The following is a 57,671-nucleotide window of genomic DNA, read 5'->3' on the forward strand; positions in this document are numbered from 1 at the left end:
ATGAACTCTGGTTATTAGAACACTATCCAGTATATACCCAGGGACAGGCGGGCAAGCCAGAACACATACTTAATGCTAATGCGATTAAAATTGTACAATCGGATCGTGGCGGTCAGGTCACGTATCATGGCCCAGGCCAACTTGTTGCTTATGTTTTAATGGATATTCGAAGGCGAAATCTGGGAATAAGAACTCTGGTCTGTCAATTAGAACAGGTTCTAATCACCACATTGGCTCACTATTCGATTGAGGCCAATACTCGATGTGGCGCGCCTGGCGTCTATGTAGCAGATAAAAAAATAGCCTCAATTGGCTTAAGAGTCAAAAACGGTTGCACATATCATGGAATTGCTTTAAACATTGATATGGATTTAAAACCATTTTCAGGCATTAATCCTTGTGGGTATGCCAAAATGGAAATGACGCAAATGAGTTATTTTATACCGGATATTCGTCTGGAAGAGGTAAGTCAGCGTTTTGAACAAAGTTTCCTTAATCAATTTTGCCAATGAGATACTATGAATTTGTTTGCTGATTATGTTCATCCACTTACCAGCTGGTTGCAGGCAAACCCTCATTGGTCATTATTCATTACTTTTATTATCGCCTTGACTGAATCATTGGCCATTATAGGCAGCATTGTTCCGGGTTCAGTCACTATGACTGGTATTGGAATACTTGCCGGCTCCGGAATTATGCGTATAGATCTTACCCTTATTGCGGCAACTTTAGGTGCAGTATGCGGTGACAGCCTAAGCTACTTTATTGGCTACTTTTACAGCGATCAACTCCTCGAAATCTGGCCTTTTAAAAAATATCCCTATTTATTAACCTATGGCAAAGAATTTTTTTCAAAACATGGTGGTAAAAGCGTTTTAATTGGTCGCTTTGTTGGGCCGCTAAGGTCCATTATTCCGGTTATCGCCGGAATAATGCATATGAAACAATGGCGATTCTTGTTGGCAAATGTTATATCCGCAATAGGATGGTCTATTTTATATGTAATCCCAGGATTCTTGATTGGAACAGCAGGTCATGAATTATCTACTGAAGGGGCAACTCGGTTATTTATTTTGATTTTAGTTATTCTGGCCGGCGTTTGGTTTGCCAGTATTTTTATAAAATCGGCTTTTCTTAAAATTAATTCATTTTTAAAAAATAATTTACATGCTTTTTGGCTCAATTCAAAAAATCATTCCAAATTATTTAACTGGTTTAGTGCCATCACTCCCGAAGCTGAAAAAGATCATTACCCCACTGCTGGTTTATTGTTATTCACTCTGATATCGTTGCTTGGTTTTCTTTTGTTACTCATATTAAGTATGACTACCCAATGGCTCAGTGCCATAAATGCCCCGATACATTTGTTCACTCAGAGTTTACATACCTCGCTCCTGGAGTCCCTGGCTATTGTTTGTGTTCAATTAACCAGTACTATCACCTTAACAGGATTATTTCTAGTATTTTGTCTGTGGGCATTGGTTCAGCGTAATTTTACAATAATAGCTTATTTAAGCAGCGTGCTATTTTTTAGTGTCATGATTACTTTTATTGTGTCTCATATCCATTTCACATCAAGACCAGAAGGTCTACTAATAACAATGCAAGGTTCTTCATTGCCGGTAAAGAACCTCGTTCTTGCGACAGCATTTTATGGATTTATTTTATTCTACATCCATAACAGTTATTTTATCCTCACAAATACATTCAGAACCTTGATATTAATTTTTCTTGGATTAAGTGGCTTTGCAGCACTTTATTTAGGTGATCATTGGCTTACCGACGTAATCGCTGCATATTTTCTCGGTATATTCCTGTGTTTAATACACTGGATTAGCTATAGAAAAACACATTATATCACCTCGAAAAAAGAAGTGTCTGTGGGAACAATGGTGACCGTTCTGTTGACCATCCTGATGTGTTCAGCGCTTTCAACCAATTTGAATTACAAGAGACTGGTTCATAATCACGCACCCTATCATAAAGAATATACATTGACTGAGCGTATATGGTGGAACCAATTAAAGCCAATTTTACCCTTATACAGATTAAATAGAATTGGCCACAGAATCAGTCTGTTGAATCTGCAATATTCAGGGAACCTGGATTCTTTGGTTACTGGTTTGGAACAGAATGGATGGAAAGTTCACACAGAATCGTTCTTTACAAAACTATTATTGAGAATGAACAAATCTAATGAAGGAGTAAAATTACCCTTGCTCGCTCAGCTATTTGAAAATAAACGCCCAGCCCTGCTGATGACTTATCACGATGACAAATCAAAACTAATTCTGGTATTAACTTTATGGGAGTCCAATTACTTTATCAATAACTTTGATCATCCTATATGGATTGGCACTGTTCATCAAAGCATCCCTAACAAGGAAAAGCAAAAGGCCAATCACAACAAACAAACTTCATTAATGAATCCCATCCCTTATATTCTTCCAGCATTAAATCAATTTAACTTAAGACGCGTAGTAGTACCGGAGAATATGATTAAAACCAGTTCCTATCCAATGACGCCCTACATTCTGCTGATTAGAGACTCTGACCCAATTGATTAATACGGAACAAGCGGATTGGCAACTGCCGATATCGGCAAGAACATAAATGAACAGAGCATCATTTGCCCTTCAAAAGAGGACTAGCTAAGACATTAAATTACTGATATAAATATAGAACTTTTCAAAACGATCATATAACAAGGAAATGGATTAATGTACAACTTAGCTAAAGTTATCCACTGTCTTTTTCCATTAATTGCTTTAGTACTTTTAATTATTGGAATCAAAAGAAAAGCAATTTATTATGTTATTTCTGCACTATGGCTAAGTATTATCGCATTAGTCATTCATTTCCAAAGTTCTGGCGGCGAAATTCTTGGCAGTTATTTCAATTATATGAATGCAGCAATTTACTCCGCTAATTTAATCATTCTTTTTATAGCCTTGGTTCGTGTGATTGATCATCTAAGCAGTGATAGCGCTTTGTTCCGATATGTTAGTACTTTTATTAAATCATTAATTGTTATTGGAAGTATTCTGCTTATCTCGAATCTCTGGATTAATGCTTATTTTATTGAAAATAGAATGACAGGTACTCCTGTGATGCAGGTTGCTTTACTTCAGAAACCCGAATATTGCTCCTATAGATATATATTTTATAAAGTCGCAGCAGATGGTTCTGTGATTTATCTATGCCCCAATCATTATGGTTTAGTACCTTCCATAGGCCGCTTGGAAATAAGCCCGGATTTTATTACGACACAATTATCTGCTCCGAGTAAAAAGCAGATGTTATTGCAGCAAAAAAAAAGAGTAGAAACGAATTAGGATCTGTTGACAGTTGACTTGATCAATTATTCGAAAACGCCAGTCTTTCGCGTCTTGTCCCCTGAGGATATAGATGTGTTGGATAACGCGAATAGATCCTGTCGCGTTGAGGTTATAGAGCAATTGTCAACAACACCTAGAGTATTAATTTTTGCAAATTGTTCTTAGGATTTTTATTTGATACTATGCCTTTAACTTACGAATTCAGTACTTACATGAGACGTTTATTTTTTATAACTTTTATGTTCATTTCTTTAAGCGCCTATTCAATGGCTCCCAAATTGAATTGGGATAAAGCTATAGATCATGCCGTAAAACGATATGGATTGAGAGTAGAGCCCCAATTAATTTCATTTTTTTCCAAAGCTGGAGTCAGTTATCCTCCGCGTGAAATCGCGTTACTGGCGTTCAAATCTGAGCGCAAGGTCGAGTTGTGGGCCAAAAATCCAAATCAGGATTGGACACACATACACGATTATCCCTTAACAGGGTTCAGTGGCCGTTTAGGACCAAAATTACGTGAAAACGACAAACAAATTCCCGAAGGTGTTTATAAATTAGTTAATTTTAATCCATTTAGCAGCATGCATTTATCAATGATGATTAATTATCCCAATAGCTTTGATCGTGAAAAGGGTTACCAGGATGGTCGAAGAGAGTTGGGAAATAATATTTTTATCCATGGTCGCAATTTATCAGTAGGATGCCTCGCAATAGGTGATCTGGCGATTGATCAGCTGTTTATTCTGGCTCGACGAGTGGGATTAAATAATATTCAACTCATAATAGCCCCAAACGATTTGCGTCATCAAAAACCATCAACTGCTACATTCGCTCAACCCAGATGGTTACCTGAATTATATAAGCAGATATCAGAGTCATTAAAGCCTTTTAACAAGCGTAAATATACCGTTTAGCTGAAAACATCACTATTTACTTGATTTTTGTATATACTTATTTTAAATAACAAAAAATGGTAACTATGACTACTCCACGAAGGCAATCATGGTCTCATGTCGATCTAGGTGAGACTGCTGAAAACGATACACTTTTAGCATGTCTTGTTCTGCTTACAAGGTACTACCAAAATCCATTCTCTCCCCTATCTCTTGTAGCACGTTTGCCTTTGGTTGATAACAAGCTCACAGTTGATTTATTTCCCAGGGCTGCTGGCAGGGCTTCTCTTGATGCCGAATTGAAAACCATGAAGCCGGATGCACTGGATGAGGAATACATTCCTCTTATATTACTTAAAAATGATGGTAGCGCTGTTTTATTGATTCTTGATGATGAAGGTAAAAAAGTAATTCTTGATCCCAGAGCACCTGATACCCGAATCAAGATTGAAGATGTAGCTTCAGAACTCAGTGGGCAAGTTATTTTAGTGGAACAACAATTCAAACATACACACCGTTCCCAAGAAACGTTAAAGAAACAGTCGAAAAACTGGTTTTGGAGCGTCATGGTTAAATCCTGGCCTCTTTATTCTGAAGTACTGCTTGCCTCCCTGCTCGTCAATATTTTCGCTTTAGTTATCCCTTTATTCACCATGAATGTATACGACCGCGTTGTGCCCAATCATGCAATCGATACGATGTGGGTTTTAGCCAGTGGTGTTGCTGTGGTTTTTATTTTCGATATGATTTTAAAAACCTTACGCTCCTATTTTATTGATGTAGCAAATAAACACAGTGATCTCGAGTTATCAGCTGTTATTTTTCAACAAGTACTTGGCTTAAGTATGTCCAACAGGCCACGCTCTGTTGGTTCATTGGCTAATACGGTTCAATCATTTGAGATGTTTCGAGATTTTATAACGTCCAGTACCATGACGATTTTAGTTGATCTTCCTTTCGTATGTATTTTTTTATTTGTGGTCTATCTAATTGGTGGCAGTTTATTCTGGATACCTTTTCTAGTAATACCCATTATTCTAATTATTGGCTTGCTTCTTCAATGGCCATTGATTCGGTTGACAAGAAAGTCCTATCAATACTCCTCTGAAAAACAAGCTACTCTGTTCGAGTCGTTATCTTCTATTGAGACCGTAAAAACAACAGGCGCTGAATCTATCCTGCAATCGAGATGGGAACGAATTGTTAATGAGGCATCAAAAAATGCCATGCATTTGAGGATTGTATCGAATACAAGCATCAATATTACCAATCTTGCAACCCAAATAGCTACTATCGCAATTGTTATTGCTGGTGTCTATATGATTTCTAATAATGAATTAACTACTGGGGGCTTAATTGCTTGTACTATATTGACTGGTCGTGCATTAGCACCAATGGCACAAGTATCCACTTTATTCACTCGTTACTTCCAATCAGTCAACGCTTTGGAATCGTTAAATAACATCATGCAATTAGAGACTGACATCACCGAGGATGCTCGATTTCTTCATAGGCCTGCACTAAAAGGCGATGTCGAGTTCAAACATGTGTCATTTCATTATAAAGACGATGAAGTGAATGTCCTTCAAAATATAAATTTTAAAATTAAAATTGGGGAGCGTGTTGCGATTATTGGTCGTGTTGGTTCAGGAAAATCAACTCTAGGTAAAATGTTGTTAAAATTATACACCCCGACCGAAGGCACTATTCTACTGGATGGCACTGATTACAAACAAATTAATCCCGATGATTTGCGCCAGCAAATTGGCTATGTACCACAAGATGTTGTTTTGTTTTATGGAAGCATTCGCGATAATATTTGTGTTGGTGCTCCCTTTATACACGACAGTGCCCTATTAAATGCGGCCGAAATAGCCGGTGTGACGCAATTTACTAATAATCACCCAAAAGGCTTTGACCGGCAGGTTGGAGAAAAAGGGGCTGAATTATCCGGCGGTCAAAGACAGTCCATTGCACTTGCCCGCTCCTTGATTATGCAGCCCAATATTTTACTTTTGGATGAGCCCACATCTGCCATGGATGATAACAATGAACGCCAAATCAAAAAGCGATTGCATGATTATCTGACTGAGAATCATACTTTAATTTTAATCACTCATAAGCTATCCATGCTTGAATTGGTCAATAGAATTATCGTCTTGGAAAATGGTAAAGTTATTGCAGATGGAGCAAAAGAAGCGGTTCTTAATGCCCTGAAAACTGGCGTGACGATAAGGAAACAATAACATGAGTAAAACTCATAAGTCTCGAGCATTTACCCATATTATTTTATGGACCTCTGCATTCTTCATTTTAGTGGCAATTGTATGGGCTAATTATGCAATACTTGATGAAGTGACTACTGGAGAAGGGAAAGTTATTCCATCTAGTGAAATACAGGTGATCCAAAATCTCGAGGGTGGAATCGTTCAGCAGATCTATGTAAAAGAAGGTGAAATAGTCAAGAAAGATCAAATATTGATGCAAATTGACAATACGCGTTTTATGTCCAGTTATGCTGAAGCAGAGAAAAAAATTGACTCTTTGGAATTAGAAATTATACGAATTAACGCGGAAATAAATCAGACTCAACCCGATTTTCCGGAAGAGCTGAAAAAGAATTATCCCAACCTGGTTAAAGACCAGCAATCACTGTACGAATCACGAATGAGAGAATTAGTGCAATTAACTAAATCTCTTGAGTTGGCCCAAAAAGAATTAGACATGACTCGTCCCTTATTAAAAAATGGTTCAGTTTCGGAAGTTGAAGTAATCCGTCTGGATCGTACTGTAAATGAAATAAAAGGAAATATTGATAAATTTAAATCCGATGAGCTGGATAAATTAAATAAAGCAAGAGGTGAACTTTCTGCTCTGGTTGAAGCAAATAAGGCAGATAAGGATCGTTTGACTCGAACTACAGTAAGATCACCTGTGTATGGGATTATAAAACAAATTAAAACAACTACTATTGGCGGTGTGGTTCAACCCGGAAGTGATATTATCGAAGTCGTACCTCTTGATGACACCCTGCTAATCGAGGCTAAAATACGGCCATCCGATATTGGATTTATCCATCCAGGACAAAAAGCCATGGTTAAAATAACTGCTTATGATTTTTCAATTTATGGCGGACTTGAAGGTGAAGTCGAACAAATCAGTGCAGATACCATCATTGATGAGAATGACAAAAAAAATGAAAGTTATTATGTAATACGCGTTCGCACGTATAAAAATCACTTGGGAACGAATCAAAAACCCTTGCCGATTATTCCAGGCATGATGGCTACGGTTGATATTCTTACCGGTCAAAAATCTGTTTTACAATACTTACTTAAACCCATAATTAAAGCCAAACAATCCGCCTTGCGGGAACGTTAATCAATTTGACATAGGGAGGTAGGAACAACTTGTATTCCAACTTCCCTATTATTCATTTTGTGGTTCCTGGATTATCAAACGTTTAAAAGTATCAATACACACTGGCTTGTCTTTCCTGGTCTGGAAGTAACTGAGCGGTGTCAAAAGTGCAATATCAATGTTTAAGGCTGGACATAGAGTCACCCATTCGGCAAAACACAGTTCATCGATTTCATTCTTACCGTATCCGATGTGTTCATTGCCTAGTTTGCAATAAGCAATTGATGCAATTGCTTTTTCAAAAATTAAATTGTTATTAGTCCAGACAGATTGGTTATCAACATTAAATAAAAATCGTGTTCCACAGTATAAAAGCGCCCTTTTTAAACCAGTCTGGTATCGTTCTGTAAATTCAGGTTTATAAATATTGGTCGGATCTATAGGCTCATCATTTTGACTGAATCGTCCCTGAGCAATATCTTGATAGAACCAAATCAACCGGCGGATTGCAATAGCCGTATTTAAAGTGACTTGGTCGGGGCTTGCATCACCATATTTCCCTTCGAGAAAATCCTTGACATGACTTCGTCCATTGGCCAATTTGAAAGCAACAAACAATCTGTCTACAGAAAGTTGAGTTAATCCAAAGTTAGTTTGATAATTAAATCGAAGCCCATTTTGCGATGATATGTTTAATAAATTATTCCAGCGTTGCAAATTGGTGTCTGGCTTGCTCGTCGTTATTGTATGGCCGCTCATGTCTGTGACATTGGTTGGATCTCCACTGCTCTCTCTCAGAATCATGGCGAGTATGTGGGCATATTTAAGTGCCATATTTTCTTGAAAATAATGATGCTGTGCATTGGCCATATGCTGATAAATAACAAAATTCTGGAACAGAATCAATCTGAGATTATAATCAATGGCATTACAATTCGGATCTTGCTCCTCTTCCATCACTTCTGCGACATGATCAGTAAGATGGTCAACCTCAGCTTCATCAGGCAAACCTACAATATCCGGAAGCCAATTACTGTCAATTGGGTCTTGAACATCAGACAAGTTAGACTGTTCCGTAAATACTGATGGAATATCATCTCCAAAAAGTGGCATGACTAGCCCAATTAATAAAGCGGATGTCAATATTCGGGATCGTTTTTTAAAATTCATAAGCTACACCTTCCTCTAGAGTATAGTCCATACGAAATTGGATGCAGGAATTATAAGCCCTCACCTACGCTACTCTCGGTCCCTTGATCAGAACCTCGGCTTATCTCAGTGGATCCCGCGGACAGAGCCGCGGGAATTCGGTTTGGTGTGAGCAAATGCCATGCTTCGAATTTCCGCGGCTTTGACCGCGGAATCCATACTTTAGACCTGGACTGGATTTCGAACATGTATAAAGGATTCAACGCTACGCTCGGGTTCGGGATGAGGTGGTGGTGATTACTGCCTGTGTTTTTTGTATTGTCATGGCAATTTATGTGTCATTTAACCGTATTTTATACGGTTAAATGAATTGATTTTTTATACTAATCTTTGCTGTTTATTACTAGGGGCTGTTTACATTTCATTATGTTCAAGCCTACTTTCCACGACTTGTTCCCGGAATCGATAGATCTTGCGCAAAACAAAAATATATTGCGCCTATAAAGAGTGAATTGGATCCCGCGAACAAGTCGCGGGACGTCGGAACTTGAATTGTCAACAGACCCTAAACCGCAAAGCGAATTATCCCATGTTAAAACTGAACTCGCCAGAAGAACATTCTGCTCACCCATTAATTAAAAATATTCCATGGTCTATTTTCTCCAGCCCCGATTTTTTTAATAGCCAAATTAGTAAGGAAGAATTGTTTCGCTTGAAAAAGCCCCTGGAAGAATCTTCCCAAAGGCTACTACTACGAGAGCGGGAATACTGTTCTGTTCTATGCGTTCTTTTTGGACACTGGAACGAAACGGATCAGGTTTTGCTCGATGCAATAAAAAACAATATGAAAGTACTTGATATTATTGCGCTCAAAGCCATTATGATCTCGGGGCGAACCAGCTTGCTTAGATGCTTTATAGAAAATATGTCTTTGGATAATAGGGAAAAACTACGTATTGACACTTATATATTAAATATTCTGTCAGGCAGAATACTAAGTCCTGATGATGTTTGCGTCTTTGAGATTTTTGAGGAATTAATCCCTTCGCTGATCACAAAGCTGATGAACTCTGACACTCGTTTGAGCTTGTGGCGGGTAGCAACATCTCAAGGTTGTTTTGAGATACTGAAGTTATTTGCAAGGCACATGGAGCCTGAAACGATAAAAAAAACCATTTCAATGCAAGAATTCAAATTATATTCATTAGGGCTAATGAACCCCAACCAACTGCAAATTACACATTATTTCGAGTCATTTTTTGAGGAATACTCGCCTGAGGATATGATTTTAGCTGGTGATTTGGATGTTTTAGTCAGAGCACTATCTTCAGGACATCAGACTGTTATTAACTATTTTCTTGCATATCCTCGTGTATTTTCTAAAGTCGATAAGATCCGACAAACAGATCTACAAATCAAAGTGGACCAATTCATCCAGTTTCAACTGGATAAGTGGCGCTATGCTGAGGAAATGCCTGCCTCATCAAATACTGATGCGTGTTTTTCCTTACAGGAAATTGGTTTAGCCATGCTTTTTGCACGTCGTTTTATTCGGCAGGACACTTTTACAGCACATGAATATCTGCGAAAGCTTTTGCATATCCAATCTCTTGCAAAACACATGCATAGGGATTGGATTCCCGACGAAGGCGACAGTTGTTGTAGACAGCCTAATGGCTTGTTACGGTTGGCTCTAAGTGAGAGAAAAATCAGCCTTGCAAAATGCCTGCTGAGCTTGCCTGCTGTGCGTGAACTGGCTAGAGCAGAGAACTATTATAATGCAGAAATCCCCTCTTGCTTTGCGATAGAAACTTTTGCAAATAAATGTGATGAACAGCGTTGGAACGGTATTAATGATTTGGAGCGCAGCACGGATGAGGATTGTATTTTTCGTTTATATCAAATGACAAAGACTATGGTGCTGTCCAAGCCGGGGCATTTTGCATGCCCGGAGAGTGCTAAAAACGATTTTTTTGAACATTATGCCCATTGTGCAAGAGAGGATGAACACTATCATGGCAGAGTCCTTTCACACTTATTTAGCTCTCATTATGGAGTGATGAAACTGTTTGTACTGTTAAACCAAGGATTATGTATTAGCTATGTCGGAAATAATCATCAAGAATGTCGTAATCAAATCCATGGTGTTGGCAATAGATTTAATCGTGGTATGGTGAGCCAGGAAGAACACCATAATTTTGAATGTTTTTCAAACCATCTTGATTTTCTTATCAATACCGACAGCAGAATTGAGGTCCTTGACTATTTCCATGCGGCACTAATCAAACATTATATTAATACCTACATTTTTCCCGATAACAAGCCCTCATTTATAATGGCAAAGAAACCCAAGGAAGTCTGGTTTGATATGGTGGCTAATGGTAATTTTTTTGTTTTGGAATATCTGTATGTGCTCATGCGAATTGGTGGAGTTCAATTGTACAGTGAAAATTTCAAAAGATTTACTTTATCTCGTTTTTTTGATCAATCGGTTACTCAGGCACGTAAAGAATGCGATTATCTTTTGGATATATACACGGACAAATTCGATGATATTTGCATCCAATCTTGTGCCTCGAAAATAGCTACCGGCATGGCTAAGGAATTATTGATAGAAGACTTTTCTCTCAATCTCAAAAAAATAAAAACATACCAAATAATACATAAATATGCTCAGAAAAGTTACGGGTGTTGGGACCGTGAACAACTTAATGCACTGTCTATGGCAAAATTTATCAAGCTAGCCGGTTTACTTGCTTTGCGATTTGAACACTATACATTTTTTGATGTTTTGTTGCAGCTGTCAAAAGATCTGGGACCAGTCTATCGTTACTATAATACCCAATATCTGAACCAAGGCTTGATGTCTATACCGGGTATATCCATTTCTCAAGGAAAACTGAGCTTTCGAATTGATAAAGTCGGTGAGTTTCAGAATACTTGGACGGATATTGTTACTTTATTTCGCTCACCTGAAATAATGGAACCATTTTGGGTCTTTCTGGAAGGTAAAATTGAACCGAAAATAAAACATGTTCCCGATGTACCTAATGAGCTTAAGCACAATAATATCCATTTTTTTGAGATAAGTTATCCGGGACAAACTACTATGGATTGGTATTTATCTCTAAGCCCTGAACAAAGAAAACTCAATCAGGCATTGCATCTGACTCTATTGGAGCTGGAGCGTGAAAATGGATTTAACCTGGAACGGGAATCTACAGGTGATGTTGTACCGAGGTTTCATGGATTTGTGGATTCTGAGTATGCTAATAATTTGCTTTTATCCCGCTATCTTTTCAAGGAATGTTCAAAATATTTACCAGGTATTTTGCATGGAGAGAATGGTCATCGATTGCAGTGGGCTGCCATATCCTTTTTTATTCAACAAGGTACTATTCGATTACCAGAGGGGAAAAACGTACATGATTTTCTGAGCTATGTTATCAAGAACAATCTATGGACTACGCTAGTAGATCATTACGAATGTAATTTTGGAGGCCCCCATTTTATTGCAAGCTGGTTACGAAATACCAGTCAATACCCCAGTTTACAAAAAGCGATGGTTATTGGTTTTTGCAACCGAATGAACAAGTTTATTCAGAATTTACCCAATGAAAACAACGTTTGGAATTATGAACGATTGATACTTCTGCAAAGCTGTTTTGAGGAACAGTTTTCCACACAATTACCTCGTATCAAAGTTGAGGAAATCAGGCATCCAATGAAGAAATATTATGCTGACAGTAATGGGGTATTATTTTGGGGTGTTTATGATAAAGGTAAAAGAACGGATTATGGAGATCGAGTAAGTGATGACGAGTCTCAACACCACTCTCCTGCCTCATCTTCTCACCTGTTTGTATGATATATTGGACGATTAGAACAATACAATTTTTTTTAAATCAATCAATGATTTACCAAAAAGTCCAAGAAACCTCATCTCGAACAATTAGAGCGATCTCCATAATTCTATGGAGATCATTAACTGATTCAAGACAGATAAAGATCCGAGGATATGCACAATAAGCAGAACAATGATAACTGACTTTATTCGTGATCAGGATGTACAACAAAAATTCCAGGGGCATTGCGGAGGTATTCATGATAGTCCATACCGTACCCAAAGATGTAATGATCTTCAACCTCGAGTCCCACAAAATCAGCTTTTTGAAGGCCATTGGGCACTCTCTTGCGGTATTTATCGACTAGGACAGCACTGTATACTTGCTTTGCTCCCATCGCTTTAATTTCATCAATAATTGCAGCTAAGGTTACTCCACCATCCAGAATGTCATCGACTATTAATACCGTTCGACCTTCCAAATTAACAGAAGGTTTGACCTTCCAATGAATTTCACCGCCAGTGATCTCTCCGCGGTAGCGGGTAGCATGCACATAATCCACTTCTAATGGGAAGTCCAGACGATGCAGCAAGTTGCCTAAGGGGACTAATCCACCAATCATGACACATAATATGACTGGATTTTGATCCTGTAGTTGTTCATGAATTTTAATAGCCATTCTATCCAGTGCGGCTTCTACTTCATTGGTAGTAAATAAACAGGTTGACTTTTCATAAACTGCCTTTATTTTACTAGGGATAGTCATTTAGTTTCCTTCGATATTGATACTGAATTGTTATAGAACATGACTGGTGTCACTCAAAAATAAATTAATCTTTTATTTTACCTGTTCCTGGAAATGGACTGACTTTATTGCCATAACCCAGATTGTCCTTGACTTTAGCGGTACCTTGTTTCGTTACTTCATCAATTCGAAAGATTGAATGCATGGGAATAAATGTACGCTTGACACCATTAAATTCCATTTTTAGTTTTTCTTCGGAAGGATCTACGACCAAAGCAGTTTGTTCACCAAATACCAACTCTTCTACTTCAAGAAAGCCAAACATTTCGCTTTCTTTAATAGAACGGGCATATATTTCATAAATTGCTTCTTGATTAGCGAAAGTGATTTTAAACAATGTTTTTTTCGTCATGAATGTAACCTTTACTTAAAGCAAACTGAAGTATACAGAAAGATGAGTGTATTGTTCAAATAATTATACATTAATAATTAATTCGTTGCCGGCTGCAATGGGGATTTATACTCTTTGACACTGATTGGTTCCAGCGGTTGAGCTAATAATGAAGGGCTAATGTATTCATATTTTTGAGCTATATAGCAATAAAAGCCAGATGGGAACGGCCAGACCATCTTACCTACCTCATCAACAAAGGTCAATTTTTTGAGTATGGATTGATTATTAACCGGTGGAATATAGCCAAAATTGTTTAGAGAGCATTGTCGATAGCCTCTTTGTAAAAAAATTCGATTCAGATTAAAGGCCGTATGCATTTTTATTTTTCGGTTATCATAACACTGCAATAACCCCAATTTCATCGCAGCGCCCCATAAACTCCAAGGGTTTATGCTAAAGAATACAATAAGGCCCATTGGTTTTAAAACACGATCGAGTTCATCTATCAGAGTATAACTGTTATCAAAAGGTTCCAGGGCCAGAGGTACGATCACGCAATCCAGGCTGTTTCTACTTAACGGTATTTGGCTAAAGGAGCATTCAAGGCTGAATTTTTTCTGAAGATCGAATGGAGAAGCCAGCCATTTACTGTTAAAGCGTAACGAATCCATCCAGGGATTGTCACCACAATTACCCAATTGCAAAAGGGTCTCTCCTGTTAAACAGTCATTGAGCGGTGCTAATTGATTTGCAAACTCATGCACAACAGACAAGCCAAGTGGAGTTTGAAACCACTTATTCAAGGCTTGATAATGGTGTAACTGCTGAGCGATTAACAAAATAGTACCTGTTTTGATAATAATTAATTGATTTATCTACAATACAACGAGATTCCTGTTCAAACAATTCATTTTGAATGATTTAAATCGAACTCGACGCATTCTCAATTCAATTTTAAAAGTGAAATCCATTATAAGGTTAATCCATTTGTATTGAATCACTCATTGAATTCCCCCCTTTCCACTTCACCATCCCAGTTACAGCACGAGTTACCCAATAATGAGTATAGCAAACACCTGTGCAACAGGTTTCTCTCTGCAATAGGGATGAGGTTGTTATTTGTCCTGCATCACTTAACTATAGGATTAAAGGCAAATAATAGCTAAAATTCGTGAAATTAAATGAGTTTTTAACTATAGTTAAAAATAATATACACTTTGAATACAAAATATGGTTCTAGTGACTGACGAACAAAGATTGCAGGGGATCGGACAACTTCTTGTCCTTGAAAAGCTATTAGAAAAACCCAAGGCCATTGAGTATTATAAATCTGCTGCTTCTGAAAAAATTTCCCTGATACAATATTTAGTAAAAAATAATATATTGACTGCGGAGCAAATTGCTCTGACTGCAGCGCAAAATTTTGGCGTGCCTATGATCGATTTGAATTGTATTGATCTCGATGCCATACCTGCTAACTTGGTTAACGAAAAATTGATCCGTCGTCATTCAATGATCCCTTTATTTACCAGAGGTAGTAATTTATATCTGGCAACAGATGATCCTAGCAAACAATCCTCTCTTAAAGAAATTCAGTTTCATACAGGCTTAAATACTAATGCGATTGTAGTTGAAACAGACAAACTCTCTTTGTTAATAGAACGATTATTAACCGCAAAAGAAAGCCAGGGATTATCCGATTATGTTGATGATTCCAATGAATTGGAAGGTCTGGAAATCAGTGCCGATGATGAAGAGCACGAAGGTGAGGTATCCGCCTCAGTTACTGATGATGCCCCAATTGTCAAATTTGTTAATAAAATTTTACTGGATGCCATTAAACAAGGAGCTTCCGACATTCATTTTGAACCGTATGAGCGCGAATATCGCATCCGTTACAGACAGGACGGTATTTTACACGAAGTAGCCACACCTCCGGTCAGTCTGGCTTCTCGGATCACGGCACGAATAAAAGTAATGTCCTGTCTGGACATTTCAGAGCGACGAATTCCCCAAGATGGTGGTTTTAAGATGAAAATCTCCAAAACCCGTTCGATTGATTTCAGGGTAAGCACCTGCCCTACTTCGGGTGGAGAAAAGGTTGTTATGAGGATATTAGATCCCGGATCAGCCAAGTTAGGAATTGAAGCTCTTGGATTTAGCCCTATTCAACGTTCACACTTTGTAAAAGCCATTGAACGTCCTCAGGGTATGATTCTGGTAACTGGACCTACGGGAAGTGGTAAAACAGTCACGTTATATACCGCTCTGAATATACTCAACACCAGCGAAGTCAATATATCAACCGCAGAAGATCCCGTTGAAATCAAAGTTCCTGGTATTAATCAGGTTAATATAAATCCCAAAGCAGGTTTAACCTTCTCTGGTGCTTTGCGCTCATTTTTACGTCAGGATCCCGATATTATAATGGTTGGAGAAATCAGGGATTTAGAAACGGCTGAAATCGCAATTAAAGCGGCACAAACAGGACACTTGGTATTATCAACTCTTCATACGAATAGTGCTGCAGAAACCTTAAATCGTTTGGTTAATATGGGCATACCTACTTTTAATATTGCCAGTTCAGTAACGATTATTATCGCTCAACGTCTGGCCAGAAAATTATGCGATCATTGTAAAGTAATCAGAGATGATTTCACTAATCAGGGGTTATTGGAATTAGGTTTTAAAGAAAGTGACTTACTGGATATCAAATTATATAAATCAGTGGGGTGTAACCAATGCACCAATGGATATCGTGGGCGTGTTGGACTCTTTGAAGTACTTCCCATGACTAAAACAATTGGCCAACTCATTATGTCCGGAGGAAACTCTCTGGATATTTTAAAAATCGCCCAATCCGAGGGAATGCTAACCATTTTTGAGTCCGGTTTGGAAAAAGTAAAGGAAGGTATTACCACCATAGAGGAGGTCAATCGGGTAACCGTTGATTAATTTCATGGATAAAAAAGCAAATCCGGTTTTAACTTTTCATTATGAAGGGATAAATAAATCAGGTCAAAAAATGATTGGTGATATTGAAGCCAGGAGTATGGCCATCGCCAAAGCAGACCTGAGAAAACAGGGTATTGTCGCCAATAAAGTAGTAAAAAAGCGAAAACCACTATTCGATAGAAAAAACAAAAAAATAAAACCCGGAGATATTACCGTATTCAGTCGTCAGTTAGCTACCATGATAGAGTCCGGAATCCCTCTGGTACAATCCTTTGATATAGTGGCGAAAGGTCAATCTAACAAGCGGCTTAAAGATTTGATTGAAACGATAAAGCACGATGTTGAAACAGGCCTTACCTTATCTGAAGCTTTAATGAAACACCCTGCTTTTTTTAACGAATTATTTTGTAACCTTGTTGATGCCGGTGAAAAATCAGGTTCCCTCGATGTCATGCTGGATAAAGTAGCCACTTATAAAGAAAAGATTGAAACCATAAAGAAGAAAATTAAAAAAGCACTGACTTATCCCATAGCCGTCATGGTTGTTGCTTTAATCGTTACCGCTGGTTTATTGATCTTTGTCGTTCCGCAATTTGAATCCTTATTTAAAGGGTTTGGGGCTGATTTACCGGCATTAACTGCAGCGGTCGTTTCCATGTCAAAATTTATGCAAGCCTATTGGTACTATATATTTGGAGCATTGGGCGCAGGTGTATATGCATTGATTTATGTAAAAAATCATTCCGTCAATTTCGCAGAAAACATGGATAGATTAGTATTAAAATTACCCGTACTTGGGCCCATTATTGAAAAGGCAGCCATAGCTCGTTTTTCCAGAACACTATCCATCACTTTTGCTGCAGGGTTGCCTCTGGTTGAAGCTTTAAAATCTGTTGCTGGAGCAACGGGTAACATCATATTCGCCAATGCTACTGAAAAAATTCGTGAAGAAGTAGCTACCGGACAACAAATGAATGTAGCCATGGAAAATACTCATCTTTTTCCTAATATGGTCATTCAGATGGTTGCAATAGGTGAAGAGTCAGGAGCATTGGAAAAGATGCTTGGCAAAGTGGCTGATTTCTATGAAGAAGATGTCGATAACGCAGTTGATGCTTTAAGTAGTTTATTAGAACCTATAATTATGTCAATATTAGGTGTTCTGGTTGGCGGTTTGGTGGTTGCTATGTATCTGCCTATCTTTAAACTGGGATCTGCAGTCTAATCACAAGAATAAATCAGAACCTGATAAGGACTTGAACCATACATGATAAACGAATTACTAAACTATCATCCTGCCTTGATGTATGTGATCATCATGATGATTTCTCTTGCTGTTGGAAGCTTGCTTAACGTCATCATTTATCGCCTGCCAATCATGTTGCAGTCAGAATGGAGAGAGCAATGCTGTGAGTTGTTAGCTATTCCCGATAAAAAGGAACACAAGACTCTCAATTTATTTTTACCCCGCTCTTTTTGCCCTGAGTGCAAAACGCAGGTAAAAGCATGGCAAAACATCCCTATTCTCAGCTATTTATTATTAAAAGGCCGTTGTTCTGCATGCAATCATCGAATTTCTCTGCGTTATCCTTTTATAGAATTGTTAACCATGCTTCTTTCTTTATATGCAGCCTGGCATTTTGGATTTACCGCACAATTAATTTTTGCGCTTTTGGGGATATGGGCTTTAATTTCATTAATGTTTATTGACCTGGATCATCAATTGTTGCCTGACAGTCTGACCTTAGGGTTTCTCTGGATAGGTCTTATTGCCAACACACAAAACCTGTTTGCCAGCCTTCCAGTCGCTGTTTTGAGTTGTGCTGGAGCCTATATAGGACTTTGGTTGTTTATCCAGTTATTCTATTTAGTTACAGGAAAAATCGGGATGGGGCATGGTGATTTTAAATTGTTCGCTGCCTTTGGCGCCTGGTTCGGCTGGGTCTATTTACCCTTAATTCTCCTGTTATCGTCAATCAGCGGAGCAATTATTGGCATAATCTATTTACGTGCAAGTAAACAATCAAGAGATACAACCATACCTTTTGGCCCTTTTCTCTGCATTGCTGGCCTCATTTCCATGTTTTGGGGGCAATCAATCGTTGCCTGGTATTTGCATTTTTGGCTGTAAGACTCTCGATCATATTCAGTTTAATGTACATCCTTTCTACGCTGCATGATTGCAGAGAAAAATTCAGGTTTATTTAATCCCATAGAGGCAAAAATCTGTGGGATTTTATCCCAGCTTCCTTCTTGCTCAATGCTTTCAACAATCAGCTCAAAACCCTTATCCTTATCAACATCAAGACCCCAGCCATTAATCAGGCAAAGCCCTCTTAATCTTTTAGCACCGATATGCCCTAATTTTTCAGCAGCCAGTAAGTGAGCATGTGCTTCTTCAAAAATTTGCTGGCTTCTTTTCTGGTTTGCAGGACTATTAAATACGCCCTCATCATGCAGATTTTGTCTGTATTTAGCTTCATCAACAAACAATTGGGCTAATTGGTAATGTGCGGCAGAGTCATCGAGATCTGCAGCTTTTCGATAGCATTCAATTATCATTATTTCAGCATAAGGTGCATTTTTATTACCTTTCAGCTTTTTGAATAATCCAGCCAGCTCGTAATAACACAGAATTTCTCGTTTAATGACTTCATCTCCAGGTTGATTATTAACCCGGTTATTCTGCATGGCTTTAATTTTTTTTGTCAGTCGTTTGATTTTCCAGCGTTTGATATTAAACATGGATACTCCTGTCAGTATTATGCGGTGCTTTGAATAATATATTGTAATAAAAATACCACAACTACAATTAATACCATCAATAGAATAATTTTAGCAGCTAATCCCAGTGACTCTTTAACCTCTTTCTCATGTTCTAAAGTTTCTTCAGGGTCTGGTTTTTTTGCAAGACCTAAAATTTGATCATCAATGTAGTTGGATATATAGTATGAAATATAACCAGCAATCAAACTGGGCATAAAGAAAATCATCCAGGTAACAATTTTACTCACGGTTTCGCCGTAATCATACCTGTTTTCAAAAAACATGATCATATCACTTACCAGATCGGGTACGTCATAATATAAATTCCATATTAAATAAGGCAGGATGTACATGCTGAAGAAAAACAATCCCAAAGCCAGGATCAAACTAATAATTCCCAATATATACAATTTGTTATTTATGGAATATCTGTCTTGCTCCATGATATCCTTCCGTAGTGTTACAATCTAAATAGACCTAGTTTTAAGATAGCAGATGAGGGCAAATAAGTACACTTGCTGCTTATATTTCATAATTCGTTTAAAATTCATTACTTTATTTATATCTTAAGGATTTTTTATGAAACGCCAAGTTTTTATGCTTTCTGATGGAACAGGTATTACCGCGGAAACTCTAGGAAACAGTCTCATTACTCAATTTGAAAATATCGAGTTTGAAAAACAAACCATACCCTACATCGATTCACTTCACAAAGCGGAGCATGTCATTGCGCGTGTTAATAAATCCTTTGAAGAACAAGGCATTAAACCACTGGTATTTATGACATTAGTCAATCCAGAAATTCGCCAATTGTTTAAGAATGCCAATGCCTGCGTCTTTGATTTGTTCAGTACTTTTATTGATCCCCTGGAAGCCGAATTAAATGAAAAATCATCTTATACCGTTGGTCGAACGCATGGTGTAGCTAACGATAAATCCTACACGCATAGAATTGAAGCTGTTGATTTTGCATTGTCGCATGACGATGGAATTAAAACTCGGGGATATGATAAGGCGGATATCATTTTGATCGGAGTTTCTCGATGCGGAAAGACTCCAAGTTGTTTATATATGGCTTTACAATATGGAATATTAGCAGCGAATTATCCATTTACAGAAGATGATTTGATAGGCTTTCATTTGCCTGAAGTTTTGAGGCCTTATAAACATAAGTTATTCGGACTCACTATTGATTCACACCGATTACAGCAGATTCGTTCAGAACGCAGACCCAATAGCAAATATGCTTCATCAGAGCAATGCCGACTCGAAGTTACTGAAGTAGAGGCGATGTATAAAAAAGAAGGGATTCCGTACATTAATTCTACCAAGTACTCTATTGAAGAAATCGCCACGAAAGTATTGGCGTCAGCTGGTTTGCACAGGAAAATATAAGGTTCATGCTAAAGACTTTTGGGGTGTTGTGCACTATATTGTTATTGGAGATTTATATTTTAGCATTTTAAGAAGGATACTTATTTTGAAAAGTGATGATATTAAAAAAGATTATGAATCAGGCGTTGAGCTAGTCAAAAAGCGTTATCTTCCTAAAGGCTTGGATTTGCTGAAGCAAATTGAGGATTTTTCCCCTGAATTAGCCGATGTCATTGTTCGTCAGGGAATACATGAGATATGGCAAAACAAAACTCCATCACTGAGTATGCGTGAAAAAGAACTGATGGTTTTGGCCTCTATTATTACTGACAATACGGTGCAATTTGAAGTTACTTTACACACTGAAAATTGTCTGTTGCTAGGTGTTACTAAAGCAGAAATCCTGGAAATGCTGGTGCTTTTAACGCTATACGTTGGCCAACCCAAAGTACTCAATTGTCTCGATGCAGTAAAGCAGGCTTTTGCCAATTTTGATGAGCATCAAAAAAAATAATACTTCTTTGAGGTGTTACTCATTCTGTGTTAAGACAACGAGCCCGCGATTTAAGGAACAATAGTACTGATGCTGAGAGGCATCTATGGTACTATCTTCGAGCGAATAGATTTGGATTTAAATTCAAGAGACAAGTACAAATAGGCGAATACCTCGTTGATTTTGTCTGTCTTGAAAAACGACTGATTATCGAGTTTGATGGTGGTCAACACATGGACAATCAAATTTACGATATGAAAGCTATCAATATCGTAAGCCTTATCAGCCCCAAAAAATTCACAATGCTCATTAGCCCAAACATCATTGGCAACTCACGGCTGTCCCATTAAAAATGTGACGTCTTTCCGAGCGTAGCGAGGAATCTCCTGCAAATTGGCACAATCTGAATTAATGCATTAATTATCATTACCTTTTAAACTCTTTTTTTTACAAGGAATTTAATGATGTCATCAGAAAATGTACCTGGATTTTTATATCATTTCGACTGATATGATTTTAATGGCCGCATTTTAATGGGATCGTGCAACCTTGCAGGAGATTCCTCGCTACGCTCGGAAAGACGTCACATTTTTAATGGGACAGCCGTGAGTATGACTCAGATATGGATTACAATGTGGTTCATATTCCCTTTATTATCCATATTATAAAGGAAGTGGACGCTTTATTTTTCCTGAACACTCAAAGATAACTTCATTCACTCTATTGCCCAGCCAGTAGCATAAGTGGCGCAATTAATACCCAAACAGATCTCCTTTGTGATACTATGCTTTTTTTTAATCCTTGAGATTGAAATTATGATTACCTTAACTGAAGCTAATTTTCCTTTAAAAGCACAAGAAGTAATTGAACAATATTATTTAAAACCCATGAACGGCAGTAAAAAAAGCAACTTAAAGGATGGTCATATTGAGCGAATAATACATGGTGGCATGCACGCCAGTCGTGCTACTTTATGGTCTTTGGTCATGAATCAGCTTCTGAAAAAATTAGCTCCAGTCTATGTACATTCAGCCCTTGATAAAATAGCTAGCCATCTTAAAACAGATACACAAACAGCATTATTACTTATTTTAATAACAACAACTTGCCACGACTCAGCTAGAAAAGGTGAAGGTGCAGATATTTGGGAAGCTGAAAGCGCAGCCAATACATTAGAAATTTTAAAATCTTTAGGGTTGGAGGATGCTCAAGCTCAATTATTTGCAAATGCAGTACACTGGAAAGACCAACCTACAGTGTACAAAAAAGAATTATGCAAATTAGGTATCGACGAACAGGATTGCAATGCCTTTGATTATATTCGTAAACTGGTTAATTTAGGCGATAATCTAGATCTTATGCGTTGTATAGGCTCTTTTGATTTAAGCTATATCTTTAACACTCTAAATACTATCGAGGGGCTTGATCAAGAAGTACATCACAATGAAGTTGTCGCACTGATTAAATCAATGCATCAAATGATTTATGATCAACACGATATGTTCTTTGATAGTACTGTATTGGATCTGGATAATAAGCCCATTTTTAGCCATCCAAGTAGTCATACTCCAGCCAAAAAACTACAATTCGAGCACGCGGGCAATGTATTCATAGCTATTGTCCAAGATGTTATAAAGTATCCTGAAATTCAAGCCTTGGTGCCCGATGAATTTAAAAATTTAAAAAACACTGAAGATACAATACCTGCTGCCCCATTTGATCCTTTTATACATGGTACAACGTCTGCAACGCTGGCCTTAATATCAAAAACAAATTTTCAACTTATGCCTGTACTAAAGATGATAGATGACTTTCAAACAGCGCCAATGGTTGGTGAGTTAACTAAAGGCGGTTACAGTGTATTAGGTTTTAAAAGTGTGCAAGAGGAGGACATTGGGGCAACTTCTTATGGAAATGTGTTAACAGGAAATTACAATTTAAAAAAAATCACTGCGAATTATACACTGTTTAAACCGCTAGCCAGCAGTACTGCGTTACAGAATTTTAAAAATTCAATTAAATACGGTTTAGCTAGTGGGTTTTCAAATTTTAATTTATTGCTGATTTATTTTACTCGTGCACGGCAAATGCATCAATCACTTGATCAAGTAATCACTAAAGCGGAGATTGATACATTAAATCAACAACTACAAGGAACAGTCCAATTTTATTATTTTATTCAATTGCTGGGTACTTATATTCATCCTGATTTTGAGGCAATAAAAGAGGCCTTGGCTCAATCCAGTTCATTGACAAAAAGAGATATAACAGATGCAGCATTTAGCCTTTTGAACATGGAACAAATAGTCAAAAAAATCATGCTGCATAATATCGATATGAAAGATATTCTTTTAAACCCAACAGAGGAAAATCTTGAAAAAGTCCTTAAAGTTCTCAAGTTTCCTAAGAAGGCAGTCATTAAATCTGGGTTTGCAGCTGTAGATAAAGAAATTGAATTACCAATCGCACAGTTTTTTAGTTTAAAAAAACCAACACTTCCAAAATATGAAATAAGTGAACAATATGATGAACATCATTTTGGATATTTTTCTCGTAATATTAATGGGTATTGTATCAATGATTGTATAGAACAATTTCTTTCACAAAGAGTGGGAGCAGATTATTTTGTAGGTTTAAGTAAGGAAGCTAAAAAATATGTGTTTGCTCTGGAGGATCGTATTCGCGTTTTTAATAAGCTAGTTCACGCACCTCAAGAACAATTTAATCTTACCGTGGATCAGCAAGCCCTTTTAAAGGCAACTTATCCAATTATATTTGTATCTGAGTCTAGTAATATCAGACCTTATGGAGATGAATACCGTAACAGTGTTCCTTCTAGATTAGGTGATGATATTAGATTGATTGCTACAGATACTATTAGTCATCAGGAACATCTTAAAAAATACCTCCGCCAGCACCAAGTTAACCCAGTTCAAGTGGTATTATTTAGTGACTTAGAGAAGGCAAGCAAGGACAAATCCTCCCTACCTTTATCTATCGACTCACAACAACTCAGAAACATGTTAACCAACACTAAAGCTCATAAACATGGCAGACTTTTTTATGAGTTATACGAAATGTTGGATGATTTGAATGATAAACGAAATAAATATCGCTATAACAATCCCCAAGTATATAAGGCTCTAGACAGACTCCTGGGTGAAATCAATAATGAGATGAGTACAGCTTTTCCTTTAGACAACCCCATCAGTGGGAGTGCCATACGTGCTTTTTGTACTAGAAACACCACCCTAATTGAAGAGCAAAAAAGTATATTTGAACAGCACAGAGGTGTATTGGGTATACTGGATACAATTTTAACTGTACTTGCAAGTTTAATTGTACTTTATCCTGTAGTCTACCTGTATCAAAAAGCTCACAATATACAGCATACCTTTTTTAATACAGATTCAGCGATAAAAGCTCAAAATACAATGGCTACACTTTCTAAAATAAATGCTTCTGCTGATGATTTTCCAGAAGACGAGGTAGTTATATCGTGTTCTGCTTAGATTTGGCTGGATACGCGGTAAAACCCAGATAAAAGCAACCTCCCCATTTCGAATTTCCGCGGCATCGACCGCGGAATCCAGAGAATGGATCTGAACTTGTTTTTCAAGGAATTATTGGAGATTCATGTTATGAGCACAACCTTAATTTCGCCATCCCGCAGCCTTAAGAGTGAGAGGCTTAATGATGGTTTTATTTCATAAAGCCCTTAATTAATTCTGAATAACACCACGTTATTACAGGACAAATCAAGGGCTAGAGAGTTAGCTTATTTAACAACCCATAGCGCCATAAAATCACTGACTTTCATAGCAGCCAGCATATTAGTATCACTCATTGCATGCATGATTTGTTCCACTCGTTCTGCAGGTAATCGAGTACTCAGGTTATTCTTGAACTTGGAAATTAACACAGGAATACCCTCTTCACGTCTGCGTTTATGACCGATTGGATATTCCACAGTAATTAAATCGCTTTCTGTCCCGTCTTTGAAAACCAGTTTGATGCTGTTTGCAATGGATCGTTTTTCAGGATCATGATATTCACGAGAAAAACGCTCATTTTCAGTCACATGCATTTTAGCTCTTAAAGCATCAATTCGTGGATCTGCTGCTGTAGCATGTTCATAATGCTCCGCCTTCAAATCACCGAACAGCAACCCAATGGCCACCATATACTGTAAGCAATGATCTCGGTCTGCAGGATTATGCAAAGCTCCTTGCTTGCTAATTATTCGGATAGCCGATTCATGTGTGACCAGTTCGATGCGTGCTATGTCATCATAGCGTTGTTTGACTAATGGATGTAAAGCGACCGCACATTCGACAGCAGTTTGCGCATGAAACTCTGCAGGATATGACAGTTTAAACAAAACGTTTTCCATGACATAACTGCCATAAGATCGTTGAAATTTAAATGGCTTTTTATCAAATAATACGTCATAAAAACCCCAGGTAGGCGCACTTAAAGCGCTGGGATATCCCATCTCACCTGCTTTAGCAATTAAGGCCAGGCGCACTGCTCGAGATGTAGCATCCCCTGCCGCCCAGGATTTTCTGGAGCCAGCATTGGGTGCATGTCGGTATGTTCTTAAACTTTGTCCATCAACAAAAACCTGAGATAAAGTTCTTAACATCATGTCACGATCAGCACCAAACAGTTGCGCGGCTACCGCGGCACTGGCAATCTTAACCAAAAAAACATGATCTAATCCTACACGATTAAAACTGTTTTCGAGGGCAATACAACCTTGAATCTCATGAGCTTTAATCATTGCCGTTAATACATCATGCATCAAAATGGGAGCACGTCCCTCACCACACTGTTGTCTGCATAAATAATCTGCAACAGCTAATATAGCCCCTAAATTATCGGATGGATGCCCCCACTCAGCAGCAAGCCAAGTATCATTGAAATCCAGCCAACGTATCATGGTTCCAATGTTAAATGCAGCCTGGACAGGATCGAGTTCATAATCAGTTCCTGGTACACGAGCTCCACCGGATAGGGTAGCTCCTGGAACCACTGGGCCCATCAGCTTGGTACATTCAGAAAAATTCAGCGCTAACAGACCACAGCCTAAAGTATCCATTAAACAGAGGCGTGCAGTTTCATAGGCCAGTACACTATCAATTTTAGTGTTTAAAACATAATCGACTATATCCACGATCACCTGGTCGTAATCAGGTTTCACATTATCTTCTACATAACTGCTCATATTAACCTCTATCCTTAACTTCAGTGAATGCTCTTTGGTCAGGGCCGATATACTCTGAAGTTGGGCGAATCAGCTTATTATTGGCTCTTTGTTCAAATACATGGGCAGACCAGCCTGTAATTCGAGACATGACAAAAATAGGAGTAAACAGTTGAGTAGGTATTCCACAATAGTGATACGCTGAAGCACTATAGAAATCAAGATTGGGAAATAGTTTCTTTTCGCTCCACATCACCTCTTCTATCCGCTCGGAGATGTGATATAGCGACAAGTCTCCTTTCGCTTCGCCAAGTCTGAAAGACCATTTTTTAATAATATCAGAACGCGGATCACTTGTAGTGTAAACCCTATGGCCAAAGCCCATGATCAATGCTTTGTTTGCCAGCATGTGCTTTAATCCTGATTCAGCTTCATCGGGTGTTTTAAACTTCTCAATCAGTTCCATGGCCGCTTCGTTAGCGCCTCCGTGTAAGGGACCACGAAGAGTGCCAATAGCACTGGTAATTGCAGAATAGAAATCAGACAGTGTCGCAGCTGTAACTCGTGCAGCAAAGGTTGATGCATTAAACTCATGTTCTGCATAGAGAATGAGCGATACATTCATCATATCAGATTCTATTTTCTCAGGTTTTCTATGGTGCAACAGTTCCAGGAAATGGCCGCCAGTGGTTTGTTCATCACTGTATCCGGAAATTTCCCTGTTTTCATAATGATAGGCATACCAATAGCACATAATTCCGGGAAAGAGAGCCAAAAGCCTGTCAGCAATTTCATATTGTTGCGAAAAATTATTCTCAGGCTCAATATTCCCCAAAAAAGAACAGGCAGTTCTTAATACATCCATTGGGTGTGTGTTCTTGGGAATCAACTTCAATACGGTTTTTAATTGCTCAGGGATGCCTCTAAGGCTTATTAGTTTTTTTGTGTACTGATCCAGTTCAGTTTGTGTTGGAAGTTGGCCATAATTTAATAAATAGGCCACTTCTTCAAAAGTTGCATATTCTGCTAAATCATCAATAGAATAACCTCTATAATTCAAACCTTTACCTGCCAGGCCAACAGTAGCAATTGCTGATTGTCCAGCAACAACACCGGCTAAACCTCCACTCTTACTACTCATTTTCTTCCTCCATCAGTTGGTCCAGCTTTTCCTCGTATTTATGGTATCCAAGAACAGCATACAGCTCTTCTCGGGTTTGCATTGCATCAAGAACTGTTTTTTGTGAGCCTTGCTGGACTATAGTCTCATAAGTTGTTAATGCAGCTTTTGACATTGCTCTGAATGCACTCAAAGGATAAAGAATTAATGATACTCCTGCATCATTGAGTTCATCTCGAGTAAATAATGGTGTTTTACCAAATTCGGTTATATTGGCCAGTACTGGTACTTTGATACTTTGTGTAAATATTCGATATTCATCCAAAGTAGTCATAGCTTCAGGAAATATCATATCAGCACCCAACTCGACACAAAGTTGAGCTCGTTCAATAGCCGCACTCATACCTTCTACTGCATAGGCATCAGTTCTTGCCATAATAACAAAATCAGGATCTACTCGAGCATCAACCGCAGCTTTAATTCGGTCCCCCATTTCTTTTTGGGAAACAATCGCTTTATTGGGTCTATGACCACATCGTTTGGCTAACACTTGATCTTCGATGTGAATCGCCGCTACACCTGTTTTCTCCATCAGTTTGATGGTGCGGCCAATATTAAAGGCATGTCCCCACCCTGTATCCACGTCCACTAAAAGAGGTAGTGAAGATATATCGGTTATTCGGCGGGCATCTTCAAGAACTTGTGATAAATTGGTCATACCAAGGTCAGGTATTCCATAAGACGCATTAGCTACACCAGCGCCTGAAAGATAGATAGCTTTGCAACCTGCAGATTCTGCTAACATTGCGGTATATGCATTAATGGTACCCAATACCTGCAGTGGTTTATTGTCCTGTACAGCGCGTCTGAATGCTTTTCCCATTGATTTGGTCATTCCATCTTACTCCTTTGACCTAAAGGTTTATTATTATGCTCTAATGAGAAGTCCTTCTCAATCCATTTTGCTAAATAACTAAATGTCCTTTGAGATACCATCGGCAATAGCCAGATATAAACACGCGATGATCCATCAATTCGCAAAACAACTCCCCTTTCCTATGCAGCCCCTGAATAGCTCGTAAATTGGATTTATTCAATTTATTGGCCCAGTATGGTGTTAACACACAATGAGCCGATCCGGTAACGGGATCTTCTGAAATACTGTGCTTTGGATAAAAGCACCGAGAATAGAAATCGGCCTCTGAACTTAAAGAGGTAACTATCAAGCCACGTTTAGGTAGCTTCATTAGTTTTTTTAAGTCAACTTGAGCCTCTTGAACCTGCGCCTCATTTTCGAGAACAACCAAATAATCGAATTCACTGTCGTATGCTTCAATTACAGGTTGATCTATCAAGCTCACGATAGTCTCTGAAGAAATGGAATGAGCGTATTGAAATCTGGGAAAATCAAGGGTAAGTCTATCTTTTCTTCGCAGTACAGAGAGCTGCCCACTCAAACTATGAAAAGTTATGCAGTCAGAAAGACATTTCCCTAATTCAAAAAGCACAAAACTGGCGGCAAGCGTAGCATGCCCGCACAAGGAAATTTCTCCATTCGGTGTGAACCAACGGATGTGAAATCCATTCGGAGCTTCAATAATGAAAGCAGTTTCTGATAAATTATTTTCTGCCGCTATTGCAAGAAGCAATTCATCGTTTAGCCAATCATCGAGCAAACAGACAGCCGCTGAATTTCCATGAAATACCTTGTCAGTAAACGCATCAATTTGAAAAAAGTCGATACTATGCACAATCTGCTCACATGATGAAATTGTTAATTATAACGGATAACGTATCGATTTTTAATAAAAAAACGAACATTTTAGGGCGTTTTGACAAACCCTTGATGTCGTAGATACAGCGGATAGGTACAACTCACAATATTCCACGAGTTATGTTTTTTCGTAAAAATCGGCTGGGAGCCAGGGCATGAATAAGACTTCTTGGCAAGCAGCCAATTTCATTATTAACAAGAGAAGCCAACCATTCAGAACATAAAGGGATGGTCGTTAATCCTCGTGATCCAAATCCAGCGCAGACAAATAGCCCAGGAATATAAGGGCCAGGTTGTGGAATCCATCTTTTAGAGTTTGTCTCTAACCCTGAGTACAGCGCACGAAAATCTTGTTCCAAAGCAACTGGACCCACAACAGGAAGATAATCCGGAGTGGATGCTCTTACCGCGGCCCAGTGATGAATAATTTCCCTGGACCATATATTCGGTGCTGAAATATTTGAGAGTTTATTTAAATTGCTTAAATCATCCTCTGCAGAGGGTTGTTCTGAAGTATCACCAAGGTTATAGCTGGCACCAAAATAATGCTTGCCGTCTATAGAGGGCAAAACATGCCCCTCCGCACACAGGGGTATTTTAAGTTTGGAGCTTTTTGGTGTTGAGCAAATTGAAGACATTTGTCCGCGAATCTGTTTAATCGGTATGCCTTTAGTTTCAGCAAAGGAGTTTATCTTGTTTCCCGCACATAAAATTAATACATCTGCTGCTTTATTAGTAACAATCCAGCTTGAACCATCATAGTGCAATGAATCAACTCGTGTATTCTCAATCAAAGTGATTTCTTTTCTATCGATTAAACGTTGGCAAAGAAGCGGTGAGTTAATCCATCCGGACAAAGGAATATACAGTCCTGATTCATTGAGGCTCACACCGGACAATTCAGAGCCTTTGTCTCGTTCGACCAGCTCACCAAGCTCGGGATAGTGCTGCAGCCAGGATTTAAGGCTTTGATGGGCTTGTTGTTCTTTAAGGTTGTATGCCAGCAAAAGAGAGCCGCCTAATTGACCAAGCTCTGGATGTTGCTTTAACAAATCCTTGTATATTCTGTTCGCATATAGAAACGATGAAAGCATTAGTTGCGTTAGTGGTGATTTATAGGCAGACAATTTGGGGAATAATACTGCCTGATGATTGGCGGAAGCTGCCAAGCCAACCATTGATTTTTCCTCAAAAAGTGTCACTCTCCAGCCTCTTTTGGCGAGACAATGAGCAATGAAGCACCCGGCAAGCCCCCCTCCTACAATATGTACTGATTTATTTCCTGATTTTAAGGGAACTCCAGTATGCCATGGTGTTTCTCGCTTTTTTATTTTATAGGGTGGTATCCCATGAAAGATCCCTGTAAGCATATGGCGTTTAGGGCCAAATCCCTTTTTCTTCTCAAGAATAAAACCTGCTTTTGATAACGCAGCTTTAACCGTGCCTGCGGCAGTATACGTTGCACAAGTAGACTCTTTTTTCGAGAGCATGGCTACTATTGATAAAAGTGAATCGGTCCACATATCCGCATTTTTTGCAGGAGAAAATCCATCCAGATACCATGAATCGATAAAACCTGGACGCAGTTGGGATTCAAGTTGGGAATCACCACAAACTAACAATTGCTCAAAACACTCGAGAGCATCTCCAAGCATGAGGGTAAGTTTAACTCTTCCCTTACAAAAGGATAAATAATGATAGCCCTGAGTTAGTACCGGATACTGTTCCAATAGTTGTGCGCTTTGAACTGATAATTCTGGCCAAAGTGTTAAACACTGTTTTAAGTCATTGAATTTCAGAGGATGTTTTTCGCAGGAAAAATAATGGAGATGCGCTGATTCAGGTGCATATTCTTCCCATAACTTGAGAGTAAGGAGAAAATTTAACCCCATACCAAACCCTGTTTCTCCAAGATTAAACAAGGAATAGGTATTTTGAGGAAGCTCTAACCATCTGTTGATGAGATTGTTCCCGTCAACAAATACGTAACGACTTTGTCTGATCCCACTTTCAGTTGAATGATACACATCATTATAATTTTTAGAAAATGGCAAATCATCAAACCAATCAAGATCTGCCGTTTCAATAGGTACAAATGGACTACTCAAATACCGCTTCTCTCTCAGCTACATTAATATTATTACCCTGTACAACATCATGCTTTTTTTCCTGAATTAACTTCCTTAATTTAGGAACTAACATTAGAAGTATAAATGAAGATCCTATAGCAAATAAACCCAATCCCAAAAACACATGACTGTATCCCGTATTAGTCTCAAGGGGCGAGTTACTGCTCTGACCTACAATCATCAAGTTTGAACTATAACTTGATAGTGTCGCCCCTACACCAGTAATCAGCATCCACATCCCCATCATAACGCCCTGAAGTGATGTTGGAGCCAGGTAGCCTATCATGGCATAACCAATTGGCGATATTAAAAGCTCCCCTATGCTCTGCAAAATAAAACAAATAACTATCCAGCCGGGGTTCACCATTCCATCAGTATTTGCATAGAGTATACCTGCCGGGAGTATTGCGAATGCTAGTCCAATACATAATAAAGCGAGCGCAAATTGTGTTGGAATATTGATTTGAACTCCCTTTGCACGCATTCTGGCAAACATTGTGCCTAATAAAGGCCCACCGATAACTATAGCAACTGTGTTTATATTTTGAAACCATTGTGGTGGAATAATCCAGCCTCCATACTCTCTCTGTACATTATGATCGATGAATACTGTCAATCCCATTGGGCCTATTTGATAAAGCATCCAAAAAATAGCGCCTACTATCATCAGAATGGCAAAGGCTAGAATTTTATCCTTGGCTTCTTTCGTTGGTTGTTGGTATGCAATGTAAAACGTCAAAGCCAGCATGGTAAGACCTGTTGCAATGACCAGCTTATTAGCCCAGTCCGCATATTGCAGCATTTGACTTAGCACTAAGGGAAGTAAAATAATGAACAGTAACCCCATTGTTGTGGCCTTCTTCTGAGACTGTTTATCTTTTTTCGAAAAGCTTGTTCCCTTGTCGGCTAATTGGTGCCAATAATAAAGACAGATGAGCAAAGCAATTAAATTTCCAAGGCTGCTAAGCAGGAAGAGCCTTTGGTAGTTTTGGGATATTTGAAATACACCACTCAAGCTGAATCCCACGAAAAAACCAATATTCATGCCTGCGTAATTCCATAAAAAGGCAGTCTCACGTCGAGTGTCTTCAGGCGAGAATCTTTGCGTAAGCATACAATTAACACAGGTTACATTTAAACCTGAACCCGTTAAAAAAGCGGCAAGACCATAGTACAGAAAGGTAACTCCGCCAATGGATAAAAGCACACAGCCAACAACCTGTGCGATCATACCAATGCAGAACAGGGTTCTGTTCGATAATAATCGCCCACCCCAAAACCCTCCAAGTAAGTGCAAGGCAAAATTAAATGCAATAAAAACCCCCATAATGCTATTTGCTGTGGCAACCTGCAACCCCAGTTTACCTTTCATGTATAAAACCAGGGTCGAGTAAAGAACACTGAAACTAAGTGTTGAAACGACTTGTATAAAAAAAAGTGCGATAGTTCCTTCTGGTATCTCACTCCATGGGGCTCTTTTTTTACCCAATATCGACATACTATGCTTTCCTTTGCCAACTGATTTACTACCAAGAATGACACGGAGAAAAAGTACTGTCCAGTATTTTAAAATGAAAACAATCAATGAAAAACTGAATTGAAATCAATCATCTTGAATGTACTGTGTTAACCTTTTAATCGCTTCAAAACTCGCTCTGCAGCACTTTGAGTCTTATGTATTTCTTGTTCACCATGGGCACTGGAAACAAAGCCAGCCTCATACATGGATGGTGCCAAATAGACTCCATTCTCCAGCATACCATGAAAGAATTTTTTGAATAATTGTTCATCCGACGTAGCAACATCGCCATAATCACAGATTTGATCTTTATCAGTAAAACAAAATCCGAACATTCCTCCTAATGACGCTGTAAATAAAGGTACATGCAGCGTATTAGCTATCTCTGACAAAGCTGAAATCAAGTTATTGGTTGTATGATTCAGTTGATTAAAAAATCCAGGTTGTTCTATTTCATTCAAAGTAGCTAATCCAGCAGCCATAGCAAGAGGATTACCTGAAAGTGTTCCTGCCTGATAAACAGGTCCTTCGGGAGCAAGAAAGGACATAATCTCTGAACTACCTCCCAATGCACCAACAGGCATTCCGCCACCAATAACTTTTCCAAAAGTAGTAATATCCGGTTTAATTCCAAATAAGCCTTGAGCTCCATGTAAACCTACCCGGAATCCTGTCATCACTTCATCAAAAATTAATACCGCGTTGTAGTGATCACACAACTCGCGCAGTCCCTGTAAAAAACCGGGTTTTGGAAGAATGAATCCCATGTTGCCAGCAACTGGTTCCAAAATAATTGTCGCAATCTCATTTGGATATTTTTCAAATAATTGCTCGACCTGTTCAAGGTTATTAAAATCAGCCGTTAACGTATGTTCGGTAATGCTTGCAGGAATTCCAGGTGTTGATGGGATACCCAAAGTGAGCAAACCGGAGCCGGCTTTTACGAGCAATCCGTCACTATGACCATGATAACAGCCATTGAATTTGATTAATTTATTTTTATTGGTATATCCGCGAGCCAATCGTATCGCAGTCATCGTTGCTTCGGTACCTGAGTTGACCATTCGTACTTTTTCAACAGATGGCACAAGAGATATAATTTTTTTAGCTAAAAGTATTTCAAGCTCTGTCGGCGCTCCGAAACTCATTCCGCTATGCAAAACTTGATTTACTGCTTCAATAATTTTGGGATGGCAATGTCCAAGAATAAGAGGTCCCCAAGAACCTACATAATCGATGTAGTGATTATTATCTTCATCAATAAGATAAGCGCCTTTACCTTGTTTAAAAAACAAAGGATCGCCACCTACTCCTTTAAATGCTCGAACTGGAGAATTAACACCTCCTGGAATAACAGATTGAGCCTGAACAAATAAATCCGATGATCGGGACATAGAAACACTCACATGAAAAATTAGAAATAAAAACAATTAAAAGCAAAAAAAGGTTGAGATGTTTAAGGAAACATAGGCAATCCTCAACACATCAGCCTTCGTCACCAATTGACCTTGAGTTTTGTCAACAAATACCACCCAATGTTACTTTTGTAAGCAAAACTTAGTACTTTGATGGTACAATTATTTAGATAGATTATCAAAAAAAAACTGCATTGATTCGAGGTTTAACTTTACTTAATGAACAACAATAGATAAATTACCTCATTTTTTTAAGAGTATTCACTATGCAAGAGTATAAAAAGTACATATGCGTTATCTGCGGTTTTATTTATGATGAAGCTGAAGGATGGCCGGAAGATGGTATTGAACCAGGCACGTTGTGGGCTGATGTTCCTGAAAACTGGTTTTGCCCTGACTGTGGAGCCGGTAAAGAAGATTTTGATATGGTAGAAATCGATTAGGCTCTGCTACCAATTAACTCTTGTTTAATTGCTTTATAACCACTGAACGTTAAAATAAATCAAGTACTGTCCCTGTTTATGAATTAAAAACATAAACAGGGAAATACTGGGGTCTGTTGACAATTCAAGTTTCGACGTCTGGTGACTTGTTCGCGGGATCCAATTCAATCTTTATAGGCGCAATCTATTCTTGTTTTGCACACGATCTATCGATTCCGCGAACAAGTCGCGGAAAGTAGGCTTGAATATAATGACATGTCAACAGCCTCTAGAAGTATCATAATGCATCAAAAAGGTTTAACCACAACCAAAATCACAATAACAATGAGCAAAAGAGTCGGCAACTCATTAAATATCCGATAAAACCGGGATGACTTTGTATTTTTGTCTCGTGCAAACTGTTTAAGATAATGGCCACAGGTTAAATGGTAAATCCATAATAGAAGAACCAGAAATAATTTGCAGTGCATCCAGCCTGCCTTTAGATAATAACCCATGTTAAAATAAATCAACCACAAGCCAAGTACCGTAGTCAGAATCGCTGCTGGCCAGGTTATTCCATAATATAACCTTCGCTCCATTATTTTAAATCGTTCAAGGCTAATGCTATCTTGTGTTGTCGAGTGGTATACAAATAACCGGGGTAAATAAAACAAACCGGCAAACCAGGCTACAAGTGCAATAATGTGAAATGCTTTGATGAATAACATATTACTTCCTCGCCATTTTTTTTCGTTTTTTTCTTGTACGCTTCAGTAAGTTCAAGGATTCGACTCCTAACGAAAATCCCATCGCAAAATATAAATACCCTCTTGGAATATGAAACGAAAAGCCATCGGCAACCAGAACAGTACCAATCAATATCAAGTAACTTAGAGCCAGCATTTTTATAGTAGGATGTTTCGAAATAAATTCACTAACAGGCTCACTGGCATAAATCATAATAATAATGGCACAGGTAATGGCAAGCGCCATAACCCAAAAACGTGTAGTTAAACCAACAGCAGTTAAAACACTATCCAGAGAAAATATGACATCCAGTAATGCAACCTGAATAATGACTCCTCTGAACGTTGCAGAGGCTGTAGTATTCTTGGGAACGGCTTGTGTTCTCGATTCATTGGTAACGTCCTGATGAATTTCATCCGTTGATTTCCATATCAGGAAAGCGCCGCCAAGACAAAGAAATATATCTCGTGCAGAAAATGAAATTCCGCCTATTGAAACTAAAGGTTTTACCAATTTAACCATGTACACCGCAGAGGCCAGCAATAATAACCGGGTCATCCAGGCAAAAGTAAGCCCCCATCTTCGAGCTTTTTTTCTTTTTTCCTGGGGCAACTTTTCAGTCAGTATTGATAAGATAACCAGGTTATCTATACCTAAAACAACCTCCAGAATAATCAATGCAATTAAACTTAAGGCGACATCAAAAAATTCCATATGCTATCTCTGTAAAATTTTAGATGAACCATTCTCTCTAAAATATTTGTAAAGGTAAATGATTCACTTTATTCATTTGCTTCGTTATAATTATTTTGGGTTTATTAATCATGTGAGAATCAGCAATCATCAAATTTATCAAAAAGCTGTTAAAGAAAAATAGAGGTCATAAGCCTCCGATTAACTCAGCGTACATTATTCCACGAACCAAGCATTCTATATCTAAAACAGATATAAGTAATAATGCTATAAAAGTGCTCAACCGCCTGATCAGCAGCGGATTTCAGGCTTATCTTGTTGGGGGCAGTGTTCGTGATTTATTACTTCATAAAGCACCCAAAGATTTTGATGTTGCTACTAATGCCACGCCCAATGAAATTAAAAACCTGTTTCGCAATGGACGTATCATTGGTCGACGCTTCAAATTGGTACATATATTATTCCACAGAGAAATCATTGAAGTAGCAACATTTAGAGGCCATGATGCTGTTGACTCCAGTCAACAGACCAATGAACGAGGCATGCTTGTTCGCGACAATGTATATGGAACACTTGATGAAGATGCATGGCGAAGAGATTTCACCATCAACTCCTTATACTATAACATTGATGACTCAACAATTATCGATTTTACCGGTGGGGTTAACGACGTACAGCAAAAGTTAATTCGAATGATTGGTGATCCGGTAACACGTTATAAAGAAGATCCGGTTCGAATGCTCAGAGCCATTCGATTTAGTGCTAAACTGCACTTTAAACTGGCTCCGGAAACCGAAGCCCCCTTCCCCGATATCAGTCATTTGATCACTCATGTTTCCAACTCCCGCTTATTCGATGAAATGACCAAACTGTACCAGTGTGGTGAAGCCGAAACGGTGCAAAAATTATTAATCCAATATGGATTATTTGAACACTTATGCCCTCAGACTTTTAAATTGTTTCAAAGCGACTATCCAGTTCATGCTTTGCTCGGCATTGCATTGGAAAATACAGATACTCGTATTCGGGACAACAAACCAGTAACACCAGCGTTTCTGTTTGCTGTATTGTTATGGTTTCCCATGATTGAAACATCGAAAAAATTACAAAGTGAGGGAATGGATCCCTTACCTGCAATAGAGAAAGCAATGTCCCTGACTATTGCTGAACAAAATAAAATTATATCCATTCCCAAACGTTACAGTCAGGTAATCAGAGAAATATGGCTTTTGCAATATCGATTTTCCAAGCGATTGGGTGGACGAGCATTTAATTTGCTTCAACATCCCCGCTTCAGAGCAGCATTTGATTTTATGGCACTAAGAGCATTGGCCGGAGATGAATCAATTGAATTAGCTCAATGGTGGACGAATTTTCAGGAAGTTGATGAAGCGGAACAGGCTAAAATGGTGACACTTCTGACCCCTCCCTCATCTTCAAAACCAAGGCGAAGACGCAAACCCAAAGCAGCCAAATGAATAGTTGTTATTTGAGTCTGGGATCGAATCAAAAAGCACCTGAACGTCACATAAGAATGGCCATTAAGGATCTTCAGACCATCCCAGTAACTTCAGTATTATCCTGTTCCAGCTTGTACTGGACAAAAGCCTGGGGCCTGACAACTCAACAAGATTTTTGTAATGTAGTAGTTAAAATAGCTACATTTCTAAAACCCGAACTGTTATTGAAATGGTGCCAGAAAATAGAAAAGCAGCATCAACGAGTCAGAAAAAAACGATGGGGCCCCCGAACTCTTGATATCGATATTATATTATATGGAAATAGAACTCTTCATACGAAGAACCTGATAATTCCTCATCCTCACTACTTGGCAAGGGACTTTGTGATTAAACCATTATTAGAAATTAACCCAACAATGAACAGGTAGCTCAAAGGTGCAAGGTCATTGATCGACTACAATTAATTTAACGCAGTTACTATAAATGAGGTCACTATGTATAAAAATATTTTATTTGCTTCAGATTTGCTAAATGAGCACTACCACCTTGCAGAAAAAGCCGCCAATATTGCCAAACAATTTAATGCTAAATTATATCTGTTACATGTGATCGAATTACCTGCCAGTGTACAATTGGCTCAAGGACTAGGCTTTACTGAATTAGCAAACCCGGCAAAGGACGATGCTCAAACAGTTTTATCTTTAATAGGTGAAAATCTTAATATTCCAGCAGATCAGCAGTTTGTCGAAATTGGTTCCGTCAAAGAACATATATTCGAGAAAGTTAAAGAATTAAATTGCCAATTAATAATCATCGGCAATCATTCGTCCAAAGGAATTCAAACTTTTCTTGGAAGCACTGCTCATGCTACTGTAAATCACGCACCATGCGATGTATTAACATTAAAAATTTAAGCAAGAGCATAGTTTTTGGCAAAAGAATAAATTATTTACTTAAAGTCTTAAAATCAACGGAATGATTGTGTTAATATCATTCAATCACTCCGTTGAACGACTCGATACAGGCATGAAATCACTTTCTACAGCATGGCAATCCTATAGCAAATGCCGCAGCAAACTCTGGTGGCCACTCAGTTTTTTACTATTAACTCCTTTAGCTGCCTTGATTGCATTTGGGGTAATTATTCCCTTGGGCCTCGAAAGTCTCGGTTTTATTACATTTAAACACCCTATTTTGAATTTTATCTATCTTACCTTAGCTGGAGTCCTTGTCTTTTTTTCATTATTTCCTTTGCTTGACGGATTATATAAAGCTATATTTTCTTACCTAGATGGTGAAGCAATCGATGAGAATTCAGGGTTTAAGGATTTATATAATTCAGCAAATACCGGGATTGGCTTATTTGTGATGTTTATTTTAATTGCTCTTGTAAACATTATTGGAGCATCTATTCCATTTCTTAAATTGCCCATCATATTAATTACTTATCCTTGTATTATTTTTACTCCTTTATTAACCGTCACAAACAACGCCCCTCCCTATTTTGCCTGGCGAGAATCAATTAAATTAGCCATTGGGAATTGGCGCTTAACCTTAAAAATATATTTCGTGCGTCTATTAACTCTTGCCTCGTTAATGGTGCCAATACTTTTAATGATGTGGTCAGCGCATCTCCCCAGAGCCCTTTTTCTACTGGTTCTTTTTTTAGCGCCCATTGTTTTGGTACACAACCTGATTAAAGTATTTCCTTTTTATTTCTTCTATCCGGCATATGAATACAAACAAACCCTTAATTGACAAGCTCATTGATAATGTCCACAAAATTTAGCAAATTTGCGGATACAAAAGGTACATTGAAATCACAGGGTATGGTGATATATATTCAAAACGACTTGGTAAGGTTTTTTGAAAGGTACTCAATACCCGATAAATCAGATGCTAAATGGGTAGAGAATTAATTCAGCAGCGAAAAGCAAAACGTTGATCCGAGTTGATTCGTTGCATCAGTTCCTCACCCTTTCTTCCTCCGTCTGTATTCATAACAGTATTCAATAATCCTGTCCACCCGGGAACTTTGTCAATATCTCCTGCGGCAATAAGATCCTTTGATACTTGTTGATGTTTTAGACTTATTTTTTCAAAATCTTCTGGTTTTCCTATGAACAAGTGCACTTCAATCCCTTTAGCTTGAGCTGTTTCAACAAATTGGAGTATTTCGTCCTCCGAAGTATCCTCAGGAAAACAGATTATCATTTTAGGCTCATAATCTTTATGAGCGCCAACTGGATGAGCTATTGTTTCCAGGATAATATCGGTCATGCAAACCATATCGTCCCTACTTACTTTTTCCGGGATCTTTAATATCCAGCTATCAGGAAAAAATTTGTGGTCAATTATAAAAATAGAACCTGAATTTTTTGATTTAAATTCAAAATGTAATTGAGATCCTGAGTCGCTTTTTTGCATATGCCTGAATAATGAGGGGTTAGGAGAGAGTTCAAATTGGATCATCGCATTACGGGCATTCATTGCCTGAACTGCATTGAAAAACTCTTCATATCGAGCTTTAGCAGCAGCTTTTTCATCTTGTGTTGTGCTGGGCATTGGCTACCTTAAATGTATATTTTCCCTAGTTTCATTATATACGAACATTATTAATGGAATATTAACCATTTTATATAGTAGATTCTTTAACTTTGTGATGGACAAAATACGATGCAAAAAAAGAACGAACAGAAATAACTCGCTGTTTTAAATGTATTTCATACAATCTCTTCAACTAATTGATATGAAGTGATTGCTACTATTACTTTCTTTTGGCGCTTACTTAACAAAGCAGGAAGTACAACCGCTATAAAAAACAAATTGAGCTAATATATCGATTTATTAATAGGTTTGCTAATGAGTCGATACCAGGCATACTCGAATTTTCATAATAACGATATAAGAGCTACTCAAAAGAAGCCTCAAAAATCGCTCGTCAACTAGCTTTTGCAGAAGGAGCCATATTTTTACTTCCAGTAATATTGGTTGATATTCGCTCATTTTTACTATAAAAAATCCAGGTAAATTTAGGATAAGATTGTACTTCGGCACTTTACTCTCCTTTTGAACGCTAAATCACGGACTTAGTTTATAATAACTTGATTAAAGTTCCCCCTTAATTGGTGTAGAGCCGTTATTCTGCCCTCCGGGGCGATAAATTGTTTGCTTATTCGACATCAAGCTCTCTTTGTTGACGTCCTGATATTGATTTGATAGGCTTCTCGCCGGCTAAAGTCCAGTTAAATTAATAGTTAATCAGCCTCAAGCCGTCCTTGATTTAGTAGAGAGTCCAATGTTAGAAAAAGAAGAGATAAGTCTATACGAAAAAGCAGCAGAAAATGATCTGAATTTTATAAAAAAATTTATCTTAGAGCATCCTGATGATATCAATCGGCCTTGTCAATATCCTAATTTTCGTACCTTCAGAAATGTTCCCGCTCTGTTCAACGTTTCGGTTATGGGACTTGGGGCATTAGTTACCCTAGTGCCAGCCCCGCTCATTGCCTGGGGTTTAATAGCGAGCATGGCTCATACAAGCGGGAAAGCCATTTTAGATGATGGTAAAAACAGTAGAAATCGAAAAAATTGGACGTTACTGGATTATGCTGCGGAAGCCGGTGCGACTGATGTGGCGGTTTGGTTAATAACACAGGGGGCTGATATCACGAGCACGTATTTTATTGATCTTGCCCGAGCAAATGGCCATCATAATTTTATAGGAGCGTGTGAAAGTGTGATGGCAACTCTCAATGATTTGGTGGCAGCAGATAACGAGCTTACTCAAGTTAAGGAAATGCTTGCGAATGTTGAGGAAAGCCTGGATCTACCAACGGTAAGGCTCCTAAGCAAGCGTTTTAAACTGACTGAGCTGCGTGGTGAGTTTGCCTCAGTTGTTGAGCGTTACAAGAGACTTAAGCTATTTGTCGATGAAAATGGGTTGTGGGACGAATTTGAGCAATCCCATGCACCAGTTGTTGAAGTGAACGACGACACATTAAAAAATCCACGATTATTTTTAGAAGAGCTGGAGCGTGCCATCAGTTATCTCTCGAATATCATCAAGAGCAACAAGTTGGCACAGGTGACTGAGAAAACCTCCAAGGTGCTTGGCAACTTAAAAACAAAACATACGACCTACAAAGCACAATTCAATTCATTGATTGGAATCGCACCGGGATCATCCAGCAAAAGTTTGTCAGCGCCCGTCGAACGAGAGACTTTTTTTGCACAACCTTCGGTAACGGAAAAATATGTCCACCCGTCGAAATATCTTTATGGATTGACTGAAATTAAAAATGCACCTTACGAACCGGGTGATTGTTTTCTTGATGCTGTCATTGCCTTGCTTCCAGCAGACAAGTATTTTGACGATTATGGTCACGAGATGTCTGGCAAATGTTACGACAGCGTGATCTTTTATCACAGTTGGCAGCAAACACATCTGAAAAAAGATAACTCTTATCGTGGTGAGTCTGTCGAACGTTTAACGTCACCTTATCGTCAATGGTTAAAACAATTATTCCGGAAAAAAGTTTATGAACAGCTAGGTTCTTCTGAGGATTACAAAAACGCATTTGTTCCACAAACAATTCCGCTAGGGGTTAATGATGAGAAACACTGTGATAATCTCGAAGACTATCGCAATGCGATAAGTACACCATTAGCCTATTTTGACGAACTTGCCATTCGAGCCTTTTGTGACAGCAATAAAATTCCGGTCATTGTCGTTGAGGAAAATTCTTCCAATAAGCCTCTTTTTTATGGTGAAGAACACTATTTCAAATCAGGCAATCTTCCTCTATTTATTGGGCATGTGAATGGAAACCATTTTGTACCTCTCAGGCAGCCAGCAGATAAATCATTAGATATGCTTTTGGCTGAGATGGGGATCTCAAAAAATCCTGAAGAAGCTAATCAGTCAGCAGGTTTATCGATTTAATCTTCCCCCCATTGATTAAAACATTCTCATCATCGCAGTCTCAACGAGTATCGAAAATAATGACAAGATTCAAATCCAATAGAGACTGCGTATGGAATTAAAGTTGCGTAGAAGTGTGTTGAATAACGAAAGAGGCCAGTAGAATGCCAAATGCTAAAAATAAATCACAAAAAATAACTTTAATTGATGATACATCAACTTTTTGGTTGGTTGAGCATAAAGGAATAAAAATTTATGCAGAAAATGAAAAAGTAGCTGGTACTGTTCTCAATACGCTGAAAAAAGCTGAATGGAATCATTGGCATTCTCCACTTTGTGAAAACATCATACTAATGGCTAAAGAGTCAGTAAAATCAGGACAAGTTAAGATAATCGCATTTGATACTGAAAGTTTGCAACGTGGTGCCCTCGGTCGTTTCATATATGGACCAAACGTAATCGATGAAATTCATCTGGCGGCGACCAGAACAAGCGGGATGCGCCCTCTTCGAGGAACGATTATTCACGAATTAACGCATCACGTTCTGCCGCTTGCTAATCGTCGGCAATCAACATTTGGCATAGAGGCTTTTGATCACCAGGAAAACATTAGACGATCATTGTGCACTAACTTTCAAGATTATATGAAAAGACGTGCTATTGGAGCGTTGTCCATTGAAGAGCGAACAGTTGCCTCATATATTTTTAAATATCCTCGTCGTTATCTTGGTGTGAACGTCATGCGCATTGAGCACATTACCCATACGATGAGCGCCTTGACAATTTCTGAAAAGGCTTGCTGGTCTATAGCTCCCGATTATTTAAAAGCGCTAAATGACTACATCGAATTTGAAATGAACAGGAAGAAAATTGTTCCTGTTTCCAAAATGGCGACGCAATCAACTCATTTATCTGAATTTGATCTTTTAGTGCCACCAAGAGACTTGGCCTTGCCAGCAAAACAGCCTATCCACGGTCCGGGATGCGCAATGACACGAAAGGAGTTAATATCCAATGGGCTTAAGTTTGGTGGTTTAGGGCTGCTGACGCTCTATGGGTACTATCAGTCATATATCCAAGCTTATGAACATTATAACTACCTTGAATCACAGAGTCCGATTTTACATACAACAATAGCTACATCAGCTTCTCTTGGTGAGTTCGCGGCAATGTGTAGTTATTGGTCATTCATCTCTCTGTGTGCAGGACCCTACCTGACTACGCTTGGTCTTATTGGAAGCATAGAGGACTCCGTTAGTGCTGATTCTGTTGCGGCACACCAGGCAGCTGTGCATGAATATCGGGAGAGAATCGGTAAAATTTTAAGCGCAGAGGAAGTATCTCAAAACCTTGCTTTGTACGGTTCGCCTTTTGCAACGTGCGACGATGAGAGCCTCAAAACGCCTTTGCCCAGATTCCTGGACGAAGGGTCCATTACTCCAATTGAAATCAGTCTGTTAAAAACAGTGGGTAGCGTTATCAATCTAGGACAACAATTCATTACTGATACAATCTATGCAAAGCATGATTCAGCGCTCAGCGCTATTGGATACCCAAGACCGGCCGATCCAGCCAAAACACTGCAAGCCAGCCTAAGTCTTCAACAAGCCTATCATGAATTGCAATTACGCTCATCACCATCTAAAAAATTTAAGGGCGATATCATCAGTAATACCTTGCAGCAGCCAAGCCAAGTTGACTTTACAACCCCGGTACAAAATACGACGGCCGCTTCAAGCAGTAATAAATCGTTATCTGACCTATCTGGATTTGCTTCCAGTGACGACGACAGATTCCATTTCGCCCCTCTAAAACACTGGATTAAAGAATATCAAATTGATCCCCTCAACGTGGCTAACACGTTGCGACCCCAAACGCCTTTACCACCAAAATTAGATTTGTCTTTTCATTTTTCTCCAGATGGTTTTCAGGTTGGCGTAACAACCTCATTTGGCTATAACTTGCCTCGTGGAAATTTTAAACCGGATTCCAATCAAACACCCGAGACGCATTCCTGGTTTAATGGAAATAAAACATTTTCAGATTTATTTGGGGCAGTTGCCGTACCCGTTATTGAACATTTCATGGATTGGGATGAAAAAAGGTATCAGGAGCGAGAAGCCCATGCGGTCAAGAAACAGGGAAAAATTATAACAAGGGATTGTGAGGAAAACTTTTTTGGAAAATATAATAGAATTTGTGAGTTATATAATGCATACACTGAAGAAAGCGACAAAAACAAGCAAGATGCGTTATTAGTAACACTCCGAGTTGAAACAAATAACTTTTTCCCTGAAGCGCAAAATTTTTTATTTCAATATCAGTCTTATAAGCCTGACACAAAGAAGTACCAGATTGGTGGCCACAGGGTAAGATATCCTGTCTATAATTTTATTCAAAATAATTTATTACCTGTCATTCGATCAGTTGTAGAAGAAAAACTTCCACAACTTGACAGAAGCATAACAGCCTTGGAAGCAGAAGCTAATAATTTCAAATTGGAAGAAGGCATTACGAATGCATATGGACGTTATTTAAATAAAGAAATATTTTTAGATGATCTGATCAAACTTCGTATATCTAATGTGGAGTTAATTATTAACAACTTGATAGTTATTAAGGAGGCCTTGCATGGCAGAGACAGATTTAAAGTTAATTTACTCATTGAAAGAAATAAATACCAAATACTAAGCCTCCAAACAGATATCAAAATGCAGCAGGCAGCTCATGACACCATAGCAGGAACAATGCAGCTAACTGATTTCAATAATCTATTTGAGGAACAGGATGCTGTATTGAGAAACAGAATTATTTTTCTTGAAAAAATAAATAAGAAAAAAGGGGTACACACGGATGAAAGAAATGCAAATAATGCAGAAATAGCGAAAATAAACGTTCAAAGAGGGCATAACAGGGATTATAAATTCTTTATACAAAATTATTATTTAAAGAGTACTTGTAGTTCTCGTTTTTACGAAGCGTTTAATGGCTACCTGAGTGGAACAATGACTAAGGAGGTCTATGATGACATATTTCTCGCATGTCAAAACTCATACCTGCCACTTTTTAGTTATTTCGAAACCCAGACTCAGACTCAAGAAACTATCGATCAAATCAATGAACTTAAAAGCCAATGGAATAACAATGAAGCGCATAATGCTTATATTCATAATAAGGATGCGAGTAACAACTATCGATCCATGTACTATAAGGGCTGTAACGACTTCTTGGAGGAGAAGATCGACGATAATAAATTTGAAGAAAAGCATATTGCCTATAAAAATTCATTAGATCCTCTTTCTGCTTACTTTGAACAACAATCACAACATCAGCAAGAACAAATCAGGAAAGTCATCGATAAACTTAAAAATATTAATAAAAATAACGATGGAAAAATGATTGTTGGCAACTCGTTAATTGAATCTGAAATTGAGGATACTTACAAAGCCTACATCAACGGAGACTTAACTGAAAAAGAAATTAAAGAAAAATTTGTCGCATATGAACAAGCATTTTTACTTATTCCTGATATTGATAAAAAACAGGTTAGCGCATTATTTGATATTCTAATAAATAAAATTGAGACACAATTTGGGATAAATGAACAAATTAACACCATTAACGAGGAAAAAACCTTTGCTGTCAATCATAAGATTCATATCAATCTTCAATCTGAATTTAATCAAGCCTGCACAATCTACGTAGAAGGTGAGCTTGAACAAAAATATCATGCCTATCTGGATTCATTTGAGCTTCTTTTTTCTTATGATGAAAAAAACATCGGTGAACACAAAGAAAATAAACACCAGGCATTTTGTAAATTTATCCAGACATTAATAACCGCAAATGCACCAAATGACTATATTTTATCACTCATTGAACAACATCAAGTTTATTGCACTGATGAACGTCAATTAATCATTAGCCAGCATTTTAGAGCACTCGTAAAGAAGGATATAGATGAACTGGTCGCAGATTTTAAGTCTTTAAAAAAACTTCCTCTGGAAGAAGGATTAGAGCACAGGATCACAACCCTTTACAGGCTTACCGCCTTGTTGGATGAAAAACAACTGGCAAAAAAGAATTTAGGATTGCTTTCTCCTGAGGAACAAATAACAACCTTATGGGTTGAGATATTTTCCGACACTTCTGATCTTCTTGACCAGATAAAGAGTCAACTTAGTAAAGAAGAATCTGGCGAGCTCCCTCAGTTAGAGCAAGCGTCTGATCTTATCGATCAGGAAAAAAGTCAATCTAGTGAGGAATTAATCAAACACTACACTCTGCATTCAGAACAAGTTGCAAGGAGAATAATAGAAGATCTTTTTTATGAGCGTAATCGAAAATTTATCCGCCAGGGTAAAAACGTGTCTTATTGCGATCTTACTGTTGATGTGATTTGCGAGCTCGTTCCTGACGCAATAAAACAAACTCTGCATCTATCTGATCAACAATTTGCTAATCTTCATCGGGTTGTTAGTAATTCGTTCGCCGCAATCAGCACGTATATCAATCAATCGATGGCGCAAATGCTGTCAGACCCAATTCCCGCAATAATCCAAAAAACTGGTTTACCGGAACCTCAAGCGCTATCCTTTTACAATAGCTATGTTGCGGTGACTAGCGGGGCTGATGCAAAACCTGAAGGACTAGAGGTTGCTCAAGGTGTTTTCAACAAAGCAACGCCTTATGTAACCGTTGCAAAACTGGCTACATCTATTGCTGATTTTTTATTGCAGCTGCTCTATGAAAATGACATTAAAGATCTTCTCGATAAACCAGACTTCGAGAAATGGTTAGAACACCATTTTCTGGCTAATTGCGCCCAATCATTCAGTACCATGATTGGTAATGCAGCATCAGCTTTTTCGACAGCGCAGGAACTGTTGTCCATTGCACTATTGCTCCGCCAAGGCCCTGACAAAATAGATAAATTGACTTATGTGCGAAAACTTGCTGGTAGTTTAATTAACATGCCTTACTTGCACCAGATGGTGCATGACCTGATGCGTGATCGGGATGGTCGCATTTCAGAACATCCTTTGTATGTATTCTACAGTTTATTGATAAAAAACATGCAAAGTAATGCGGGTCAGCAATTAATCTGTAAACATCAGGATACCATTCTTGATGGAATAACCGAGATTTTCGCTCGCAACACCTTTTTTGAAACCCTTGCCAACACCATTACCCTAGAACAGGACTCTATTCGAAATGTGTGGTTTTATACACGTAGCTTCGTTAATGCTTGCCTGGCACTAGCAAATTATCGCTCCCTACAAGCGAACATTATCAGCAACAATATCAAATTGGATCTGGAAGAAATTGAAGACTTGATAGCTCAGGGTGATGTTTCTTTAATTAATCAAAAAGCCATTATGTTGTATAGTGATCTAAAAGACAAATTGGCTACCCTGCAAAACCCGGATTGCCTAAACTCCGATCTAAGACAGCTTTATATCACCGTTTTATTTAAACAACATTTGTTGGATTGTTTCAATCCAGTACAAATCGAATCGCTGCCTGTAGAGGGAGATGGATTATTTGAATCGATTTCCCTTCATTGTAACATTCCTGTCGCAGGATTACGTTCCAAGGTTGCGTTGCATATTATTAAAAATAAAGATTATTACGAACCATTGATAAACGGCTCTTTTGATGCATTTATCAGTGGATTGAGAAATCATGCAAGAAAAGACCTGTTTCAAGAAGGAGAGCCTCCTTTTAAGACGGTTATCCATGCCTTGTCTGAAGTTACAGGACGCCCAATTATTATTGCATTCAATGGTACCCATCCGGATTTAGAGCGACAAGGCCTGGACGCACCCGGTACAATAAAATTAGGTGATCCAATATTTCTTGCCTATAAGCAAGTTGGCTCAACTGCAACGTTTCAATATCAGGTTATACTCCTTCGAGGAGAGGCTTTTGCAGAGGCTGTCTATGCAAAAATATTGGCTACAAAATCAGGCTTACCACAACCTGTGTTGTCGCAACGTCCCAAATTTTTCTCTACACCACCCGAACTAAAAGAGCGGGTAAAACGTGCTCAAGCAGCGATTGTGGATGAGGGAGGGGCTCCTTTAATATTGTTTATGGGTAAAAAATCAGGGCAATCGGGTTAACCCAAGATATTTCTTGGATTAACCCGATTGCCCTGGGTAAAAAATGAGGTTCTGTCGCAAAATGTTGTCAGCTAAGATAATATTTACATTTTTCCATGGGAACGAACAACAATGTTCATTTTGGGGCTTGGGTATTAATGGGAGAGCGCTCAGAAAAACCCACCTGTAAAATAAAAAAACTGATAAATACCTCCCTATCTGTACAATATTAAAACACTCTCGTGTTAGGAATAAAAACAATAGCTGCAACTGAACAAAATATTCAAGAACAGATTGAACACACATTACAAGAGAAATCATTAAAAGCGCTTCTACCTCAGATTGAAAAATTACCTTTCTTTTTTAAACCAATTCGAGTGATAAAAGACATGTTACCCATCTGGGAAGATCGATTTGCCAAATTAGTAGATTGCGTGGGCTACGGCAGGCGTTTGGAAGCTGAAAAACTGTTCAAAGTAGGGCCTGGATTATTGTTATGGCGGGGCAATTTAACCGATCTTGCCAAAAAATATTGCATTTGTCTAAGTGCTGGAATTGCTTGTATATCCTCCACGTATTCACAGAGATATCCACAGAAAGTGTGGATAAGTAAGTAAGGCATATGCAGTGAACAAAACAAGATAAGCCTTATCCATCAAGGGGTTGTCTTTAGAAGCACGCTTAGTTTAAAGAAAAATAACGGGATGATAAAAAAAATACCCACAGGAGATAACGAATGAATTGAGTATTTGCAACATAATGATATCAACAAAAAAATTTAAAAAACAGTCTTGACTGGCATGATTTTTGATAAATTCAAAATTTAAAGTATCCTATTTAAGACACAGTGGAGTTAAATCAGCACGATGGACTCATTCAAAGCACTACGCTTGGAATGAGTATTGATTTCGAGCCGTAATCTCTATGTGAGGAATGAATTCACTCACCCTGCTCTTTTTTATAAATGGGTCCATCAATCCATAATTTTTCATCAGTCAATAATTCATTGGCAACACAAATCCACCTACTTTTAGATAGGGAATCGGCACCCTCTGACCAAAATTCAGTTACATTATGACCACTTCAGTTGGCAGCGTTCATTGGGGTTGGCTGGTGCCACAGTTCCATTCGGCAAGACGGCACATGCGCAGGATTTCGCATGAGCCAATTGCTCTGCTGTGATGTGTGAAACCATTAAAATTGCATGATCAATAATCGTATTCTGAGTATTAGCCCCTGTAAAATGCCAACTGGATAAATTACTGGATGAGAAATTGGCATTTTGCAATGATGCGTTAATCAATGTCTAACCGCTCAGCATCGTTTTGTAAAACGTACCTGTATTGCATTTGTGCCTGGCTAAAATCCGATTCAATCATATGGTATTGAGTCACCTTTAATCGTATCAAATTTGCTTTAGATAAATCTGAAGTACTAAAATTACTCCCCTCAATGAAGACTCCGATAAAAAAGAGCCATTATGAGTGTTCCGGTTGCGAAAAGCCACATAAGAAAAATAGCATTTAATACAGGTTTTCGTTGTTTTTAATACCTCAATTTCGTCATCAGAGGACAACAAATTTATATACAGTCCCTCGGTACATTAAAAAGTAGTTAAATTTATATAAATATTAGCTATAATCCAAATCCTTTTTATTTAGTTGAGCAGTTAAAAATAAGATTGAAGTATTCAATACTCTCCAGATACTGTTTAAATAATTACCCAAAAGAGCCAATGGTAACTAAGTGTTATATGTATCGATATATTCTGATGATACATCACGTTGTACCGTAAAAAGTTGAAAAATGAAAATATTGGTCATACAACATAAAAAAATTGGTGATGTTTTAACAAGTAGTATTATTTGTAATAACTTAAAAAGGATAATGCCGGAAGTAGAGATTCATTACTTGGTCAATGTAGAAACTCTGCCTGTATTAGAAGGAAATCCTTACATCAACCGGATTATTACCTTACATCAGGAACATAAGGTTAGTTTACGTTCCTTTATAAAATTTGCTTTGCAAATCAGGCGAGAACATTATGACATTGTGATTGATGCCTATAGTAAGTTGGAAAGTTGGATTATTGTTTGGCTTAGTAATGCAAAACGCAGGATCTCATATAGGAAAAAGTTTAGAACATTTCTGTACACAGATAACTTTTCACGAGAATTAGTAACGAACTCTTCTCCTGGGCGTATAATTGATTTAAAACTTCTCTTAATAAAACCCTTTTTAAACAAAAACGTTCCTGATCGCCATCCTAAAATTTATCTTTCTGAAGATGAAAAACAAAGGGGTTTACGATTATTAAAAAAACACCATATCCCATTTAAAAGGAACGTAATGCTTAACGTTTTGGGAAGCAGCCCATTAAAAACATATCCTCTTGAGTATATGGCTATTTTAGTGAATCAAATAGCCAGTCAAGTCGACGTGAATATTTTATTTAATTTTATACCTGATCAAAAAGTTGAAGCACAAAAACTTTATGATTTATGTAATGATAATGCTAAAAGAAATATTTTTTTAAATTTATCCAATTATGATTTAAGAACATTTATTGCCATCATGAATGAATGTGATGCGATTATTGGTAATGAAGGTGGCGCAATCCACATTGCTAAAGCGCTTGATAAATCTTCATTTACAATTTTTTCTCCCTGGATTTGTAAAATGGAATGGTCGACTTTTGAAGATGACACAAATCACGTTGCAGTACACCTATCTGATTTTAAACCAGATTTATATGTGAATACTCAAGATACGGAACAAAAGGAGAATGCTCTTGAACTTTTTAAAGAGCTTAAACCTGAATTTATTTTACCAAAACTTAGCACCTATCTAGCCCATCATTTTGGCCAAAACAATGAATAGAAAGTGCTAGTCAAAATAATTGGACACAGTGTATACGGAGTTCAACATCAAGCCAAAAGATAAAAAAGCTTCAGCATCTCTATTTTTTGCTTTTAACTCGCTTCATAAGTCTTCGCTTTTTATTGACCTGCCGTTGTGATAATTTATTTTTTTTCTCGGCAAAGGGATTTGCTCCACCCCTAAATTCAATTTTTAAAGGAGTTCCTACCAAGCCAAGATGTTTAATAAATTCATTGTTTAAATAACGCTTATAACTATCCGGTAATGCATCAAGCTGGTTGCCATGAATTACTATGACTGGTGGATTATGCCCACCAATATGTGCATAACGTAATTTGATTCTTCGTCCACTCACACACGGTGGTGTATGCTTAGTACTGATGTCCTGTAATAAGCGGGTTAATCGGGGTGTTGAGAAGGATTGCGTAGCTGACTCATAGGCTTCATTGATGTCTTTAAACAACCCGCCTACTCCGCTACCATGCAATGCTGAAATAAATCGGACTTTAGCAAAATTTGCGAAATGCAGGCGACGAGCTAATTCTTCTTTAACTCTTTCTTTATGCTCCTCGTCCAGACCATCCCATTTATTAAAGGCTATGACCAAAGCTTTACCCGATTCAATAATAAAACCAAGTAAATTCATATCCTGATCGGTAATCCCTTCTTTTGCATCCAATAATTGTAAGCAAACGTTAGATTCTTTAATGGCCTGTAGTGTCTTAATTACAGAGAATTTTTCAATTTTTTCATCCACACGCGATTTTCTGCGAACACCTGCAGTATCGATAAGGACATATTTCTGCTCATCACGTTCAAAAGGAATAGAGATACTGTCTCGTGTCGTTCCTGGCATATCGAACACAACAACTCGTTCTTCGCCTAATATTCTGTTAATTAGAGTAGATTTTCCAACATTGGGTCTTCCGGCAAAAGCTATTTTAATAGTATTGTCCTGTACCGTATCACTCGCTTCAGGAATCGCAAATGGAAGAAGAATGGTCTCTAATAGTGAGCTAATACCACTTCCATGAGCAGCTGAAATCGAGTGAACATCGCTAATGCCTAACGATTGAAAATCAGAGCAGGCAATATCATCATCCAAACCTTCTGTTTTATTAACGACCAAATGAACTTTTTTGTTCAGTTTTCGCAAATTAATCGCAATTTGTTCATCAATCCCCGTTAAACCAGACCGACCATCTACCAAAAAAAGAACAGCGTCAGCTTCATTTAATGCAATGGCGGATTGTTTGGACATCAAACTGTCAACAGCGATATCATCTACCCCAATCCCGCCAGTATCGACTACGATATACGGCTTATTATTATACAAGGCCTGTCCGTACTGCCTGTCACGGGTAAGGCCAGGAAAATCAGCAACAAGAGCATCCTGCGTTTTAGTTAATCGATTAAATAACGTTGATTTGCCAACATTAGGACGCCCAACAAGAGCAATTACTGGAATCATTATTTTAACTCACAGACAGTTGATTAAGCAGTCCATTGTCTGTTAATACATACAGATTCCTTCCAGCCACAGTTGGCGAAATACTAACTCCCGCAGATAATTGAGAGCGCGCCATTAACTCGCCCGTTTGGGAATCCAGGAAGTGTAGGTAGCCAGTTTTATCACCAACAACAATATCTTCACCTACAATAACTGGCTCCGTTAGCCCTCTGGCTTTAAGCGCAGTTTGTTTCCAATTAACATGCCCTGTAGACCTGTCCAAGGACCAGACCACATCATGGCTGTCAGTCAAATATAAGGTATTGGCACTTAAGACCATATTTTTAAATACAGATCCTGGTTTCCTCCAGATAAACTGGCCATCAGTCAAAGATAAAGCACCAATATACCCTTGATAGCTACCTAAATAGGCTACTTTATCTTTTATAATTGGATCAGAATCGATGTCAATTAATCGCTCAACATCGCTAGCTCCTGTAGCATAAGCAATGCTTCTTTGCCATACAAGACGACCTGTATCCAGTTCCAAAGCATCCAGTTTGCCATCTGAGAAACCTATCAACACCAAATTATCCATAATTATTGGAGATGAGCTTGCTTTTAAGACAAGGCTTGGCGAACCATGTTCTGCAGACCATAATTGCTTACCATTAATAGCATCAAAGGCAAATACTTTGCCATCAATAGTTTTTGCTACAATTTTTTGATGTGATAAGGCGACCGGAGATAAAATTTCCCCTGATACTTTTGTCTGCCACACTTCTTTCCCATCAGCCTGATTTAACAAAGCTAAAGTAGACGCATTCGTGCTGACAACTACAAAACCATCAGCAACAGTTGGGCCACTCAGGATCCCGTGATTCAATTGAGTAGACCATTTGACCTGCCCGTCTTTTTTATTTACCGCTTGTACGATCCCGCTAGTATCAGCAGTATAAACAAGATCGCCACGAATGACGGGCTTGAGCTTAAGATACTCACTGTACTTGCGTGATTTTCCTACTGGAGCAGTCCAGTTTTGGGATACTTTAATCTTGGGTTGAATTTCCTCCAGCTCTTTAGGTTTGGGAGTATTATCCTTACCCAGCAGATAATCATCAACTTGAGAACATCCCTGCATAATTCCACAGAGTAACAACATTAATATTCTAATTTTCATAAACCTTTAATCCTATGTTCAAAAGCATTAAGCCGATTGGACTTTTTTCTCATTACCATTCATGGATTGATTTTTAATTGCCAATTCATTCGTTTTCATTTCTAAAAACAAGTTACCCATTCCATTTGTTTTAACTTCATCTATTGCCAAGCGATAAGCATCCATAGCTTCTTGATATTGTCCAGTTGCTCCGTAAATATCACCTTTTAGTTCATTAATAACCGGTAAATAGGTTTCATCAACAATGGAACTGAGTTCGTTTAATGCGTCTGTGTATGATTTTTCCGCAGCCATTAAACGTGCAATTCGAATTTTGGCGATCTGCTTTAAGGAATTCATTTCACTGCCAGCAGCTACCTTTTGTAATTCGCTTCGCGCTTTATCCAGTTTATTTTTACTGACGTAAATTTTTGCCAGAGTCATATGTGCAACATCAGCATATACTGTGTTGTCGTAATCTTTTATTAGCTCGTTCGCGAAAGAACGAACGGATTTAATATTCTGATTTGAAAAGGCAACCATCATATTCTCATAAGTTATTGATGCTTGCTGTTTTAATTTATCCTGATGCCAGTGCATGTATCTATACCCAGCTATACAAAGAAGAATGACGGACAAAAATACAGTGACCAAATTACCGTATCGTTTCCACCATTTTTTAATTACTTCTAACTGTTCATCTTCAGTCATATACACTGACATTTTGTTCTCCCGCACTCATCCAAGATAGTTATTCAAGAATTCAATAATAGCATTTTGACTAATTGTTATCTGCTCTGTTTCAACACGCAGATCTTTGATACCAACTCGGTTATTTGCTATTTCATCATCGCCTAAAATCAATGCCAGACGAGCGCCGCTCTTGTCTGCTTTTTTAAACTGGCTTTTAAACGAACCACTTGTTGTGTTCGTAATTATTTCAACATTTGAATAAACATCTCTAATTGCTTCCGCTATCGCAAGACCTTTTAACGATGCCTCATGATTCGTTGTAATGATATATAAAGATTGTTTTGGATCATGCCGATCCAACAGATTCAATGTTTCCATTAGCAATACGATTCGCTCAATACCGAGTGCAAATCCAGCAGCTGGCGTTGAAGCACCACCCAGTTGTTCGACCAGTAAATCGTATCGTCCTCCAGCACAAATTGTAGCTTGACTGCCCAGTTTATCAGTTACCCATTCAAATACTGTATGCCCATAATAATCAAGGCCTCTCACTAAAAATGGATTTATGGTATAGGGTATATCCAGAGTCTGCAAACCCTCACAAAATGAATTGAAGTGATCCTTGCTTTGCTCTCCGAGTACATCGATCAATTTTGGTGCATTTGCGATCAGATTACGTAGTTCAGGATTCTTGCTGTCCAAAATGCGTAATGGATTTCTATCAAGTCTTTTTTTGCTGTCCTCATCCAATTGATCAAAATGATCACGTAAATATGCAACCAGTACATTTTTATAAGCCTGGCGCTCTGCCAATTCACCTAATGTATTGATTTGCAATTCAACTTGTTGAGCAAACCCAAGTTCTTTCCAAATGCGATGAGACAAGGCAATCAGTTCAACCTCAATTAGAGAACTGGACATCCCAAAAGCTTCCACACCAAATTGGGTAAATTGTCTGTAACGCCCTTTTTGAGGACGTTCATGGCGAAACATCGGTCCCATGTACCAGAGTTTTTGCTGTTGATTATGTAATAATCCATATTCCAGACATGCACGAACGCATCCAGCAGTGCCTTCAGGCCTTAAAGTCAAGCTATCACCATTAAGATCATTGAAGGTGTACATTTCCTTTTCAACGATATCCGTAACTTCACCAATGGTTCTTTTAAATAATTGTGTACTTTCGATTATGGGAAAGCGAATTTCCTGATAACCATAGCGAGAAAGACAACGTACAAATACCTTCTCAATGTAACGCCAAATATTGGTTACATCAGGGAGTACATCATTCATACCACGAATTGCTTGTATTTTTTCAGCCACCTTCTTTCTCCAGAGGAGTCATTTGCATGCTGGGGTTCAACAATGATTGCATTTTGGATAAATCAGTTAATTTAAGCTCTGAATTATTATCATTTAATGACAAATTTGTAGGACTTTGTTTACTGGAAAATACTGGTTGAGCATCTCGATTTTTCTGCCACCATACACCTACCGCAACCATCACTCCAACTGCGAATAGAATAGTAACCAATCTGATTATATGTTCCGCTTTATGAGATTCTCGTTTGCTTTGCCATAATGCACGCTCTGGCTTCTTTTCAAATGTATATTGATTATTAAATACTGCTAAAAAAGGCTCAGGTGATACTCCTAATAATTTTGAGTACGCACGCAAATAGCCCTTAACAAAAACTGGCTCGGGTAATAATTGAAAATCGCCTGTTTCAATTAACTCAATGATCCGCACTCTTAAATGCAATTTACTGGCAACATACTCTATTGTGTACCCTTTTTGTTGGCGAAGAGTTGCAAGTTGCTTTCCTGGGTTGTCAATCTCATTTTGAGTCGTATCATCCATTGTGGCTGTTGTATTCATCATTTGCTCCACTATTATCAGTAGTTGATTCCATTTTCCTGAAATTATTTTCATATTCTGCAGCTACAGCATAATGACCAGTTTTAATGGCTATATCTTTAGCTAAAACTAAAAAATATCGATCGTTTAATACTAAATCGGGATGCTTTTGTAAGAGAGAATAGGCTTCTGCCTCATGTCCCATTTTGCCTTCCAATTTTACAAGCTCATATAAGGATACCTTTCTGGAGGGATCCTGATCCAATGCATTCGTAAAATATAATTTTGCTTTATCATTATCAGGAATAGCCAGAGCACATAGCCCTGCGTTTTCGTAGGCCGCTGAGGTATTAATGTATTGAACATCCTTAACCGCTTTTATGAAATATTGTTCCGCTTTTTTATAATCACCCTGCCGGCATAAAAATGTTCCATAATTATTTAATTGAGCACCGCCTCCAGAGGATAATGATATGGCTTTTAAATAATACTTTTTAGCTTCATCGAGTTCATTCGTCTGTTCAAAATAATAAGCCATAGCGGCATTTACGTCAGCAGAATTGGGTTCTTGTTCCATAGCCATAAGCAATTTTTTTTTAGCACGAGGTCTGTCCCCCTGCTTCAAGTAACCTAGACCGAGTTGTGTATTATAGCTTGCAGCTTTGCTCAGGTCAGTTTTTTTAGTTTCTGGCACAGCTGGTTCGTCCGAAGGTTTACACGCCTGGACAAATACGAACATACTGATTAATAAGCACCGTAATACTATCTGCACAACAACCACTTAACGTTAGAAATGATGTGGC

46 protein-coding genes (1 of these 46 running past the window's edge) are annotated in these 57,671 nt (G+C 38.2%); 23 read left to right on the forward strand and 23 right to left on the reverse strand.

Annotation, left to right across the window (positions count from 1 at the left end):
• From lipB to G543_RS0111440, 6 genes are all read left to right on the forward strand, one after another.
• Positions 1-512 carry the 3' portion of a lipoyl(octanoyl) transferase LipB gene (gene lipB / locus G543_RS0111415; protein WP_028384632.1) on the forward strand. The gene continues 91 nt to the left of window position 1, outside the view, so the window shows 512 of its 603 coding nt (coding positions 92-603); its start codon lies beyond the left edge, outside the window; its stop codon occupies positions 510-512.
• Between the two features lie 6 nt (positions 513-518).
• Entirely contained in the window at positions 519-2,567 is a 2,049-nt protein-coding gene (locus G543_RS0111420) for a VTT domain-containing protein (RefSeq protein ID WP_028384633.1), read from the forward strand.
• Between the two features lie 153 nt (positions 2,568-2,720).
• Positions 2,721-3,335: a hypothetical protein gene (locus tag G543_RS0111425; RefSeq protein WP_028384634.1), complete on the forward strand. Its 615-nt coding sequence runs from the start codon at positions 2,721-2,723 to the stop codon at positions 3,333-3,335.
• Between the two features lie 185 nt (positions 3,336-3,520).
• Positions 3,521-4,252 (forward strand): L,D-transpeptidase family protein, encoded by a 732-nt coding sequence (locus G543_RS0111430; RefSeq protein WP_028384635.1) that lies wholly within the window; start codon positions 3,521-3,523, stop codon positions 4,250-4,252.
• Between the two features lie 65 nt (positions 4,253-4,317).
• Positions 4,318-6,477: a type I secretion system permease/ATPase gene (locus tag G543_RS0111435; protein WP_028384636.1), complete on the forward strand. Its 2,160-nt coding sequence runs from the start codon at positions 4,318-4,320 to the stop codon at positions 6,475-6,477.
• Position 6,478: 1 nt separating this feature from the next.
• The gene (locus G543_RS0111440; RefSeq protein ID WP_028384637.1) at positions 6,479-7,612 is read left to right on the forward strand and encodes an HlyD family type I secretion periplasmic adaptor subunit; all 1,134 of its coding nucleotides are present in this window, start codon (positions 6,479-6,481) and stop codon (positions 7,610-7,612) included.
• Positions 7,613-7,660: 48 nt separating this feature from the next.
• Here G543_RS0111440 and G543_RS0111445 read toward each other — a convergent pair whose 3' ends face one another.
• Positions 7,661-8,761 (reverse strand): hypothetical protein, encoded by a 1,101-nt coding sequence (locus G543_RS0111445; protein ID WP_028384638.1) that lies wholly within the window; start codon positions 8,759-8,761, stop codon positions 7,661-7,663.
• Between the two features lie 568 nt (positions 8,762-9,329).
• Between G543_RS0111445 and G543_RS0111450 the strand changes: the two genes are divergently transcribed.
• On the forward strand, positions 9,330-12,608 hold the full coding sequence (locus tag G543_RS0111450) for a hypothetical protein (RefSeq protein WP_028384639.1): 3,279 nt from the start codon (positions 9,330-9,332) through the stop codon (positions 12,606-12,608).
• A 182-nt stretch (positions 12,609-12,790) separates the two neighbouring features.
• Here the strand turns inward: G543_RS0111450 and G543_RS0111455 are convergent, their stop codons facing one another.
• From G543_RS0111455 to G543_RS0111465, 3 genes are all read right to left on the reverse strand, one after another.
• Positions 12,791-13,351, reverse strand: coding sequence for a hypoxanthine-guanine phosphoribosyltransferase (locus tag G543_RS0111455; protein ID WP_028384640.1), 561 nt, complete (start codon positions 13,349-13,351; stop codon positions 12,791-12,793).
• 64 nt (positions 13,352-13,415) lie between these two features.
• Positions 13,416-13,742, reverse strand: coding sequence for a DUF1820 family protein (locus G543_RS0111460; protein ID WP_028384641.1), 327 nt, complete (start codon positions 13,740-13,742; stop codon positions 13,416-13,418).
• 77 nt (positions 13,743-13,819) lie between these two features.
• Positions 13,820-14,563 carry a methyltransferase domain-containing protein gene (locus G543_RS0111465; protein WP_028384642.1) on the reverse strand — a complete coding sequence of 248 codons (744 nt, stop codon included), beginning with the start codon at positions 14,561-14,563 and terminating at the stop codon, positions 13,820-13,822.
• A gap of 391 nt (positions 14,564-14,954) precedes the next feature.
• Here G543_RS0111465 and pilB point away from each other — a divergent pair, with 391 nt between their 5' ends.
• The 3 genes from pilB to G543_RS0111480 are packed head-to-tail and all read left to right on the forward strand — an operon-like array spanning position 14,955 to position 18,810.
• The gene (gene pilB / locus G543_RS0111470; RefSeq protein ID WP_028384643.1) at positions 14,955-16,679 is read left to right on the forward strand and encodes a type IV-A pilus assembly ATPase PilB; all 1,725 of its coding nucleotides are present in this window, start codon (positions 14,955-14,957) and stop codon (positions 16,677-16,679) included.
• Between the two features lie 4 nt (positions 16,680-16,683).
• On the forward strand, positions 16,684-17,904 hold the full coding sequence (locus G543_RS0111475) for a type II secretion system F family protein (protein ID WP_028384644.1): 1,221 nt from the start codon (positions 16,684-16,686) through the stop codon (positions 17,902-17,904).
• A gap of 42 nt (positions 17,905-17,946) precedes the next feature.
• A complete protein-coding gene (locus tag G543_RS0111480; RefSeq protein ID WP_028384645.1) occupies positions 17,947-18,810 on the forward strand; it encodes a prepilin peptidase in 864 nt (287 codons plus the stop codon).
• A gap of 20 nt (positions 18,811-18,830) precedes the next feature.
• Here the strand turns inward: G543_RS0111480 and G543_RS0111485 are convergent, their stop codons facing one another.
• Both G543_RS0111485 and G543_RS0111490 read right to left on the reverse strand, forming a co-directional pair.
• Positions 18,831-19,424 (reverse strand): SEL1-like repeat protein, encoded by a 594-nt coding sequence (locus G543_RS0111485; protein ID WP_028384646.1) that lies wholly within the window; start codon positions 19,422-19,424, stop codon positions 18,831-18,833.
• 17 nt (positions 19,425-19,441) lie between these two features.
• Entirely contained in the window at positions 19,442-19,888 is a 447-nt protein-coding gene (locus G543_RS0111490) for a hypothetical protein (RefSeq protein WP_028384647.1), read from the reverse strand.
• Positions 19,889-20,024: 136 nt separating this feature from the next.
• On the opposite strand from G543_RS0111490, the gene ppsR reads away from it, so the two are divergent.
• The 4 genes from ppsR (at position 20,025) to G543_RS0111510 (ending at position 24,824) form a co-directional block, all read left to right on the forward strand.
• A complete protein-coding gene (gene ppsR / locus G543_RS0111495) occupies positions 20,025-20,840 on the forward strand; it encodes a posphoenolpyruvate synthetase regulatory kinase/phosphorylase PpsR (RefSeq protein ID WP_028384648.1) in 816 nt (271 codons plus the stop codon).
• An 85-nt stretch (positions 20,841-20,925) separates the two neighbouring features.
• On the forward strand, positions 20,926-21,333 hold the full coding sequence (locus G543_RS0111500; RefSeq protein WP_028384649.1) for a carboxymuconolactone decarboxylase family protein: 408 nt from the start codon (positions 20,926-20,928) through the stop codon (positions 21,331-21,333).
• A 26-nt stretch (positions 21,334-21,359) separates the two neighbouring features.
• Positions 21,360-21,662: an endonuclease domain-containing protein gene (locus G543_RS17795; protein ID WP_081675665.1), complete on the forward strand. Its 303-nt coding sequence runs from the start codon at positions 21,360-21,362 to the stop codon at positions 21,660-21,662.
• A 465-nt stretch (positions 21,663-22,127) separates the two neighbouring features.
• Complete coding sequence (locus G543_RS0111510) at positions 22,128-24,824, forward strand: SidE phosphodiesterase domain-containing protein (RefSeq protein WP_028384650.1); 2,697 nt, start codon at positions 22,128-22,130, stop codon at positions 24,822-24,824.
• 266 nt (positions 24,825-25,090) lie between these two features.
• Here the strand turns inward: G543_RS0111510 and G543_RS0111515 are convergent, their stop codons facing one another.
• The 7 genes from G543_RS0111515 to hemL form a co-directional block, all read right to left on the reverse strand.
• On the reverse strand, positions 25,091-26,539 hold the full coding sequence (locus tag G543_RS0111515) for a bifunctional 2-methylcitrate dehydratase/aconitate hydratase (protein WP_028384651.1): 1,449 nt from the start codon (positions 26,537-26,539) through the stop codon (positions 25,091-25,093).
• A gap of 1 nt (position 26,540) precedes the next feature.
• Positions 26,541-27,659 (reverse strand): bifunctional 2-methylcitrate synthase/citrate synthase, encoded by a 1,119-nt coding sequence (gene prpC, locus G543_RS0111520; protein ID WP_028384652.1) that lies wholly within the window; start codon positions 27,657-27,659, stop codon positions 26,541-26,543.
• Positions 27,652-28,533: a methylisocitrate lyase gene (gene prpB / locus G543_RS0111525; RefSeq protein WP_028384653.1), complete on the reverse strand. Its 882-nt coding sequence runs from the start codon at positions 28,531-28,533 to the stop codon at positions 27,652-27,654. Before prpB ends, prpC begins: the two co-directional genes overlap by 8 nt.
• Positions 28,534-28,603: 70 nt before the next feature.
• Positions 28,604-29,389, reverse strand: coding sequence for a PhzF family phenazine biosynthesis protein (locus tag G543_RS0111530; protein ID WP_028384654.1), 786 nt, complete (start codon positions 29,387-29,389; stop codon positions 28,604-28,606).
• Positions 29,390-29,513: 124 nt separating this feature from the next.
• Positions 29,514-31,520: a bifunctional tRNA (5-methylaminomethyl-2-thiouridine)(34)-methyltransferase MnmC2/FAD-dependent 5-carboxymethylaminomethyl-2-thiouridine(34) oxidoreductase MnmC1 gene (gene mnmC, locus G543_RS0111535; protein ID WP_028384655.1), complete on the reverse strand. Its 2,007-nt coding sequence runs from the start codon at positions 31,518-31,520 to the stop codon at positions 29,514-29,516.
• Complete coding sequence (locus G543_RS0111540; protein ID WP_028384656.1) at positions 31,513-33,039, reverse strand: peptide MFS transporter; 1,527 nt, start codon at positions 33,037-33,039, stop codon at positions 31,513-31,515. Before G543_RS0111540 ends, mnmC begins: the two co-directional genes overlap by 8 nt.
• A gap of 128 nt (positions 33,040-33,167) precedes the next feature.
• Positions 33,168-34,454 carry a glutamate-1-semialdehyde 2,1-aminomutase gene (gene hemL, locus G543_RS0111545; RefSeq protein WP_028384657.1) on the reverse strand — a complete coding sequence of 429 codons (1,287 nt, stop codon included), beginning with the start codon at positions 34,452-34,454 and terminating at the stop codon, positions 33,168-33,170.
• 287 nt (positions 34,455-34,741) lie between these two features.
• Here hemL and G543_RS0111550 point away from each other — a divergent pair, with 287 nt between their 5' ends.
• The gene (locus tag G543_RS0111550; RefSeq protein ID WP_028384658.1) at positions 34,742-34,918 is read left to right on the forward strand and encodes a rubredoxin; all 177 of its coding nucleotides are present in this window, start codon (positions 34,742-34,744) and stop codon (positions 34,916-34,918) included.
• A 287-nt stretch (positions 34,919-35,205) separates the two neighbouring features.
• On the opposite strand, the gene hemJ is transcribed toward G543_RS0111550, so the two are convergent.
• Entirely contained in the window at positions 35,206-35,628 is a 423-nt protein-coding gene (gene hemJ / locus G543_RS0111555) for a protoporphyrinogen oxidase HemJ (RefSeq protein WP_028384659.1), read from the reverse strand.
• Position 35,629: 1 nt separating this feature from the next.
• Positions 35,630-36,361, reverse strand: coding sequence for a TerC family protein (locus tag G543_RS0111560; protein ID WP_028384660.1), 732 nt, complete (start codon positions 36,359-36,361; stop codon positions 35,630-35,632).
• Positions 36,362-36,507: 146 nt separating this feature from the next.
• Between G543_RS0111560 and pcnB the strand changes: the two genes are divergently transcribed.
• From pcnB to G543_RS0111585, 4 genes are all read left to right on the forward strand, one after another.
• Entirely contained in the window at positions 36,508-37,818 is a 1,311-nt protein-coding gene (gene pcnB / locus G543_RS0111570; protein ID WP_051190684.1) for a polynucleotide adenylyltransferase PcnB, read from the forward strand.
• Complete coding sequence (gene folK / locus G543_RS0111575; RefSeq protein WP_028384662.1) at positions 37,815-38,228, forward strand: 2-amino-4-hydroxy-6-hydroxymethyldihydropteridine diphosphokinase; 414 nt, start codon at positions 37,815-37,817, stop codon at positions 38,226-38,228. Before pcnB ends, folK begins: the two co-directional genes overlap by 4 nt.
• 66 nt (positions 38,229-38,294) lie before the next feature.
• Complete coding sequence (locus G543_RS0111580; protein WP_028384663.1) at positions 38,295-38,714, forward strand: universal stress protein; 420 nt, start codon at positions 38,295-38,297, stop codon at positions 38,712-38,714.
• Between the two features lie 67 nt (positions 38,715-38,781).
• Entirely contained in the window at positions 38,782-39,558 is a 777-nt protein-coding gene (locus G543_RS0111585) for a hypothetical protein (protein WP_051190685.1), read from the forward strand.
• A 162-nt stretch (positions 39,559-39,720) separates the two neighbouring features.
• Here G543_RS0111585 and G543_RS0111590 read toward each other — a convergent pair whose 3' ends face one another.
• Positions 39,721-40,365, reverse strand: a complete 645-nt coding sequence (locus G543_RS0111590; RefSeq protein WP_028384665.1) for a hypothetical protein — start codon at positions 40,363-40,365, stop codon at positions 39,721-39,723.
• Positions 40,366-41,098: 733 nt separating this feature from the next.
• On the opposite strand from G543_RS0111590, the gene G543_RS0111600 reads away from it, so the two are divergent.
• From G543_RS0111600 to G543_RS0111610, 3 genes are all read left to right on the forward strand, one after another.
• Positions 41,099-42,745 (forward strand): OTU domain-containing protein, encoded by a 1,647-nt coding sequence (locus G543_RS0111600; protein ID WP_028384667.1) that lies wholly within the window; start codon positions 41,099-41,101, stop codon positions 42,743-42,745.
• A 143-nt stretch (positions 42,746-42,888) separates the two neighbouring features.
• Positions 42,889-48,849: an OTU domain-containing protein gene (locus G543_RS0111605; RefSeq protein ID WP_028384668.1), complete on the forward strand. Its 5,961-nt coding sequence runs from the start codon at positions 42,889-42,891 to the stop codon at positions 48,847-48,849.
• Between the two features lie 221 nt (positions 48,850-49,070).
• Positions 49,071-49,445 carry a hypothetical protein gene (locus G543_RS0111610; RefSeq protein ID WP_028384669.1) on the forward strand — a complete coding sequence of 125 codons (375 nt, stop codon included), beginning with the start codon at positions 49,071-49,073 and terminating at the stop codon, positions 49,443-49,445.
• Between the two features lie 455 nt (positions 49,446-49,900).
• On the opposite strand, the gene G543_RS0111615 is transcribed toward G543_RS0111610, so the two are convergent.
• Positions 49,901-50,131, reverse strand: coding sequence for a pentapeptide repeat-containing protein (locus G543_RS0111615; protein WP_028384670.1), 231 nt, complete (start codon positions 50,129-50,131; stop codon positions 49,901-49,903).
• Between the two features lie 503 nt (positions 50,132-50,634).
• Here G543_RS0111615 and G543_RS0111620 point away from each other — a divergent pair.
• The gene (locus G543_RS0111620; RefSeq protein WP_028384671.1) at positions 50,635-51,708 is read left to right on the forward strand and encodes a glycosyltransferase family 9 protein; all 1,074 of its coding nucleotides are present in this window, start codon (positions 50,635-50,637) and stop codon (positions 51,706-51,708) included.
• Between the two features lie 79 nt (positions 51,709-51,787).
• Here the strand turns inward: G543_RS0111620 and der are convergent, their stop codons facing one another.
• The 6 genes from der to pilW are packed head-to-tail and all read right to left on the reverse strand — an operon-like array spanning position 51,788 to position 57,607.
• Positions 51,788-53,179, reverse strand: coding sequence for a ribosome biogenesis GTPase Der (gene der / locus G543_RS0111625; protein WP_028384672.1), 1,392 nt, complete (start codon positions 53,177-53,179; stop codon positions 51,788-51,790).
• Between the two features lie 4 nt (positions 53,180-53,183).
• Positions 53,184-54,338, reverse strand: a complete 1,155-nt coding sequence (gene bamB, locus G543_RS0111630; protein WP_028384673.1) for an outer membrane protein assembly factor BamB — start codon at positions 54,336-54,338, stop codon at positions 53,184-53,186.
• A gap of 27 nt (positions 54,339-54,365) precedes the next feature.
• The gene (locus G543_RS0111635; RefSeq protein WP_028384674.1) at positions 54,366-55,040 is read right to left on the reverse strand and encodes a YfgM family protein; all 675 of its coding nucleotides are present in this window, start codon (positions 55,038-55,040) and stop codon (positions 54,366-54,368) included.
• A gap of 15 nt (positions 55,041-55,055) precedes the next feature.
• The gene (hisS, locus tag G543_RS0111640) at positions 55,056-56,303 is read right to left on the reverse strand and encodes a histidine--tRNA ligase (RefSeq protein ID WP_218564103.1); all 1,248 of its coding nucleotides are present in this window, start codon (positions 56,301-56,303) and stop codon (positions 55,056-55,058) included.
• 22 nt (positions 56,304-56,325) lie between these two features.
• Entirely contained in the window at positions 56,326-56,889 is a 564-nt protein-coding gene (locus G543_RS0111645) for a helix-turn-helix domain-containing protein (protein ID WP_028384676.1), read from the reverse strand.
• Complete coding sequence (gene pilW / locus G543_RS0111650; RefSeq protein ID WP_051190686.1) at positions 56,864-57,607, reverse strand: type IV pilus biogenesis/stability protein PilW; 744 nt, start codon at positions 57,605-57,607, stop codon at positions 56,864-56,866. Before pilW ends, G543_RS0111645 begins: the two co-directional genes overlap by 26 nt.
• Positions 57,608-57,671: the final 64 nt, after the last annotated feature.

Source organism: Legionella moravica DSM 19234, assembly GCF_000423305.1.
In the GTDB taxonomy this organism is placed as follows: Bacteria; Pseudomonadota; Gammaproteobacteria; order Legionellales; family Legionellaceae; genus Legionella; species Legionella moravica.

Coding starts and splice junctions, on each gene's coding strand:
- G543_RS0111485 (WP_028384646.1), bottom strand. CDS start 19,424: ATGTTTAATATCAAACGCTGGAAAATCAAACGACTGACAAAAAAAATT.
- G543_RS0111515 (WP_028384651.1), bottom strand. CDS start 26,539: ATGAGCAGTTATGTAGAAGATAATGTGAAACCTGATTACGACCAGGTG.
- G543_RS0111420 (WP_028384633.1), top strand. CDS start 519: ATGAATTTGTTTGCTGATTATGTTCATCCACTTACCAGCTGGTTGCAG.
- G543_RS0111475 (WP_028384644.1), top strand. CDS start 16,684: ATGGATAAAAAAGCAAATCCGGTTTTAACTTTTCATTATGAAGGGATA.
- hisS (WP_218564103.1), bottom strand. CDS start 56,303: ATGAATGATGTACTCCCTGATGTAACCAATATTTGGCGTTACATTGAG.
- G543_RS0111550 (WP_028384658.1), top strand. CDS start 34,742: ATGCAAGAGTATAAAAAGTACATATGCGTTATCTGCGGTTTTATTTAT.
- G543_RS0111480 (WP_028384645.1), top strand. CDS start 17,947: ATGATAAACGAATTACTAAACTATCATCCTGCCTTGATGTATGTGATC.
- G543_RS0111600 (WP_028384667.1), top strand. CDS start 41,099: ATGTTAGAAAAAGAAGAGATAAGTCTATACGAAAAAGCAGCAGAAAAT.
- der (WP_028384672.1), bottom strand. CDS start 53,179: ATGATTCCAGTAATTGCTCTTGTTGGGCGTCCTAATGTTGGCAAATCA.
- ppsR (WP_028384648.1), top strand. CDS start 20,025: ATGAAACGCCAAGTTTTTATGCTTTCTGATGGAACAGGTATTACCGCG.
- G543_RS0111605 (WP_028384668.1), top strand. CDS start 42,889: ATGCCAAATGCTAAAAATAAATCACAAAAAATAACTTTAATTGATGAT.
- G543_RS0111645 (WP_028384676.1), bottom strand. CDS start 56,889: ATGAATACAACAGCCACAATGGATGATACGACTCAAAATGAGATTGAC.
- G543_RS0111425 (WP_028384634.1), top strand. CDS start 2,721: ATGTACAACTTAGCTAAAGTTATCCACTGTCTTTTTCCATTAATTGCT.
- prpB (WP_028384653.1), bottom strand. CDS start 28,533: ATGACCAAATCAATGGGAAAAGCATTCAGACGCGCTGTACAGGACAAT.
- prpC (WP_028384652.1), bottom strand. CDS start 27,659: ATGAGTAGTAAGAGTGGAGGTTTAGCCGGTGTTGTTGCTGGACAATCA.
- G543_RS0111455 (WP_028384640.1), bottom strand. CDS start 13,351: ATGACTATCCCTAGTAAAATAAAGGCAGTTTATGAAAAGTCAACCTGT.
- G543_RS0111620 (WP_028384671.1), top strand. CDS start 50,635: ATGAAAATATTGGTCATACAACATAAAAAAATTGGTGATGTTTTAACA.
- G543_RS0111460 (WP_028384641.1), bottom strand. CDS start 13,742: ATGACGAAAAAAACATTGTTTAAAATCACTTTCGCTAATCAAGAAGCA.
- G543_RS0111540 (WP_028384656.1), bottom strand. CDS start 33,039: ATGTCGATATTGGGTAAAAAAAGAGCCCCATGGAGTGAGATACCAGAA.
- G543_RS0111590 (WP_028384665.1), bottom strand. CDS start 40,365: ATGCCCAGCACAACACAAGATGAAAAAGCTGCTGCTAAAGCTCGATAT.
- pilW (WP_051190686.1), bottom strand. CDS start 57,607: ATGTTCGTATTTGTCCAGGCGTGTAAACCTTCGGACGAACCAGCTGTG.
- hemJ (WP_028384659.1), bottom strand. CDS start 35,628: ATGTTATTCATCAAAGCATTTCACATTATTGCACTTGTAGCCTGGTTT.
- G543_RS0111435 (WP_028384636.1), top strand. CDS start 4,318: ATGACTACTCCACGAAGGCAATCATGGTCTCATGTCGATCTAGGTGAG.
- G543_RS0111510 (WP_028384650.1), top strand. CDS start 22,128: ATGATTACCTTAACTGAAGCTAATTTTCCTTTAAAAGCACAAGAAGTA.
- G543_RS0111440 (WP_028384637.1), top strand. CDS start 6,479: ATGAGTAAAACTCATAAGTCTCGAGCATTTACCCATATTATTTTATGG.
- G543_RS0111450 (WP_028384639.1), top strand. CDS start 9,330: ATGTTAAAACTGAACTCGCCAGAAGAACATTCTGCTCACCCATTAATT.
- pilB (WP_028384643.1), top strand. CDS start 14,955: ATGGTTCTAGTGACTGACGAACAAAGATTGCAGGGGATCGGACAACTT.
- G543_RS0111560 (WP_028384660.1), bottom strand. CDS start 36,361: ATGGAATTTTTTGATGTCGCCTTAAGTTTAATTGCATTGATTATTCTG.
- G543_RS0111490 (WP_028384647.1), bottom strand. CDS start 19,888: ATGGAGCAAGACAGATATTCCATAAATAACAAATTGTATATATTGGGA.
- hemL (WP_028384657.1), bottom strand. CDS start 34,454: ATGTCCCGATCATCGGATTTATTTGTTCAGGCTCAATCTGTTATTCCA.
- G543_RS0111635 (WP_028384674.1), bottom strand. CDS start 55,040: ATGTCAGTGTATATGACTGAAGATGAACAGTTAGAAGTAATTAAAAAA.
- G543_RS0111580 (WP_028384663.1), top strand. CDS start 38,295: ATGTATAAAAATATTTTATTTGCTTCAGATTTGCTAAATGAGCACTAC.
- G543_RS0111430 (WP_028384635.1), top strand. CDS start 3,521: ATGCCTTTAACTTACGAATTCAGTACTTACATGAGACGTTTATTTTTT.
- bamB (WP_028384673.1), bottom strand. CDS start 54,338: ATGAAAATTAGAATATTAATGTTGTTACTCTGTGGAATTATGCAGGGA.
- folK (WP_028384662.1), top strand. CDS start 37,815: ATGAATAGTTGTTATTTGAGTCTGGGATCGAATCAAAAAGCACCTGAA.
- G543_RS0111445 (WP_028384638.1), bottom strand. CDS start 8,761: ATGAATTTTAAAAAACGATCCCGAATATTGACATCCGCTTTATTAATT.